We start from the raw sequence: 54,715 nt of genomic DNA, 5'->3' as shown, positions 1-54,715 counted from the left end.
ATGGCCAGGCAGGCGAAAATCGCACCGCACAAAATCGAAGCATAAGCTGCCGCCGGGATCAGATGCAAAAAAGCGAACGTCCATCATCCGATTTACTGGCAGATGGCGCCCGGACAACACGTTCGGACGCTCGTCCCTGAACCGTCGGCAGATCCCCGCAAGTGCAGCCGGCGACGATTGCAGCGCGTCATCCTCGCCGCCCGCAGGCCACTCCGGTCACGCCGCTTTCAGTGCTTCGAGCGACCGGGCAGCCACGCCCATGTCACGCCAGCTCTCGGGGTGGCAGGAGAACAGCAGGATCTGGTGCCGGGTGGCGGCGTCGAACAACACGCGTTTCATGCGGGCCAGCCGTTCATCGTCGCTGTGTACCAGCGCATCGTCGAGAATGATCAGCGTCGGACGACCGGCTTCGCGCAGCAGGTCCGCGTAGGCAAGCCGGCTGATGACGCCCATCTGTTCGCGCGCGCCGAAGCTGAATTCCTCGAACCGGCCGCTTTCCGCACCGGTGGTGCCGGTGCGCGTCATCGCACCGGGAACCAGCTGGTCGTCGATGTCGAGGTTCGCGTATGGAAACAGCAGCTGCAGATAGCGATCGAGGTGCTTCTGCAGCGGCGCCTGCAGGCGACGGGTCAGTGCGCTGCGATGACTTTTCAGCAATGTCAGCAAATGGTCGAGCGCGCTGGCGCGGCGGCGCAGTTCGGTGGTGCGACGCACTGCCCGCGCATGGTCACGCGCTCGTTCGGCGCGCCGCTCGTCCAGCCCCTGTGCGCCGGCTGTCTGCAGTTCCACCTCCAGCCGGGTCAGTTCATCGCGGCGCAGGCTCGAAGCCCGCTCCAGCTGGTCGGCGCTGCCGCCGAACCGTCTGATGTCCTGCTCAAGGATGTCCGGGCGCGCGTCACGGCACTGGGCGGTCAGCGCTTCGATGTCGGCATTGGCGGCCACCTGCCCGGCAAGCGCTTCGTTCAGCGCGCGCTGCGCGGCGGCCAGTCGTGCGGCGCGCTCGGGCGCGTCGAGGATGGCCTGCGCACCGCACAGTTCGCGCCGTGCGGCATCGACCGCGCTCTGCGCGTTGGCGGCGGCGATGTCGGCGGCCGCCAGCTGTTTCGCCGCATCGGCCGCCGAGGCGCGCGCGGCCTCTTCCTGCGACTCGGCCTCGTTGATCGACGGCAGGGCCAAATCGTCGTCGGGTTCCCCGGCCAGCCGCGCCAGCGACTGCGCAGCTTCGGTCAGTCGGCCTTCGAGCATTGCCAATTCGCCGCGCAACGCGTCCACACCCTGCGGCGCGCGCGCCTTGAGCGCGGCCTCGGCAGTCTGTGCATCCGATTGATGTTGAAAACATAAGTGCAGACGTGCTTCGGCCGCATCGAGCGACTCGACGCCGAGGCGGGCCAGCAGCGCTGCGTGACGGTCGAGCAACGCGGCTTCCTGGCGGCCCAGATCGGCCAGATCGGCGCCGCCTGGCGTGATGTCGAGCCGGCCCAGGCCGGGCAGCGTCACCGCGGTCGCGTCGGTCAGCAGGCGCTCGCCATCACCGGTCAGGCTTTCTTCACCGATCCGGATGACCCGGCCATCGTCGAGCGTGAAATGCAGGCGGGTCGCGGCAGCCTCCTGCCGCAGGCGCAGCGCGCGGATGTCCTGCTGCTGGGCGCGCAGGGTGGCCAGGTCGGCGCTGCGCAGTTCGGTGGCCGCCATCTGCTGACGCGCGCTGCGCAGGCGGCCGGCTTCGGTCTCGGCCTGCAACAGGGAAGTCCGGGCGGCGTCGCGCCGGCGCGACAGTTCGTCGAGCTGGCGTGACAACGTGAGCCGGGTGTCGCGCTGGCGGGCGCGGTTGAGCGTATGTCGGGCGCCGTCATGGCGCGTCGCCGCCTCGGTACTGCGCCGCTGCCACGGCTGCACTGTGGCCTGTACCTCGGTCAGCCTGCCTTCTGCGGCAATCAGTGCCGTACGGCGCTGTTCGACTTCACGTTGCTCCAAGCCGTAGCGTTCGAGCTGGCTGTGCAGCAGCACCAGCGTATCGCCGATGCGACGTGCGCGCTGCTTTGCTTCGCCCAGTCGCGCACCCAGCGCCTGTGCCTCGTCGAACTTGCGGCGCGCCGCCTGTTCCTGAGCGCGCAGCGCAAGCCAGGGCTTTTGCGCGTCGTCGGCCTCGTGTTCGCGGCGCAGCGTGGCGAGCCGGTCCACCTTGTTGCGGTAGGCGGCGATATCGGCGTCCAGCGCGGCAATCTCTGCGGCAAGGTCGGCTTCGGTTTCGATCGCCTCCTTGTACGAACCGCGCGGCGTGGCGTTGGCTGGCGTCAGCAGTTCATTGCGCAGCGCCTCGACCTGGTCGGTCACCGCGTCGCCGCCGCTGCTGGCCACTTCGCCCAGTGAGGCGTTCAGCGCGGTACGCAGGTGATCGGTGGCATGCGCAACCGGCTCGCGGATGTCGTGCGCCGTGCCCTGCTGTATCCACAACAGGCCGGGGATGCCCCAGTGTTCAGCCGCGCTGGCGCCGCGACCGGCGTGGCGGAAACCGAGCAGTTCGGCCAGCCGGTCTTCGGCGTCGGCACCGTCGAACTGCTGTGTGCCGCTGGTCAGCGTGCAGCGCTTGCGCACCAGGAAGCTCTTGCCGAGGCGGTAGACAACGCCGCCGGTTTCGAACTCGAGTTCGACCGTAGGCGAGGCGGATGCGTCGCCCCACGGACGCAGGTCATCGACGCTGCCCGAACGGTGACGCTCGAAGAAGGCGGCGCGGATGGCTGCGACCACCGTGCTCTTGCCGGCTTCATTCGGGCCGGTGAACAGGTTGAGGCCGGGGTTGAGTTCGCCGATCTGCAACGGCTGGCGGAACTGCCGAAACTGTTCGATTCGGATGCGCGTGAGCTTCACGAGGTGTTCCCGCTGGCGGCGCGCCGGTCACGCAGCAGGCCGGCGAGCAGCACCAGCGCATCGCGCGCCGCTTCGGCTGTGCCGGCGCGGTCGCCATCGCTGTCGCCCTGCAGCGCGCGCAGTTCGGCGATCACGTCGCCGAGATAGCCGTCGGCGGCCAGCGCGTCGATGTCGTCTTCGGTCGGTGCAATACGCAGCGCAGACAGATCGACCGTCAAGCTGCGCACCCGCCCCTGCGTCTGCGCGAGGGCATCGCGCAGACGGGCGTGACCGGCCAGATCGGTCTCGCCGTCGAGCGTGATCTGCACGACATCCGCATGACCGAAAGTGGCCAGCCGCGCGAGCAGCACGTCGATGTCGCTGGCCACCTGCAGCGTCGCACTCTCGTCGAACCAGCGGTACTGCCCGGTCACCACCGGCGTCACGACCGGTTCGGCACCGGGCGAAGCAAGCTCGACGATCAGCGCCCGGCCGGAATCATTGGCGCGGAAGCGGTCGGTTTCCGGCGTGCCGCTGTACCAGGTGCGTGCATCGATCTGCCGGCAGCCGTGCCAGTCGCCGAGAGCGAGATAGTCGAGTCGCGCCTCGGCGGCACGTCCGGCGGCGATCGGATTGGACGAATCGATGCCGTCGGCAAGAATGCCCTGCACGCTACCGTGCGCCAGCCCGATACGATGAAATCCTGCCGGGGTGTCAATGGCAGCAAAGGCCGAAGTCAGGTCGCTGTGCGTGATGCGCTGGGTCAGCGGTGCGGCCAGCACGGCCACGCGCAGGGCGTCGAACTGCACGGCGCCCGGTGCGAGGCAGACGGAGACATTGGGCGGGATGGCACCCAGACGCGCGGCACGCGTCCATACCGATTCGCTCAGCGCAGCGTCATGGTTGCCCGGAATCATCACCCAGGGGCCGGCGTAGCCACACAGGCAGTTGAACAGCCGGTGGATCGTCCGCTCGGCGACTCCCTGCGCATCGAACACATCGCCCGCCACCAGCACCATGTGCACGCCCTGCACGCTGGCGAGCTGCGCCAGCCGCTCGACGGCCGCGAAGCGCGCCTCAGCGAGCAATGCAGCGTCATCAGGCTCGAACTGGCCGTACAGCTTGCCGATCTGCCAGTCGGCGGTGTGAAGAAGTTTCAGCAAGGTGCGAGGTCTGAAGCGATGGTGAGCAGACTATACAGAACGGGTGAGCAGGACGCGGCAGCGTAGTCGTGGGAATTGTTGTGGGAGCGGCGGCCCCGCCGCGATACGCACTCTGCACAACGATGGTCACGGCACTATCGCGGCGAGGGCGGCGCGGGGGTTTCGGCGAGCCCTGCTCGCCGCCCGCAGAGCCGGCTGGCCATGCAGGGCCAGCCGTGGATCGCCACTCCCACAAGACGCCGCTCCCGCAAAGACCGCTCCTGCGGGCGCTCTGCCCACAGCCATTTCAACCCGGCCTGCGGAATACGACAACATGCTGCCAGGGCAGATGGTCGATCGTGCGCTCCCACTTCAGCCTGTGCACCGCAGCCTCGCGCCGCACGCGCGCCTCGCTCATCTTGTGCAGCGGCTTGATCGGAATGTCGGGATCCTCTTCCTTGAATTCGACGAACACGACCTGCCCGCCCGGCTTCGTGGCACGCACGATGCTGGCCAGCATTTCGAACGGAAAGGACAGCTCGTGATAGACGTCGAGCATGACCGCCATGTCGACCACCGCCGCTGGCAGCTGTGCGTCGTACTCCCGGCAGCGCACGGCCTCGATGTTGTCGAAGCCGTTCTCGCGCGCCAGCCGCTCGATCCTGCGCACCATCATGCCCTGCACGTCGACTGCGATGATTTTCCCGTGCGGCTTCACGGCGGGCGACATCAGCCGCGACAGATAGCCGGTGCCGGCGCCGATGTCGGCAATCACCATGCCGGAACGCAGGTCGAGCGTCTCGACAAGCAGGTCGGTGCGTTCCTCCTCCAGCCTCTCCGGTCGCTCGAGCCAGTCGGCGGCCCGCCAGCCCATCACGTCGGAGATTTCGCGCCCCATGTAGAACTTGCCGGTACGGTCGAAATCCAGCGGCGGCGCGATCAGGTAGCCGGGCGCACGCGGCGCGCGGGGGCGGTAGTCGGGGCGCTGCGGCGCAGCGTCGGAGCGCGCACAGGACAGGTATCGGGACATGGCAGCGAACATACCATCGTGCGCCGGATACGTAGCGCACAAGCTTCGCCTTTGGCGTGTATCGTGACGGTCGCCCTGTGCGCTTCGCCGCGGCGCTGCCGGATCCGGCGTGCCGCACCTTTCATGCTGACCCCACAACGAGGAGGCAGACCATGTCGATTGCCCCCACCCTTCCTCTCTCCCCGGATGAGTTGTCCGAAGCAGAGGCGGCTCTGCTGGCTGCGCCCGACAGCGAATACATGTCGGCCGGCCAACTCGACTTCTTCCGGCAGCGGCTGCGCGCCGAGCGTGACGCGCTGCTGCAGTCGGCGCACGACACGACGCAGCACCTGCACGAGTTCGAGCGCACGCCCGATCCGTCGGACCGTGCGTCGCTGGAAGAGGACCATTCACTGGAACTGCGCGTACGCGACCGCGAACGCAAGCATCTGCACACGATCGACGAGGCGCTCGTACGCATTGACGACGGTACCTACGGCTGGTGCGAATTCACCGGCGACCCGATAGGCATCGCCCGTCTGCTCGCCCGCCCGACCGCGACGCTGTCGCTGGAGGCGCAGGAACTGCACGAACGAAAACGCAAAATGCGCGGCCGCTGAACCTTCAGCCGCTACCGTGCAATTTACCCCGAGAAGAGGGAATCACACTGCCGGCGCTGCGGAGCGCACGGCTGAGCAAGGGCGTTTCGATGTGGAGCAGCCGTGTCGTAACGGCGTCCTGTGGGAGCGGCGGCCTCGCCGCCATCGTGCGGCGATGGCCGTAGTGCGACGTGAGTGTCGAGGCGAGGCCGCCGCTCCCACAAAACCCAAACGACTCGCCGCACGCGAAGCGGGCTGACCATGCCGGGCCACCCCGGGCCCAGCCTGCCGGCAGCCGGGCCGCGACAGACGGTCAGCGGCTGATCAATGCACCCGGCGGCGCGGTGCGGGGGCGGGGCCGCCCCGACCTTCGATTTCGCGGAACGTGATGCGGCCCTTGCTGAAGTCGTAGGGCGACAGTTCAAGCGACACCTTGTCGCCGGCCAGGATGCGGATGTGGTGCTTGCGCATCTTGCCCGAGGTGTAGGCGATGATCTGGTGACCGTTTTCCAGCGTCACGCGGAAGCGCGAATCCGGCAGCACTTCGGTCACGACGCCATTCATGTCTATCAGTTCTTCTTTGGCCATGGGTACATCTCCAGGTTGAATAGGGTGCGGGCACGCGGACCGCTCGCCGGGGCCGGGGTCTGCCGGATCGATGGCGCGCTGATCAGCGGTGGTCTGCAGGCACGCTTGCCCGACAGACAGGTTGGGGCGGATCGTCCGCGCTTTTCCGCGTCGAAAGGATGCGGGGCCTGCGCGGTGACCGGCGGGTAAGCTCTGCGGACTGAAGCCCGGGGCAATCCCGGAGCGCTGGTGTCCTGGGACGTCCCTGCCGCGACCGCCGAAGCAGCTCGCGGCCCTTGCGGGGACGCCGGTTCCAGAGGGTGAAAATCCGGTGGGAACGGAATGCAGATACAACGGGCGATGTCCTGGACGCGCGACATTCGCCGCCGGCCAATTTACACCGCCCTGTACTATGCCCTGAATCAATGCCTTCTGCAGCGCTTTCTTGCGCGTCGCGGGCACGCCACGGCCGCAATGAGGGGCACAATGATGATTCATGGCGGCGCGAGATCAATGACGATCCCGCGCCGCCCCCAAGGTTTCCCGCGCTTTTCCGCATCCTGCCCGCGCCCTGCCACCTGCCGGCGCCCGGCACACTGACTGGTCCCTGCCTTGATGATAGAACCCATACTGCTGACCGCCGCACGCGTATGCACGCTCGAAGGTTCGCGCGTGCTGACCAACGCGAGCGGCTTTTTCTTCGAGCGCGACAAACGCCTTTTCCTGGTCACCAGCCGCCACGTGGTGGTCGATGAACCGAGCAAGCACTTTCCGGACAGCCTCGAGATCGAACTGCACACCGACTCGGCCAACCTGGCCGAATCCACCGGCTTTTCGATTCCGCTGTATCGCGGCGGCAAGAGCATCTGGCGTCAGGGGCAGGACACGGCGGGCGAAATCGACGTGGCGGTAATCGAGATCGAACGCGCGGCGCTGCCGGCCAAAACCGTATATCGCGCCTTCACGCCGGCCCATCTGGAGGTCGATGCACGACAGATCGAGGTGGGCAGCCTGCTGCTGGTGGTCGGTTTCCCGCTCGGCTTTCACGACACGCTGCACCACATGCCGGTGGTGCGCCACGCAGTCATCGCGTCGTCCTTCGGTCTGCGCTTTCAGGGCGAAGGCTATTTTCTGACCGATGCACGCACCCACCGCGGCACCAGCGGCGCACCGGTGGTGATGCGCGCACCGACGGGCAGCGTCGCCAAGGGCGATCTGCCCTGGCAGTTGCTCGGCGTGCATTCCGCCCGGCTCGATGTCGGCACGCGCGACCGCAAGCTCGACGAGGCGCTCGGTCTGAATTGCGCCTGGTATGCAGACATCCTGATGACGCTGACCGAAGCCTGAGCGCACCGCCCGGGAACGCGGCACGCCGCAAGGTCTCTCACCGGTTATCCGCCGCATGTCGTGGCGGGCCCACCAGGACTTTCCTGTGCCCGGCACGATCTTGAACTCGCTCCTCCGCATTGCCCGCTGCCTGCTGTTGCCGCTCGTGATGTGTGCAGTCGCACCGGCAGCGGCGACAGCAGTTGCCTGGCAGGGCGCCGCGTTCGAAGGCGACCAAGCGCAGCTGGAAAAGCTCGCTCTGGCCGGCGCGAAGGTGGTGCGGGTGTATCGCGAATCCGACGTGTGGGTGCTGGACGCCGCACACCGACTCGGCATGAAGGTGGTCATGGGACTGTGGCTCGGCCATCCGCGCCACGGCTTCCGGCTCGATGACCCGGCGGCGGTGCGCGCTCAGGAAGCGGCGGTGCGCCGCTTCGTCATGAAGCATCGAGCCCACCCGGCACTGCTGGCCTGGGGCGTCGGCAACGAGGTGGAAACCGGGGTCGCTGATCCGAAGCCGGTCTGGCAGGAGGTGAACCGGCTGGCCGCCATCGTGAAATCGCTCGATTCCGACCACCCGACGTTGATGGTGGTCGCGGACAACAGCGACGACTGGCTCGCTCCGCTGGCCAGCTGTTGCGCCGCAGTCGATCTGCTCGGGCTGAACCTGTATGGCGGCTCGGTGTTCCAGCTGCCGGAACGGCTGCGCCGGCTGGGCATCACCAAGTCGGTCGTGGTGACCGAACTGGGGCCGCTCGGCCAATGGCAGGCGGGGCGCAAGCCCTGGGGCGCGCCAGTCGAACTCACCAGCAGCCAGAAGGCCGATTTCTTTCGCGAGGCGCTGGCATTTCTGGCCGCCCAGCCCCAGGTGGCGGGCGTCTTTCCTTTCCTTTGGGGGGCGAAGCAGGAACAGACCGGCACCTGGCACGGCCTGCTGCTGGCCGACGGCAGCCCGACCGCAATGACCGACGCGCTGTCCGCCGCCTGGGGCCGACCGGCGATGCAGGCTGCACCGTTGATCCGGGGCATCGGCATCGCGGCCGACGAGTTCGCGCCCGGGCAGACGATGTCGGCCGGTGTGGACGCCGCATCCTTCGATGGCTCGCCGCTGGCCACGGTGTGGGAGGTGCGCGCCGAAGCAACCGACCTGCGCGCCGGCGGCGATCACGAAGCCGTGCCGCCGCGCATTGACGTGGTGGTGCAGCAGGCCGATGCGCAGGGCGTGCACTTCGCCGCTCCTGCTGCACCGGGCGCCTACCGGCTGTTCATCACCGTGCGCGACCGGCTGGGCAAGGCTGCGACCGCGAATCTGCCGTTCCGGGTACGCCGGGCGAACGGCGTACAGGAGTAGCGTTTTTGGGCGCTCGGCTTGTGGAGCCGGGTCTGTGGGAGCGGCATCGTGTGGGAGCGGCGGCCTCGCCGCGATCGGTGCCGCGGCCATCTTTGTGCAGAGTGCGTATCGCCGCAGTGTCGCTAGCGCATGCCCCGTTCGAGCCACAGCGCGGGTTCTTCCATCGCGGCGACCTGCTCGCGCAATTCGAGGATGCGCGCTTCCCAGTAGCGCGGCGTGTCGAACCACGGAAAGGCGGTCGGGAAGGCCGGGTCCTGCCAGCGGCGCGCGATCCAGCCGCTGTGGTGGATCAGCCGCAGCGTACGCAGCGCCTCGATCAGCTGCAGTTCGCGCGGATCGAACTCGCAGAATTCCTCGTATCCGGCCAGCACCTTGCCGAGCTGTTCGGCGCGATCCGCCCGCTCGCCGGACAACAGCATCCACAGGTCCTGGACGGCCGGCGCCATGCGGCTGTCGTCGAAATCGACGAAGTGCGGCCCCTGCCCCTCGACCCACAGCATGTTGCCGACGTGGCAATCGCCGTGCGTACGGATGCGCCGGATGGCGCCGCCGCGGTCGAACGCGGCCCGCACGCCGTCGAGCGCCTGCGCGGTGATGCCGCGATAGACGCCTTCCAGCTCCGGCGGCACGAAGTGGTGCTCAAGCACGAAGGCGGCCGGTTCTTCGCCAAAGCTGGCGATGTCGAGCGACGGCCGGTGCACATACGGCTGCACCGCGCCGAGCGCATGGATTCGGCCCATGAAGCGGCCGATCCATTCCAGCGTGTCGGCGCGGTCGAATTCGGGCGCCCGCCCGCCGCGGCGCGGAAACACCGCAAAGCGATAGCCGGCGTGCGTCATCAGCGTGCTGCCGCACGGCAGTTCGAGCGGTGCAACAACCGGAATCTCGCGCGCCGCCAACTCAAGGCAGAAAGCGTGTTCTTCCAGAATGGCGGCGTCGCTCCAGCGCGCCGGGCGGTAGAACTTGGCGATCATCGGCGCGCCGTCATCAACGCCGACCTGATAGACACGGTTTTCGAAACTGTTCAGGGCCAGCAGCCGGCCGTCGACCGCATAACCGGCGGCTTCCAGTGCGTCGAGGACGGCTTCGGGGGTGAGCCCCGAGTAAGGTTGTGGTTCGGGCAGCAGCTCGGTATCTGATTCGTTCATCGTGTCTCGTTGAATAAGGGGCCCGACCTTGAATTCAGGGTCGGCAACCCCTACCCTAGCGCGTTTCCCGCCGCAACAGCGCTCGCCGTGACGTATCAGGTTAAGGAAATCTTCTACACGCTGCAGGGCGAGGGACTGAATGCCGGCCGCGCCGCGGTGTTCTGCCGCTTTGCCGGCTGCAATCTGTGGAGTGGCCGCGAAGCGGACCGCGCCAGCGCGCAGTGCCGCTTCTGCGACACCGATTTCGTCGGCACCGACGGCACGCTGGGCGGCCGTCATGAGCAGGCCGACACGCTGGCCGACGCGATCGCCGGATGCTGGGCCGGCGCCGGCGGCCCGCGTCTGGTCGTGCTGACCGGGGGCGAGCCGCTGCTGCAGCTCGACGCCGCACTGATCGACGCCCTGCACGCGCGCGACTTCGAAATCGCGGTCGAAACCAATGGCACGCTGGCCGCACCCGATGGCATCGACTGGATCTGCGTCAGCCCGAAAGCGGGCAACGACGTGGTGCAGCGCCAGGGACACGAACTGAAGGTGGTCGTGCCGCAGCCCGGGCTGGACCTGGCGGCGATGGAAAGCTGGGATTTCCGGCACTTGCTGGTGCAGCCGATGGACAATGCGGCAGCAGCCGACAACCGCCGCTGGGCGATCGACTGGTGCATGCGCCATCCGCGCTGGCGGCTCAGTCACCAGACGCACAAGGCGCTGGGCATCCGCTGATCGCCGCCGCCGCTGCGGGCTTCCCGCGCGTGGCCTCCCGCGGCGTTCCCATGCACGCGTTTTCTCACAATCCTGCTTTCCTTCACCTGACAAAGATGGTCGTCGAACTCAGTCAGCGCTTCTACTTCGAAGCCGCCCACACCCTGCGCCGCAAGGTCGATACCGACAGCAGCCTGCGCATTCACGGCCACACCTATCACGCCGAAGTGATGCTGCGCGGCGAGCCCGACCCGGTAAGCGGCATGCTGGTCGATCTTGCGCTGCTGCGCGCCGCGCTGGCCAGCGTGCGCGACGCGCTCGACCACCGCTTTCTGGATGAAGTCGACGGCCTCGGCCCGGCCACGCTGGAAAATCTGTGCCAGTTCATCTGGCGCGCGCTGGCACCGCAACTGCCGCAACTGGCGCGCGTCACCGTGGAACGTCAGGTCTCGGGCGACAAGTGCGCGCTGTGCGCGGCTTGAGCAAGCCGACGTCGGTCCGCGATGCGGTGCGGTGCGTGCTGTGTGCCGTCAGCCTGCTGGCCGGCACGGCTGCGCACGCACTGGCACCCGACTTCGACACCGTGCGCAATGCCTGGCGCTCGTCGGAAGCGCGCCTGCTCGACCGTCACGGCGAGCCGCTGGCCGAAGTGCGGGTCGACTTCGACGAACGGCGGCTCGACTGGGTCAGTGCCCGTGCGCTGTCGCAACCCCTGGTGCGCGCGCTGCTGGTGGCCGAGGACAAGCGTTTTCTGCAGCATGACGGCGTGGACTGGCAGGCGCTGGCCGGGGCCACCTGGGACAACCTGTGGCGCGCGCTCGAAGGCCGCCGGCCGCGCGGTGCCTCGACCCTGACCATGCAGTTGGCCGGCCTGATCGATCCGGCGCTGCGCCTGCAGGGCACGCGCCGCAGCGTGGGCCAGAAGTGGGATCAGGCGGCCGCGGCACGCCAGATCGAACGGCGCTGGAACAAGGCACAGATTCTCGAAGCGTATTTCAACCTGGCACCGTTCCGCAGCGAACTGCGCGGCATCGGCGCCGCCTCGCGCGGCCTGTTCGGCAAGGATCCGGACGCGGTCGATGCAGTCGAGGCGGTGCTGCTGGCCGCGCTGCTGCGCGGCCCGAACGCTTCGGCCGACAAGGTGGCGACGCGTGCCTGCGCGGTGGCCAGGCGACTTGATCCGGCGCCGGACTGCCGCGACATCCGGACGCGCGCAGACGGCGTGCTGTCACAGCGCTACCACATCGAGCCTCGCTGGCAGGACGCCACCGCGCTGGCTCGGCGGCTGCTGCGCGAACCCGGCGAACAACGCCCGACCACGCTGGACGCCCGGCTGCAGCGGCGCGCCTTGCAGGCGCTGGGCGGTACGCGCGGCGATACCTCCGTGGTGGTGCTCGACAACCTCACCGGCGAAGTGCGCGTATGGGGCGGCGGACCGGACAACGCCGACAGCGTGCTGCAGCGTCAGCCGGCCGGCAGCGCATTGCAGCCCTTCATGTATGGCATGGCGATCGAGCAGCGCTGGCTGACAGCCGCTTCGGTGCTCGACGACAGCCCGGCCTTCGTCGCGCTGCCCCTGCCGCCCGGCGTGCCCGATGGCGAGCCGCGCGGCGCCGTCAGCGTGCGCGGCGCACTGGCACTCGCCGCCGACATTCCTGCGCTGCGCGTACGCGCGCTGGTCGGTGACGACGCACTGGTCGCCACTTTGCAGGCGCACGGCCTGGCGGCCGTGTCCAACGGCGGCGCGCGCGCCAGCCTGATCGAGCTGGCGAACGCTTACCGCACCTTTGCCAGCGCCGGGCTGTGGAGCGCGTGGCGACTCGAACCGGCAACTGCGGGCGACGCGCTCCCGGGATCACCGGCGCAACGCCTGTGGTCGCCGGCCGCAGCCTGGATCGTCGGCGACCTGCTGATGGCGCGCCCGACCGACGGCGAATCCGCCCCACGGCCCTGGGCAGCTCTGATGAATGGCCGTTCCGCTGACCATTCGGTCTGGTGGTCAGTCGGATTCACGCGCCACTACACGGTGGCACTGCGCGCACCGCGCCCGGTCGCTGCCACCTGGCTGGCGCTGATCGACGCACTGGACGGACCGGGGTTCGAGCCGGCGTCAGAGCGCCCTGGTGCGCCACCAGGCGTAGAGCGGGTACGCGTGCAATTCGAGCCGGCGATCGAAGCGTCCCGCGACGAGTATTTCCTGCCCGGCACCCAGCAGGCCTTCGTCGACGCAACGGTGCGCGATATATCCGGCCGGCCGCGCATCGTGCTGCCAGTCAGCGGCGTGAAGCTGGTCCGCGCTGCGCTGCCGGCCAGCCGCCAGACCGTGCTGTTCGAGGCGCGCCCGCCGCTGCCCGGGCTGGTCTGGCTGATCAATGGCGAGCGCCTGCCGGCAGTCGAAGGTCGGGCGCTATGGAGCCCACGTCCCGGCCGGCATCGGCTGGCGCTGCTCGACGCTGCCGGCCTGCAGGTCGAATCGATGGAATTCGAGGTGCGGCTGGACGATTCCGCCGCACTGCCCGCACTCCCCTGATCAGAGGGTATGGCTGCGGTCGCCGCGCGCGAAGCCGGTCAGCGATGCGGCAATGCCGCGCGTCATGCAGATCACCTTGAACAGCTCGCCCATTTCGGCCGGCGAGGTGAGCTGGTTCACTTCCGCATTGCGCTTCGCGCGAGCCAGCGGTTCCGGTTCATCCGACAACAGCGCAGGCAAACCGCAGTTCAGAAGGAAGCTCGCTTGCGAGGTATAGCCGGCGAGCGACAGGCCGGCGTCGAATGCGCTCTGCGCCACCGCTGTGAAGTCGACGTGGGCCGTGATGTCGCACAGGCCGGGCATCCAAAAGGGCTCGGCGTGCGCATGGTGGCGGTAGTGGCACATCAGCGTGCCGGTGCTGCGGTCGGGGTGGTAGTACTCGGCTTGCGGAAAGCCGTAGTCGATCAGCAGCAGTGCGCCGCGATCGATGCGCCGCGCCCATTCGGCGACCCAGGCGCAGCCGGCCAGACCCAGTTCGGTCTGGTAGCCCGGCGGCAGGCCGAGCGCGCGGGCTGCGTCGGCCAGCGCTGGCGGGGCGACGCGCCAGTCCGGAACGATCTGCCCGTCGGCATCGAGCGTCAGACCGGCTTCTTCGATGCGCTGCGCCGTGGCGCGGATGCGCTCGACCGGCAGGGCATCGAGCAGTTCATTGCCGAACACCACGCCACTGAAGCGCTCGGGCAGCGCATCCAGCCATTCGACGCGTCCGGCCAGTGACGGCACTTCGCGCTCGATCAGCGCACGCTGGCGCGCGCGCAGATCGGCCGACAGTTCGAGGATGCGGTAACTTTCGGGGGCGCGGCCGATGCGCTCGAGTTCGCGCAGCAGATCGACCGCGAGCCGGCCGCTGCCGGCGCCCGCTTCCAGCAGGTGAGGCGCCGACAGATGCATCAGTTCGGCAAGCTGGGTCGCCAGACAGCGCCCGAACAGCGGTGAAAGCTCGGGCGCGGTGACGAAATCGCCGCCGCTGCCGAACTTTTGCAGCGCACCGCTGTAATAGCCGAGGCCGGGCGCGTACAGCGCGAGTGCCATGTAGCGGCTGAACGGCATCCAGCCGCCGCCGGCGATTTCGGACCGGATCAGCGCCTGCAGACGGGCGCTGTGGTCGAGGGCATCGGCGTCGGGAGGGGGCAGATGCAGAGGCAGGGACATATGGGCGAAGGTTTGGGCGGGCTGCGCATGATGCGGCAACTGACGGGCGCGGCACAATCGGGCAGGGCGACATGAACCACGAACGGGTAGTCTTGATCACCGGCGCGGCGCGACGGGTCGGCGCGCAAATCGCGCGTACCTTGCACGGCGCCGGCTGGCGGGTGGTGATCCACCATCACCGCTCGACCGGCGAGGCGCATGCGCTGGTCGAATCGCTGAATGCGCTGCGCCCCGGCAGCGCCGCCGGGCTGGCGGCCGATCTGCTCGACACCGACGGCCTGCCGCCGCTGGTGACGGCGGCCACTGCGCTGTGGGGCCGGCTCGATGCGCTGGTGAACAATGCGTCGAGCTTCTTTCCGACGCCGCTCGGCAGCGTGACCGCGCAGGACTGGGACAGCCTGGTCGGCAGCAACTTCAAGGCGCCGTTGTTCCTCGCCCAGGCGGCTGCGCCGGAACTGCGGGCGCGCGGCGGCTGCATCGTCAATATCGCGGACATCCACGCCGAACGTCCGCTCGCCGGCTACGCGCTGTACAGCGCGTCGAAGGGTGCGCTGGCCACGCTGACGCGGGCGCTGGCGATCGAACTTGCGCCGCAGGTCAGGGTGAATGGCGTGGCGCCGGGGCCGATACAGTGGCCGGACGACCCTCTTTTCGATGCCGTCGAACGTGCGCGCATCGTCGAACACACCCTGCTCAAACGCGAAGGCTGCCCACAGGACATCGCGCGTACGGTACGCTTCCTGATCGAAGACGCGCCCTACATCACCGGTCAGATCATCGCGGTGGACGGTGGGCGCAGCGCGCATCTGTGACGCATGCGGCAGCCATCTGGATGATTGCCGACCAAAAACCGGACAGATCCGGCGTGCGTTTGTAAAATACGGTGACAGTCGTTCGCCATTCCGGCCACCCATGAGCTCCCAACAAAAATCTCTTTGCGTGCTGTTCGCCGACGTGTCGGGCAGCACCCGGCTGTACGAAAAGCTCGGGGATGCCGAAGCCCTGCGTGCGGTCGAGCGTTGCCTCAATCGCATCCGGCGGGTGATCGACGGCCATGGCGGAAAGGTCATCAAGACCATCGGTGACGAGGTCATGACGACTTTCCCGAGTGCCGACGAAGGCATTCAGGCCGCCTGCGAAATGCAGCACCGCATCACGGACCTGCCGCCGGTGTCGGGCGTCAAGCTGGCCATCCGCGTCGGCTTCCACTACGGGCCGGCAATCGAGGAAAACGACGACGTGTTCGGCGACACGGTCAACACGGCGGCCCGCATGGCCGGTCTGGCGCAGGCCGGCCAGGTGATCACCACGGCCGAAACCCTGTCTTCGCTGACCCTTTCGCTCGCCCCGGCAGTGCGCGAGATCGACGCGCTGACCGTGAAGGGCAAGGCCGAAGACGTGCGGGTGTGCGAAGTGCTGTGGCAGGAAGGCGCCGACCTCACGATGAAGGCGTCAAGCACCGCGCCGCTGTACGTGATGGCACGCCTGTTCGTCAAGTATCGAGAAATGGAGTGCACGCTGGACCCGACGCACGGCCCGCTCACGCTCGGTCGGGACATGGGCAACGAGGTCGTCATCAAGGACCAGCGCGCCTCGCGCAACCACGCCCGCATCGAGCGCAGGCGAGACAAGTTCGTGCTGATCGACCAGAGTACCAACGGCACCTTCCTGCGCATTGAGGGCGAAAACGAAGTCATCCTGAAGCGCGAGGAAATGATCCTGCGCGGTCACGGCACCATTGGCTTCGGCCACAGCGCGATGGAACAGGGCATCGACCTGATGCAGTTCGAGGTACTGGGCTGACCGGCATGCGGCCGGAAGCCGTCAGATACTGATCCGCTTCAGCAGGTCGGGATTGCGCACCACGGCTTCGCGCCGGGCCGGTGCAGCGTCCATCAGCGCAGCTGGCGGCAGCGTTTCCAGCCGCGCAAGCACCGACGGCTCGCGACACGCCGCCTCGAATTCCAGCGCCACCGCCTCCGGACTGCTCGACACGATGCGCAGGCAGTTGCGGCCGAGCTTGCGCGAGAGCGGCAGCAGGATGCCGGCCTGTACGTTCTGGCTGGTTTCGGCCAGTCCGCCCGACATGTCGGCGTTCAGCGCGGCACCTGCCGCATCCATGCGCAGCACTTCGGTGCCGAGTACTGCCCGCATGGAGGCGATTTCGCGCAGCAGCGCCTGCGCGGTGTCCTGACCGGGCAGTCCGGCGATATCCAGCCTGACCTTACGGCCGGCGAAGTGGAAGTGACTCAGGAAGAAATCGCGGCTGAACTGCTCGCCGACCCGCTTTCCGATGTCGGCCAGCGCCTTTTCTTCCGAGGCCCAGCTGGCACCTTCCGGAATCTCGGTATTCAGATAAACCTCTTCACCCGTCTTGCGGTCTGTGCAGCGGACGGTCCAGGAGGTCAGCACCACTTTTTCTATCGTCAGTCCGGACGCCGCCAGCGTGGCACTCAGTCGCTTGAAGCGCACTTCGCCGTCGATGCTGAAATCGGCCACCTGCGGGCTGCCGGCGTCGTCGTTCCAGGTGCGGAAGCCGAAACCCTGAACATGCTGCTTCAACATGTTTTCGGCCAGCGGCGAACGCTGAGCCGGCGCAGACGGGTCACCGTCGGCCCAGCGCGATGACACGGCGACTGAAACTTTAGGGTCGCCGTTGTTGCGGATGAAATCGACCCGCTCGTCTTCCGACATCTGGTTCAGCGACTTCTGCACCTGACGCACGCGCACTGCTGCACGCACGGCACCCGCCATCAGACCGTCCTTGCCCAGCTCGGGCGGCGCTTCTTCCAGCACCGCCTGGATGAAATCCCCGCTGCGACCCAGCAGCTTGTCCTGCAGCAGTGCGTAATGGCTGTTGACCGACTTCGGATCGACGAACAGCGCGACCGCCTTTTCGAGTATCTGGCGGCGTGCATCGTCACGCAGCGCGCCCGCCAGTGCCGCCTGGTCATTGGCGAAGCGTGGGTCGCTCGGGTCAGCCAGTCCGATTGCGCTGATCACGGTGATGCCGGGGTCGAGCGCACGCTCCGGTGCGGAGGGCGAAGCAGGCGCAGCGGCCACTGCGGCCGGCGCGCCTGCTTCGATGGCGGCAGTCGGTGTTTGTGGATCGGTTGTTGGTTGCAGCGCGAACCAGACGCCTGCGCTCGCGGCGACCAGCGCAACGACCGCCATCACGAGCGGCAGCGGTCCGCGGCGCGCCACCGTATTGACGGGTTGGACGCGTGACGGCGACGCGACGGCCGGCGCCTGGTCGATTGGCGTTGGCGTTGGCGTTGGCGTTGGCGTTGGCGTTGAAAGCGTTGCATCCGCCTGCGTCACCAGCGTGCCTTCATCGTCGCCCGACAGGTTGACCACGGTGGAGTCATCGTCGGCCGAGGCGACCAGCGCTGAATCGAGCGCCGCATGGAAGGCCGCGGCATCCTGAAAGCGGTCATCCGGACGTTTGGCGAGCGCCTTGCGCACCACAGCGTCCAGCCGGGCATTGACGTGCACGTTGAGCACCGAAGGCCAGGTCGGATCTTCCTTCAGCACCTTGTGCATGATGGTGGTCAGCGCGCCGGTGAAGGGCTTTTCGCCGGTCAGCAGCTGATACAGCACGACACCCGCTGAAAACAGGTCGCTTCGTCCATCGACCGTCTGCCCCATGAATTGCTCGGGCGACATGTAGGACGGCGTGCCGATGACGGTACCGGTCTGGGTCAGATTCGACGATTCGATCCGCGCGACGCCGAAGTCGGCCACCTTCACCGTGTTGTCGGCCAGCAGGATGATGTTTGCCGGCTTGATGTCGCGATGGGTGACACCGTGGCGGTGGGCGTGCCCCAGCGCGTCGAGCAACTGCCCCATCAGACGGCCTACCATTGGCAGGGGGATGCGCTCGTCGGCTTCGAACAGATCCTTCAGTTCGCGGCCCTGCACGAATTCCATCGCGATGAAGGCCGTACCGTCGACTGCTTCGCCGTACTCGTAGATGGCGACGACGTTCGGGTGGTTGAGCCGTCCGGCCGCCTGCGCCTCGCGCTTGAAGCGTGCGATCACCTCGTCGGCCTCGCTGCGTTCCAGCTGCTCGCGCTTGAGCGTCTTGATGGCAACCCGGCGGTCGATGACCGGGTCGCGCCCTTCATAGACGATGCCCATCGCACCCTGACCGAGCTCGCGCAGGATGTCGTACTTGCCCAGTCTGGCTGGAAGGCTCACGGCTTGTGCTCCGGCAGCAGGTTGCTTACCTTTACGTCGCGTCTACTTGTATTTCGAGTCGATTTCCCAGACTGATTTCTGCACCAGCCGCTGCACCATGCCGTCCAGCGTGATGCCACCTTCCTGGCTGCTCGACACACCAAGGATGGACGTGCCCTTGGCGCCGACTTCCATCTTCTCTTCGGTGTAGCCCTGCGCAAGCTGTTCGGTGGTGTTCGCGTCGATGATCTTGTAGCGCATGCCGATGATCCACACGCCCGCGGCGGCGGCGGTCTCGACCGATCCGACCGCTTCGCCTGCGGCGTAGCTGCCGCGGCTGCCACCGAGTATGCCAATGATGTTGCCGATCGCCCGGCCACTGATGCCTTCCTTCGCGGCAGCGACCTGCTCTGCTTTCAGGATGTCGAACTTCACGACGTACTTGGTCGTCTTGAACTTGCCCTTCTGCAGCATCTTGCGTGCCGAATCGGGGTCGCCCATCGAGTAGGCCAGCTGGAACTCACCCAGCAGCGGGCCGAGATCGGACCGTTCCAGCACCTTGAAATTGGCTTGCGACAGTTCGAGTTCGCCGAAGTCGGCAATATTGTTGGAGGCGAACTTCTGCGTGAAGGTGGCGTTGTTGCTCTTGATCTCGCCCGGCACGACGATGACGGCCGGCCCCTTCTTGTTCTTGTTGCTGTACTCGACAGCCTTGTACATCGCCTTGTCGGCGCTCTCGTTGGCCCTGTCCGAGGTACTGGTGCCGGCTGTCGGCGAGGCGCTCTCAAAGGTCGGTTGCGCGACCGCCGGCGCCCCGATGCATGCCAGTGCGACTGCAATTGCCACCCTGTGGCGCAACATCCGTTGGTTGATAGTCATGACATCCCTTTCATTTGGTCATCCCGATGGATTGCATGCCGGTTCTGTGCCGACTGGAGGTGCTCGGGCCTGTCGGCCGTTGCCCCGGTGAGAACTACCTACTTGCGCTTCTTGCTGCCGGTCGATGCCGAATGCGCGCAGTAGCCGCTCAGCAGCGTGCTCACAACGCCATCAGCCTTTTCTTCCACCAGCGTGCCTGCCATGACCAGCGTGTCGCTGCCTGAGTATGACTCGGCCGATGCCTGGGCATCGGACAGCAGAGTGCCGTCAGGCTTCATGAGCGCGAAGGCAATCGTCACGTGGACCTCCGGAATGCGGACCACCGGATTCAGCATCGAGCGCGAGGCGATCGTGCCGCGCAGAATAAGCTGGGCACCCATCTTCTTCGAGGCCGCCAGCGCGGCGTCGGGATCGTTGCGGAAGTAGGCGTCCACTTCTGCCTGGGCGATATGGGCCGTGATTTCCTGCTGGGAATAGGTGCGGATGCCCTGTCTCAGCAGGCGCTTGTTGATCGAATTGAAATGCGGGCTGTAGCGGGCCTGGCTGGCGGTGATGCCTTCGCCGGTGCGCTCGCCCATGACGATCAGAATCTTCTTTCGCTTGAGCTCGTCGAGACAGCTCGCGGGGAGCGACAGCGCGGTGTGCGAGGCGGCGCTGCGTTCTTGTTCAGCCCGCGCGTCCTTCTCCGCTTCTTCGGAAAAACTGAATGCCGCTGCCATCGACGCGGCTGCGAGGAACGTCACGCCACACAGCAGCCGTATGCCCTTATTGCGATAGCGCAGCACGACGTACCCCGACAGTCGAACACCGCCGGACTATAGCAAAAGGAAATCGCGTCGCCGCGCCCCGTGCCGCACGATTCACGGCCGGTTGTTGCATAAGCCACATCCGCCGGTGCCGAGCTTGCGACACCGGCAACACGGAAGTCAGGCCTTTACGCATTCCGCAATGAAGGACTTCCGTTCTTCGCCTTTGAGCGCCTTGTCCGTGGCTTCGGAGCGGCACTGCTTCTTGCGATCCTTCAGCGCGCTGGCCTCGTCTGCTGTCAGCGTCGGTTTAGCGGCAGAACCCGACGACAGGCAGCCGCTCATGAAACTGCGGCGTTCGTCGCCCTTGAGGGCCTTTTCCTTCGCTTCGGCGTTGCAGGCTTTCATCTTCTCCTGCTGCGGCCCCGCGACGGCGGCGTTCGACGAGACGAGCAGGAAAGCGGCTGACAGAACGGTCAGCGCCGAGGGAAAGCGGTATGCGGACATGATGTACCTCCTCACGACAACAATGAATGAAAATGCGAATCGACTGACGGTTGTCAGTCGATTCGCATGATATTCGCATGTCATCAAACAGGGAAGCTCGGTTTCAGCCGTCGTCGCCTCCGAGCGCGCGGCGCTGACGCTCGACGAATTCGAGCGTCGAGTCGATGCCGCGGAAACGCAGGATCGTGACGCGCACGGCCGCCTCGACCAGCACCGCCAGATTGCGTCCGGCCGCCACCGGTATGACGACCTTGCGTATCTTCACGCCGAGGATGTCCATCACCTCGTTGTCGAGCGGCATGCGCGTGGCTTCAGGCAGACCGGTCACCTGCTTCTGCAGGTGCACGACCAACTGCAGTTTCATCTTGCGCCGACAGGCGGTTTCGCCGAATACGGTGCGGATGTTCAGCACACCCAGACCGCGGACTTCGAGAAAGTCCTTCAGCAGTTCGGGGCAGCGCCCCTCGAGCACGGTCGGTGCGATGCGCGATATTTCCACGCAGTCATCGGCAACCAGTCCGTGACCGCGCGAAATCAGTTCGAGCGCGAGTTCGCTCTTGCCGACGCCCGAATCACCTGTGATCAGCACACCCATGCCGAGCACATCCATCGATACGCCGTGCAATGTGGTCTGGTCGGCCAGTTCGCGCGCGAGATAGGCGCGCACCTGGTCGATGACCGATGCCGCGCTGCGTTGCGTGGTAATCAGCGGAATGCCGTGCTCCGCACAGCCGGCGCGTATCGTTGCAGGCGGCTGTGCGCCGTCGGCGACGATGAAGGCGGGCGGATGGGCTTCAAGCAGCGCACCGACGATGTCTTCGACCTTGCGCGGGCTGACGTTCTCGACCCACAGGATTTCCGGCACGCCGATGACCTGGATGCGCCGGGTGTGAATGGTATTGAGGTGGCCCACCAGATCGGCGGGCGACAAGCCGATCTGGTCGGCAACGATCAGCGTGTTGCCGTCGCCGCACTGCCACTGCAGGCGGAGACGGTCGCGATTGTCCTCAAACAGCCGCGCGACGCTGAGCTTCCGCATGCACCGGTTGCCAGGTGGTGAAAAGAGTGTGTATGGCGGCGGCGTCGGCTGCTTGAAGCAGCTGTTCGCGGAACGCCTTGTCTGCAAACATTTGTGCCAGCTCTGACAATATCTGCAGATGCAGTTCAGTCGCCTGCTCGGGCACCAGCAACACGAACAGAAGATTGACCGGTCGGCCATCCGGCGCATCGAAAGCGACCGGCGTATCGAGACGGACAAACCCGCCGATGGCTTCCTTCAGACCCTTGATGCGGCCGTGCGGGATTGCAACGCCCTGACCGAGACCGGTGGAGCCGAGCTTTTCCCGTGCAAACAGGCTGTCGAACACCTGGCTGCGGGCGATACCCTGATGATTCTCGAACAGCAGGCCGGCCTGTTCGAACACACGTTTCTTGCTGCTCGCCTCAAGGCCGATACAGACATTCGAAACGGGCAACAGTTTGGCGATGAGCGTCATGTCAGGGGTTACTCCGAACACGCGGCGGGCGCGATCACCGGGTGACCGGAAACCGCGCCGTGAAGTTGATTGCACTGCAACAAGACGTTGGATTATACGCTCGTGACAGAGGGCAATCGTGTCATTCTGCCGCTTGATGCTTGACCGACTCGCGCGTGTGTTCGTTCGATTTTTCCTTGTGCTTGAGCACTTGGCGATCAAGTTTGTCCATCAGGTTGTCGAGCGTGGCGTACATGTCTTCACTTTCCGATTCGACAAAGATGTCGCGCCCCCGCACGTGCAGCGTGACTTCCGCCTTCTGTCGCAGCTTTTCGACCGTCAGGATCACGGAAACGCTTGTTACGTGGTCGAAATGGCGGATCACGCGTTCGAGCTTTGACTCGATGTAGTCGCGGATCGGCTGCGTCACTTCAAGATGATGGCCGGTGATGGTGAGGTTCATGCTGCCTCCTGTCGTTGCGGGACGAAATATGCGTGACGATCCGGGCGTTCTTCGTTGAACGCGCTAGATCGCCTTGCGCACGCTGACCGGCGGGATGTTGAGCGATTCACGGTATTTGGCGATTGTGCGCCGCGCAACCACGATGCCCTGCTGACCCAGTATTTCCGCGATGCGCGAGTCCGATAACGGACGCTTGGCATCTTCGGCACCCACCAACTGGCGGATGAGTGCGCGGATTGCGGTGGCTGAGCAGGCCCCGCCGCTTTCGGTAGCCACATGGCTGCCGAAGAAGTATTTCAGTTCGAACAGGCCGCGCGTCGTCGCCATGTACTTCTGCGACGTCACACGCGAAATGGTCGATTCATGCAGTTCGAGTGTCTCTGCAATCTCGCGCAGCGTCAGCGGCCGCATCGCGACCTCGCCGAATTCGAAGAACTGGCGCTGGCGTTCGACGATGGCCTGCGATACGCGCAGGATGGTGTCGAAGCGCTGCTGGACATTCTTGATCAGCCACTTGGCCTCCTGCAGCTGGCCGGACAGGCCGCTGCCACGCTGGCCCTGCAGGATTTCCGCATACAACCGGTTGATGCGCAAACGCGGCATGGCATCCGGATTGAGCAGGGCCGTCCATTGGCCGCGCACCTTGCGCACCACCACATCGGGCACGATGTAGCGCGCATCGATCGGCGCAAACTGTGCGCCCGGTCGCGGATTGAGCGAGCGGATCAGGTTCTGCGCAGCGCGCAGCAGCTCTTCGTCGCAGCCCACTGCGCGACGGATCTTGGCGAAGTCACGTGCGGCCAGCAGATCGATGTGCTGGTCGATGATGACGCGTGCGAGCGTCGATACTTCGTCGGTGGGCAGGAAGTTGAGCTGCATCAGCAGGCATTCGCGCGGGTCGCGCGCTGCCACGCCGGGCGGGTCGAAGTTCTGCAGCTGGCGCAGCGCGATCGACAGGTCGTCGAGGTCGATATCGGCCTCTTCCGGCAGCAGCTCGACCAGTTCATCCAGGCCCTGGTTCAGGTAGCCGTCGTCGTCGAGCGCTTCGATAAGCAGACGGATCAGATAGCGGTCGCGCTCGCTCATCTGCGACAGGGCAAGCTGGCCGCACAGGTGATCCCTCAGGGAGGTACCGGCCGCCTGCACGTCCTGGTAGTCGCCATCGTCATCGTCGCCGCCGCTGCGCGTACCGTAATTACCGCCTTCGCCCGACCATTCATCCATGTCGGCGCTGCCCGTGCCCTCGGGGGCACGCTCATCCGCGCTGGCCTGGGTGCTTTCCTGCGGCGCATCGCGCACCTCGGTCACGCTCTCGGGCGGTGGCTGAAAGCTGGCGGTGGCATCCGGCTCATCGCGCTCGAGCATCGGATTCTCGTCGAGGAAACGTTCGATTTCCTGATTGAATTCGATGGTCGACAGCTGCAGCAGCCGTATCGACTGTTGCAGCTGCGGTGTCAGCGCAAGATGCTGGGAAAGTTTGAGTTGCAGCGACTGCTTCATGGTGTGCAAATTTCGGCGGGCTACAGGCGGAAATGCTCGCCCAGATAGACCTTCCTGACACTTTCGTTATACACGATTTCGTCCGGACGGCCGCTCGCCAGCACCTCGCCTTCGTTGATGATGTAAGCCCGGTCACAGATGCCCAGCGTTTCCCGCACATTGTGGTCGGTGATCAGTACGCCGATGCCGCGCTCCTTCAGGAAACGGATGGTTTTCTGGATGTCGATCACGGCGATCGGGTCAACACCGGCGAACGGTTCGTCGAGCAGGATGAAGCGTGGCGATGTGGCCAGCGCGCGGGCAATCTCGACCCGGCGCCGCTCGCCGCCCGACAGCGCCACGGCTGCACTCTTGCGCAGGTGGGTGATGCCAAGTTCGTCCAGCAACTCTTCCAACCGCTGTGCGCGCACCCGCGCATCCTTCTCGTTCAGCTCCAGGATGGCGAGGATGTTTTCCTCGACGTCCAGCTTGCGGAACACCGAATTTTCCTGTGGCAGATAGGACAGGCCCTGGTGCGCCCTGCGGTGTATCGGCAGGTGCGTCAGCCGCTCGCCATCGAGGTGGATCTCGCCGCCATCGGCCGTGACCAGGCCGACGATCATGTAGAAACAGGTCGTCTTGCCGGCACCGTTCGGTCCCAGCAAGCCGATCACTTCGCCGCTGCCAACCTCGAAGGACACATCCTTCACGACCGGGCGCGATTTGTATTTCTTGCGCAGCCGCTCAACCTTGAGCCGGCTGGCACTCCGGTTTTCAGTCATCGTCGTCGGGTTGTTCGCGCAGTACCTTGCGTATGCTATCGGCGGAAAAGCCGCGTGATTGAAGAAATCTCGCCTGCCGCGCCCACGCCTTCACGTCCTGCGGTGCGGCATCGAACCGGCGCGCCCATACTGCACGCGCCCGAACGGTCTCATCCTGTTCCAGTGAAGCCAGCGCCGCACCGGCATCATCCTCCGGTACGCCGCGCAGTTTCAGTTCGTGCTGCAGTCGGCGCGCGCCGAAGCGGGTCGCACGTGACGACACGAATTGTTCCGCAAAACGTGCATCCGAAACGAGGCCACATTCCTCGAAACGGGTCAGCAACGCCGCGATGTCTTCGTCGTTGCCGTCCTCCGCCAGTTTCCGCACCAGTTCCGCGCGACTGTGATCACGCCGCGCGAGCAGGCGCAGGGCCTTCTCGCGCAGGCTTGCACTCACGCAGCTTCTTCCCGCCCGGCGACGATGGCGCCCATTTCCGGCATGCCGCAGGCCACGCGCACCTTGTTCTCGATTTCGCGTGCCATGACCGGGTTGGCGCGCAGGAACTCGCGCACGTTGTCCTTGCCCTGGCCGATGCGTTCGGTGCCGTAGGAATACCAGGCACCCGACTTCTCGACGAACTTGTGCAGCACACCCAGCTCGATGATTTCGCCTTCGCGCGAAATGCCCTCGCCGTACAGGATGTCGAATTCGGTCTGCTTGAATGGCGGTGCCACCTTGTTCTTCACCACCTTGACACGGGTTTCCGAGCCGATCACCTCTTCGCCCTTCTTGATCGCGCCGATGCGGCGGATGTCGAGGCGGACCGAGGCGTAGAACTTCAGCGCATTACCGCCGGTGGTCGTTTCCGGATTGCCGAACATGACGCCGATCTTCATGCGGATCTGGTTGATGAAGATGACCATCGTATTGGTGCGCTTGATGCTCGCCGTCAGCTTGCGCAGCGCCTGACTCATCAGGCGGGCCTGCAGGCCGGGCAGCGAATCACCCATTTCGCCCTCGATTTCGGCCTTCGGCGTCAGTGCGGCGACCGAGTCGATGACGATCACGTCCACGCCGCCGGAGCGCACCAGCATGTCGACGATTTCGAGCGCCTGCTCGCCGGTGTCCGGCTGGGAAATCAGCAGGTCGCTGACATTGACGCCGAGCTTGCCGGCGTACTGCACGTCGAGCGCGTGTTCGGCGTCGATGAAGGCCGCCGTGCCGCCGATCTTCTGCATTTCGGCAATCACCTGCAGCGTCAGCGTCGTCTTGCCGGATGATTCCGGACCGTAGATTTCGACCACGCGCCCGCGCGGCAGCCCGCCGATTCCGAGCGCGATGTCCAGTCCGAGCGAACCGGTCGATACGGCCTGGATATCGTTTTCCAGCTGGCCGTCGCTCATGCGCATGATCGAGCCCTTGCCAAACTGCTTCTCTATCTGGGCCAGCGCTGCCGCGAGCGCCTTGGCCTTGCTGTCATCCATGCGGAATCCTTTCGTTTGCTTTCAATCGATTATGGCACAGTTCTTGCCACGTGCTTTCAGGTCTGTACTGCCTGCAAGGCCAGCAGCACAGTCAGTGTATGACGTACGGATAGACGGCGCACGGTTTCGCGGTCGCCGTCGAAATGACGCGTTTCGCTGCGCTCGACACCACCCGTCACGGCCCAACCGAAGCACACCGTGCCGACCGGTTTGCCCGGTGTCGCACCGCCCGGACCGGCAATGCCGGTGACCGACAGGGCGACCGTTGCGGCCGAGCGGGCCAGCGCACCGCGCACCATGGCCAGCGCAACCGGCTCGCTGACTGCGCCGTGCGCGGCCAGTAACTCGACCGGCACGTCGAGCAGGCGCTGCTTGGCGGCGTTCGAGTAGGTTACGAAACCGCAGTCGAACCAGCCCGAACTGCCGGCCGTGGCGGTCAGCACCTCGGCAACCCAGCCTCCGGTGCACGATTCCGCGCTGACGATGACATGTCCGGAATTGCGACAGGCCATACCCACCGCGGCCGACAGTGCATCGAGTTCGTCGTCCATCATGCGAAACGTTCCAGCAGCAGCTTGCCCAGCGCCAGCGACACCATGGCAAACAGGGCTGCAATCAGGTCGTCCAGCATGACACCGAAGCCGTTCTTCATGTGGATATCGACCCAGCGCGCGGGCGGCGGCTTGAATATGTCGAACAGACGGAACGCGAAGAAGGCCGCAAGCTGCCAGAAGAAGTCGGGCGGCGTCACCCACAGCACCAGCCAGAAGGCGACAATTTCGTCCCATACGATGGCGCCATGGTCGGGTACGCCGAGGTCGCGTCCGGTGCGCTGACAGGCCAGCGACCCGATGATGAAGGCGATCAGAAGGAAGATGCCGAAGACGGCGTCGGAAAATTGCGGCTTGATCAGCAGATAAAGCGGCCAGGCGGCCAGCGTGCCCCAGGTGCCGGAGGCAAACGGCACCAGACCGCTGCCGAAGCCGCAGGCCAGCATGTGCGCCGGATGGGCCAGAAAGCCTAAGCCGGGCGGAACGGAAGTCTTGATCATCGCTTCACGAAAAGTGGTCGTAGCCGCGGTGCGCGACCGGCAGTTCGCAACCTTGCGCATCGATCAGGCTGACATCGCCGGCACGGCCGGCGCGCATTGCTCCGATGCGGGTCAGCGGCAGCGACAGCGATTCGGACAGCTGGCGCAATGCATCGTGCGTACTGAGCGACGCGCAGAACAGCAATTCATAGTCGTCACCGCCGGCCAGCAGTGCGCGGCGAACGGTCGCCTCGTCATCGCAGGTGGCGCGCAGCGCGGCCCAAGGAAGGGCTGCGTCTTCGACCACCGCATGCAGGCCGCTGCCGGCGGCAATGTGACCCAGATCGGCCAGCAGGCCGTCGGAAACGTCGATGGCCGCGCTCGCGACATCCTGCAGGGCGCGTCCGAGCGCCACCCGGGGCAGCGGCTTTTCCAGCGCTGAGATGCAGTCGTCGCGATGCGCATCCTTCAACCGAAAGCTTCCGAGCGCGTCGGCCAACCCCAGCGCGGCCCGTCCCGGCTGGCCAGACACCCAGATATCGTCGCCGTCCTGCGCACCGCTGCGGCGCAGCGCCTTGCCGGTCGCCGCTTCGCCGAAAGCCGTCACGCACAGCGTCAGCGGCCCGCGCGTCGTGTCACCGCCAATCAGGTCGACGCCATATATATACGCACAATCGAAAAAGCCGTCGGCAAAGGCGCCCAGCCATGCGTCGTCGACCTCAGGCAGCGACAGGGCGAGCGTGACCCAGCGCGGCGTGGCCCCCATGGCGGCGAGGTCGGACAGATTGACCGCCAGCGTCTTCCAGCCGAGTCGGCGCGGATCGGTATCCGGGAGGAAGTGGGTGCCGCTGACCAGCATGTCGCAGGTGATGGCCAGTTCGCAACCGGGAGACGGGCGGACCAGCGCACAATCATCCCCCGGCCCGAGCACCCCGCCGCGCATCGGCCGGACGAAGTGGCGGCGGATCAGCTCGAATTCCGGACTCACCGGGCTCACCGGAATCGCGACTATCGACGAGGGCGGTTGCGTGCCGCCTCGACCTCCACCGCGCGCAACTGTGGCGCCAGCTTGTCGAGTACGCCATTGATGAACTTGTGGCCGTCCGACCCACCGAAATCCTTCGCCAGCTCGATCGCTTCGTTGATCACGACGCGGTACGGCGTTTCGATCTGGTGCGCCAGTTCGAAGGTCGCCACCAGCAGGATGGCGTGCTCGACCGGCGACAGCTCGCCGACCGGCCGATCCAGATGACTGCCGAACTGCGCGCGCAGTGCGTCGGCCTTGTCGTGCGCGCCATTGAGCAGCGCGCGGAACAACTTGCGGTCGACCTTCGTGAAGCCGTCGTCTTCGCTCAGATGCGCGTCGATCGCCGGCAGGTCGTTGCCGGACAGCAACCACTGGTAGATGCCCTGAACCGCGAATTCGCGGGCCAGACGGCGGCCCGATTTGCGCGGTGCGTCTGCGGTCTTGAGGTCGCCGGTGTCGGAGTTGTTGTCCATGTATCAGTCTGTCAGTGTGGCGATGAGGCGGGCCATTTCGACCGCGGCGCGCGCGCAGTCGGCGCCCTTTTCATGCATTCGGGAAAGCGCCTGGTCGTCGTCTTCTGTAGTCAGCACGCCATTGGCAATCGGCACACCGGTCTTGAGTTGCACGTCGGACACCCCACGCGCCATTTCGTTGGACACAATTTCGAAGTGATACGTCTCGCCGCGGATGACCGCGCCGAGCGCGACCAGCGCGTCATGCTTGCCGGACAGCGCAAGCCTTTGAAGAACCAGCGGAAGTTCAAGCGCACCGGGCACACTCACGATGAGCGTGTCGGCCGGCGCGACGCCCAGCGTGCGAAGTTCGGCGCAACAGGCCGACAGCAGGCCGCTGCCGATGTCCGGGTTGAAGCGGGCCATCGCGATGGCGACGCGCAGGCCCTTGCCGTCGAGATTTTCGGCGATTTCGGGAATGTCATTGAAGCGCGGCATGGAGGTTCTCGCTTGTTCGGTCAGTCAGTCAGGTAGCCGGCCAGTTCGAGGTCGAAGCCGGCCATGCTCGGAATCTTGCGCGGGTTGGCCAGCAGCCGCATCTTGCGCACGTTCAGCGAACGCAGGATCTGCGCGCCGACGCCGAAGGTGCGGGCGTCCCAGCGGGCGGCCGGCGCAGCACCCGGATCATCGAGCAGTCGGCGCAGATCGGCATCGGTTTCGGTCCGGCGCAGCATCACGATGACGCCACGGCCGGCATCGTTGATGATCTGCATCGAGCGGTCGATGCTGAAACTGTGGCGCGGGCTGTCGCCGTCGAGAAAATCGAGCACCGATATCGGTTCATGCACGCGCACCAGCGTTTCCACGTCGGGATCGATGTCGCCCTTGACCATGGCGAGATGGATTTCGCCGGTGGTCGTGTCCTCGAAGCCGTGCAGCATGAATCTCCCGTAGGCGCCGCTGACCTCGCGCCGCGACACTTCGCGAACCAGCGCTTCGGTGGCCGCGCGCCATGCGATCAGGTCGCGGATGGCGCCGATCTTCAGGCCGTGTTCCTGCGCGAAGGTGATCAAGTCGGGCAGCCGCGCCATCGTGCCGTCGTCCTTCAGGATTTCGCAGATCACCGACGCCGGCTCCAGCCCGGCGAGATGGGCCAGATCGCAGCCGGCTTCGGTGTGGCCGGCGCGGATCAGCACGCCGCCCTTCTGTGCGGTCAGCGGGAAGATGTGGCCCGGCATCACGATGTCGTCGGGCTTCGCGTTGCGCGCCACGGCGACCTGGATGGTGCGCGCGCGGTCATGCGCCGAAATGCCGGTGGTCACGCCGGTCGCCGCTTCGATCGACGCGGTGAAGGCGGTGCCGTGCGGCGTGCGGTTGTGGCGCACCATCTGTTCCAGCCCGAGCTGGCGGCAGCGCTCTTCGGTCAGCGTCAGGCAGACCAGGCCGCGGCAGTGCTTGACCATGAAATTGATCGCTTCGGGGGTGACGAATTCGGCCGCCAGCACCACGTCGCCCTCGTTTTCCCGATCTTCCTCATCGACCAGGATGACCATGCGGCCCGCCTTGATGTCGGCGATGATGTCCTGCACCGGTGCCAGTGCGCTCATGCTTTGTCCCCCGCGACCATCATGCGCTCCGCGTAGCGGGCGATCAGGTCGATTTCCAGATTGACGCGGCTGCCTGCGGCGAGCGCGCGCAAGGTCGTCACCGCGACGGTGTGCGGAATCAGATTGATCGAAAACTCGCAGCCATCGTCGACATCGGTCACTCGATTGACCGTCAGGCTGACGCCCTGCACCGTGATCGAGCCCTTGCGCGCGATGTAGCGCGCCAGCGGCCGCGGCGCGACGATGACCAGTTCGTGCGATTCGCCGATCCGGGTGAAGCTGCGCACGATACCCACGCCATCGACGTGACCGCTGACCAGGTGGCCGCCCAGCCGGTCCGACAGGCGCAGCGCCTTTTCCAGATTGACCTCGCCCGGCGCGTCCAGCCCGACCGTGCAGGCCAGCGTTTCCTTCGACACGTCGAACAGCGCGTGCCGGCCGTCGATGCCGACCACGGTCAGGCAGACGCCGTTGTTGGCGATGGAATCGCCGACGATGACGTCGTCGAGTCCGAGACCGTCGGTGTCCACGGTCAGACGGACGCCCTGCTCAAGCGGGGCGATATGGGTGATGCGACCGATGGCGGCCACGATGCCGGAAAACATGGGAGAGGGACGTGAGCTGCGAAAGAAGACGGATTTTACGCGATCAGCGCGAGCCGCTGGCGGCGATCGCGCGGCCCAGCGTCGACGAGAAGGGCCCGGCCGGCACGAAACCGACCACCCGCGTCCCCGCGATCTCCTGTCCCGACCGGTCGAAGAACAGGATGCCGGGCGGCCCGAACAGCCCGAATCGCTTCAGCAGCGCCTGGTGTTCGGCGGAATTGGCGGTCACGTCTGCCTTCAGCAGCGTCATGCCCGCCATCTGCGCAGCAACCTGCGGGTCGCTGAAGGTGAAACGTTCCATTTCCTTGCAGCTGACGCACCAGTCGGCGTAGAAATCGAGCATGACCGGTGCCGTGGCTGCAGCAAGTCGGGCATCGAGCTCAGCCGCGTTGCCGACCGGCTGGAACGCGGGCGCCGCGGACGCCGCTGCGGCGCCGCCGCGCAGCACCGCCAGCGGCTGCAGCACGTCGCGCGAACCGGCCGCCGCACCGATCAGCAGGCTGGCACCGGCCAGCAACGCGATCACGCCGACACCCTTCCACAGCTTGTGCCAGCCGCTGGCGTGCGCTGGCAGCGGGTCGAGGGCGTGCAGATAGACGCTCGATGCGATCAGCAGCGCCGCCCACGCCAGCATGGTCACCACGCCGGGCAGCACCGGCGAGGCGATCCAGATGGCGGTGGCCAGCAGCAGCACGCCGAAGAAACGCTTCACGCCTTCCATCCACGGTCCGGTGTGCGGCAGCAGCGAACGCGACGCCACGCCGACCGCGATCAGCGGCGCGCCCATGCCGAGCGCCATGGCGAACAGCGCCAGACCGCCGAGCACGGCGTCGCCGCTCTGCGCGATGTACAGCAGCGCGCCGGCCAGCGGTGCCGCCACGCAGGGGCCGACGATAAGCGCCGATGCCGCCCCCATCAGCAGCAGGCCGCCGATCGAGCCGCGCTGGTGGTTGGCCGTGTCGGACAGGCGCGACTGCAGCGCCGTTGGCAGTTGCAGTTCGTAGAAGCCGAACATCGACAGCGACAGCACGACGAACACCAGCGCAAAGCCGCCCAGCACCCAGGCGTTCTGCAACGCCGCCGACAGCAGCGTGCCGGACAGACCCGCCGCCACGCCAGCCAGCGCATAGGTCGCGGCCATGCCCAGCACGTAGGCCGCCGACAGCGCGAAAGCGCGCCCACGCGAAATATGCGCGCCATGGCCGACGATGATGCCGGACAGGATGGGCACCATCGGCAGCACGCAGGGCGTGAAGCTCAGCAGCAGCCCGAAACCGAGGAAGCTCACTGCGATCAGCCACAGATTGCCGCTGCGCATCAGGCCGGCGACCATCGACGAGTCGTCGCCAGCTGGCGCGACGGCTGGCTGAGCCTGCGACGCTGCGGGTGCCGCCGGTTCCGCAACCGGCTGCTCGCTGCGCCCGCCCAGCCCGCGCAGGCGGTCAAGCACGGACGCGCCGGCTGCCTCGTCGAATCCGGCCACATTCACCCTTACCCCCGGGTTGGCCGGATCGAGCACCAGCGTCTGTTCGGACGGCGGATAGCAGATTCCGGCGTCGGCGCAGCCCTGTGAACGCACGGTCAGCGTGATCGGCGTGTCGGGCATGGAGCCGAGCGGCAACCGGATCGGCAGCACGCCGCGGTGCACCTCGACGTCGCCGAAGATTTCGTCCTTCTTCATCTTGCCCGGCGGGATGTCGGCCGGGCCGAGCGCTGCCTGCTCGGCTGCGAAGCCCAGCTTGTCGCGATACAGGTAATAGCCGTCGGCGATGTCGAAGCGCACTTCGACCGTCGTCGCATCGACCACTGTTGCGGACAGCCGGAACGCCTGCTCGAGCGGCAACAGCGCGGGCTCGGCCCGTACGAAAGCGCTGACGGACAAGGTCAGCGCGAGGCAAAGCATGCGAAACAAACGGGGCAGCATCGGGATCATCGGTGGCCCTTCACGGGCGGACGGAACATCGGTTGGAAAGTCATGTATCAGGCGCTCGGGGCAGCGGGTCGGGTGTACTCACCGACCCAGGTCAGGTAGTCATCCAGCCCGCGCTCGACCGGTACGGCAATGATTTCGGGCAGGTCATAAGGATGGGCGGCGCGCAATGCGGCTACCAGCGCATCGTAGGCCGCAACACTCGTCTTGATGGTCAGCGGTACTTCCAGCGCGTCTTCGACCGCACCCTGCCAGCGATAGATGGACCGGACCGGCGCGCCGATGCTGACACAGGCCGCCAACCCGCGCTGCACCAGATCGCGCGCGATGCGCGTTGCCGCCGCTTCGTCCGGCAGCGTGGTCAGCACCAGCAGCATGCGCGCGTCGCTCATCGCCCGGCGGGCGCGGTGGCGCGCCACCAGCGTTCGATCAGCAGACGCAGCACGTGCAGCCGGCCGTGGAAGAAGTGATCGGCTTCGCCCAGCACGCTGACCGGCAGGTTCTGCGGCGCGGCCCATGCCAGCACGTGTGCCAGCGGCACGACCTGATCGCGCTCGCCGTGGATCACCAGCGCATCCTCGCGCACCGGACCCGGCGCGTAGTGGCGGATGCCTTCGACCGATCCGGCAGCCAGCCCGACCAGCACCATGCCGGCGACCGGCGCGCCGCGGGCGGCCAGCGCGTCGGCCAAACGGGTCGTCACGTAGGCGCCGAAGGAAAAGCCGGCGACGATGACCGGCAGATCGCCGAAACGCGCCCGCGCATGTTCGATCACGGCCAGCTGGTCGTCGGTTTCGCCGCGACCTTCGTCGTGCGTGCCTTCGGTCCTGCCGACGCCGCGGAACTGCGCCCGCAGCGCGACGCAACCCAGTTCGCGCAGTGCGCGCGCCACTGTCAGCACCACCTTGTTGTCCATCGTGCCGCCGTACAGTGGGTGCGGATGACCGACCAGCGCGATGGCGCGCGGCGCGCCGTCCGGCATTTCGGTCAGCGTTTCGATCGTGCCGACCGGGCCGGCGATCACGCCGCGTTCGGACTGTATGCGTGCGTTCATCAGACTTTCAGCCGCTCGACCACGCGGTCATTGACCAGATGTTCTTCGATGATTTCGTCGATGTCTTCCTGATCGACGTAGGTGTACCAGACCGCTTCCGGGTAGATCACGATGACCGGGCCTTCGCTGCAGCGGTCGAGACAGCCCGCCATGTTGACGCGCGCCTTGCCTTCGCCCGACAGGCCGAGCGCCTTGACGCGCTTCTTGGCGTAGTCGCGCAACCCGGCCGCGCCCAGACTGTTGCAGCACTGTTCGCCGTCGGGCCGCTGGTTGCAGCAGAAAAACACATGGTGCTTGAAGTGGCTCATCGGCCGGTCTCCGGATGTGTATTGAGTCGAGTGCGGAAGGTCGTCAGACCGTGATTATCGGTGATCGTGGGCTGCATGTCGGCTGCGTCCTTCACGCGCCTGCAGCGCCATCAGGTAAGGCAGGGCGAAATACGGCCACAGCGCCGACGCCAGTCGCGTCAGGCCGCTGAAATTGAAAAAGTGGCCCGCTCGCCAGGCGTCCGACACCGCCGACGGATAAGGGTTGTACGGCGCCAGATTCGCCAGCGCGACACCCGCCAGCAGCGCCAGCGCGGCCAGCGCGAAACGCAGCGTGGCCGGCAGCCACAGCACAATGCCCAGAGCCAGAGCGCCCGCCACCAGACCGGCCAGCGCACCGGGCGTCGCCCACAGCCAGGCACCGCCAGCGGGCACCAGCACCGCCCCCGAACCGGCCTTGACCGCCAGCGCGATGACGAAACCGCTTGCCAGCAGCCATAGGCTTCGCGCGCGCATGCTGTGCCAGCCGATCACGCCGACGCCGACCATGGCGCAGATACAGGCGCCGATCTCGACCGCCCGGTAGCGGTGTTCGGTGAAATCGACCGGTGGCGGCAGGCCGAACAGATCGCGAAGGTCACCCAGACCGAACAGTGGCGTATCCGGATCGATCTGTGCCACCCACCACAGGCACAGCAGCACCAGCGCAATGTCGCCGGTGTGGCCGCGCACGATGCGCCGGGTGCGCCAGCGGGCAAGCGCGCCGCCGTCATTGAGCACGCCGCCCCAGCGCCAGCCGATCAGCGCGCCGATCGCCGCACCCACCATGTTCGACAGCACGTCAAGATTCGACGGCACCCGACGCGGCAGAAAGTGCTGCAGCACTTCCAGACTGATCGACAGCCCGGTCGCCAGAATGATCGCCAGCACAAGGGCGGGTGTGCGGCGCAGCCGGGGCGCCGCGGCCGGCACCAGCAGAAAACCGAGCGGCAGGTAACCCAGCGCGTTGGCGACGACGTCGAAGCGCGTCCAGTAACGCGGCCAGGGCGCCGTCAGAAAATCCAGCAGCCGGTCGCCGGCGTCGCGGAACTCGCCCAGCGGGTGCAGGCTGGCATAGGTGATCAGGAGCGCCCACGCGACCGCGAGGTGGCGCGCCAGCTGGGTGGTGTGCGGGCCGGAACGGATCATGCCAGCAGCGCGGCCAGTGCCACGTAGCGCGCGCCCTTGCCCAGCGCCATCATCAGCGCGCTGCGCCAGGGCGGCAGACGCAGCCAGCCGGCGGCGACGCACAGCGCATCGCCGATGAACGGCGTCCACGACAGCAGCAGCACCGGTGTGCCGTGCCGGCGCACGAATTCGAGCCGCTCCGGGAGCGCCCGGCCCGGAATCAACCGCCCCATCCAGTAGCTGGCCATGCCGCCGGCCGTATTGCCCAATGTGGCAAGCAGCACGGCTGCCTCGCGCTGGTCCGGATGCGCCGTGACGACGGCGATGAACATCGGCTCGGAGCCGACCGGCAGTATCGTCGCGGCGAGAAAGCTGGCGATGAACAGGCCACCCAGGCTGGCTTCGGCGCCCGGCATCCAGTCCATCATTGCCATTCGGCGCGCGTGCATGGCATTTGCCGGCAGAGCGCGCGCGCTGCTAGGCTTGCGCCCCTGTGCGCCGCCCATTCCCGCGACGGCGCGCGCAAGGCTGTATCCCCATCATGCACATCGACTACCTCGAAAAGATCCTGAACGCGCAAGTGTACGACGTGGCGATCGAAACGCCGCTCGACCTCGCCCCGAACCTGTCGCGGCGCATCGGCAACACAGTGCTGTTCAAGCGCGAAGACATGCAGCCGGTGTTCTCGTTCAAGCTGCGCGGCGCCTACAACAAGCTGGCCAACATGACGCCGGAGGCGCGCGCACGCGGCGTCATCTGTGCCTCGGCCGGCAACCACGCGCAGGGCGTGGCGCTGTCGGCGGCAAAGCTGGGTTGCCGCGCGGTCATCGTCATGCCGACGACGACGCCGCGCATCAAGGTCGAGGCGGTCGCGGCACGCGGCGGCGAGGTGGTGCTGGCGGGTGAATCCTACGACGAAGCCTACGCCCATGCGCGCACGCTCGAAGCGGAACAGGGCCTGACCTTCGTACACCCCTTCGACGATCCGGACGTGATCGCCGGCCAGGGCACGATAGGGGTCGAAATCCTCCGCCAGCACCCGAAACCGATCGACGCCGTGTTCTGCTGCGTCGGCGGCGGCGGGCTGGTGGCCGGCGTCGCTGCTTATATAAAGCGGCTGCGGCCCAACACCCGCATCATCGGCGTGGAGGCATCGGATGCCGATGCGATGGCGCAGTCGCTGGCGGCCGGCCGGCGCATCCAGCTCGACACCGTCGGCCTGTTCGCCGACGGCGCAGCCGTCAAACTGGTCGGCGAGGAAACCTTCCGCCTGGCACAGCTCTACGTCGACGAAATGGTGCTGGTGAACACCGACGAAATCTGCGCGGCGATCAAGGACGTGTTCGAAGACACCCGCTCGATTCTCGAACCGGCCGGCGCGCTCGCGGTGGCCGGAGCCAAGGCCTGGGCGGCGAAGAACAACGTGAAGGGCGCGACGCTGGTGGCGATTGCCTCCGGCGCCAACATGAATTTTGACCGCCTGCGCTTCGTCGCCGAGCGCGCCGAAATCGGCGAGTCGCGCGAGGCGGTTCTGGCGGTGACGCTGCCGGAGCGGCCGGGCGCGTACCGCGAACTGGTCGCACTGTTCGGCCGGCGCAACATCACCGAGCTGAATTACCGCTACAAGGACGCGAAAGAGGCGCACGCCTTCGTCGGCGTGCAGGTGTCGGGGCGCGACGAGGCCGCCGAACTGGTGCGCCACCTGGTGGCGAACGGCTATCCCGCGCTGGACCTGACCGATGACGAACTGGCCAAGCTGCACGTGCGCTACATGGTCGGCGGGCGCAGCCCGGAAGCGGGCCAGGAACAGGTGTACCGCTTCGAATTCCCGGAACGGCCGGGCGCACTGATGAAATTCCTCGACGCGATGTGCCGCGACTGGAACATCAGCCTGTTCCATTACCGCAACCACGGTGCCGACTACGGCCGCGTGCTGGTCGGCATGCAGGTGCCGGCGAGCGATCGGGCCGCGTTGCAGACCTTCCTCGACGCGCTGGGCTATGCCTACCGCGACGAAACCGACAACCCGGCCTACAAGCTGTTCCTCGGATGAAACCTTCGCTGTTTGCAGGGCTGCTGGCGCTGATGTGCGGCGCACTGACCAGCGCCGCCGCACTGGCCGGCCCGCTCGCCTACATCACGAACCAGGGCTCGCACGACGTCAGCGTGGTCGACCTCGAAACATCGCGCGTGATCGCTGCGCTGCCCGCCGGCAAGTCACCGGCCGGCGTGTGGGTCAGCGAGGCGGCGGGCAAGGCCTTCATCAGCAGCCCGGACAGTGCGAGCATCACCGTCATCGATCTGGCGACGCGTCGGGTCACCGGCAGCATCCCGGCCGGCAAGAGCCCGGTCGGCATCACGGTGACGCCGGACGGCCGACGACTGCTGGTGGCGGACTGGTTTTCGCACCGCGTGCTGGTGTTCGACGCCGCCACACACGCCGCGCTCGGCGAGATCGCGGTCGGCAATGCGCCGGCCGGACTGGTCGCCTCGCCGGACAGCCGCACGGCCTGGGTGGCCAACCGCGACGACAATGCAGTCGGCGTGCTCGACCTCGCACAGATGAAGCAGGTATCGACGATTGCGGTCGGCAATCACCCATTCGCACTGGAACTGTCGGCCGACGGGCGCACGCTGTACGCGCTGAATGTGTGGAGCAATGACGTGTCCGTGGTGGACGTCGCGCAGCAGCGCAGCGTGGCGACACTGCCGGTCGGCAAGGGGCCGTACGGCATCGCCTTTTCGGACGACGGCGCGCGCGCCTACGTGACCAATCAGCAGGGCGACAGCGTATCGGTCATCGACACCGCGCAACGTCAGGTCATCGCGACCTGGCCTTCGGTCGTTTATCCCGAGGGCGTCGCAGTGACCGGCAATACACTGCTGGTCGTCAGCTGGATGGACGATCTGGTCGGCGTGTTCGACGCGCAGACCGGTGCGGCGCGCGGCACCATCGATCTGGGCCGCAACCCGCGCGGCTTCGGCCGCTTCATCCATCGCCCGGCGCCTGCGCATTGATCGCTGCGCCGCCTGCGGCTATCGACGCCGCCTTTGCAACAACCGTTTTTGACAACCGAGGAGATACCATGCGCGCAGTTTCGGCGTTCATCATCATGCTGGCCGCATCCCTTGCCGCCACTTTCGCACACGCCCACGGCCCGACGCGCCAGAAGGCCTTCGAATCGATCACGATCAAGGCCAGCCCGGAGGCCGTGTGGGACAAGGTCGGCGACTTCACGAAGTTGCATGGCTGGCATCCGGCGGTCGAAAGCAGCAGCACGACCAATCGCAGCGAAGTCGGTTCGGTCCGCACACTCAATCTCAAGGGCGGCGGTCAAGTCATCGAAACACTGGAGTCCATCGACCCGGCCGCGAAGAAGTTTTCCTACCGCGCCAAGGATGGCGGTGCGCTTCCGGTCACCAACTACAGCTCCAACATGACGGTGAAGGCCGGCGAAGGCGGCACCACGGTGGTGGAATGGCGCGGCGCCTTCTACCGCAAGTACATGAACAACGACCCGCCGAAGGGCGAGGACGACGATGCTGCGCTGAGCGCCATCACCGGCGTCTACAAGAGCGGCCTGGAAAACCTGAAGGCCGTGCTGGAAAAGTAGGCGGCCCGAGTGAAGCGAAAGCCGGCGCATGCGCCGGTTTTTTTTCGCCCGTCGCTCATCTGTAGGGACCGAATACCCCGGCTTCGCTGACGATCCAGTCCATCGGAATGTCGTGCGGCTGCGGGTCCAGATCGTCGAGTCGTCCGTCCTCGATGGCAATGCCGATGGCGCGCGGCGCCGGCGTGAGCGCGGCCAGCGTGCGGTCGAAATGGCCGGCGCCGTAACCGAGCCTGAACCCGCGTGCGTCGAAACCGTTGCATGGGATCAGCAACAGCTCGGGCACCACCGGCGCGCCATCCGCCGGGTACGGAATGCCGTAGCGGTCGCTGGCCATGGCGCTTGCGGGTGTCCAGCGACGGAACGTCATCGGCTGGCCTTTTTCCCCTACCACCGGCAGCGCCGCCCAGCGCACAGCGTCGCCGGTCAGCCAGTCGCGCACGACGGCGAGCGCATCGAATTCGCCGCGGTAGGGCCAGGTGAAGCCGATGGAGGCGGGTGCGAGTTGCGCCAGCAGCGCCTCAAGATGGCGGGCGATGGCGGCATGCCATGGGGCCAGCGCAGTCGCCGGCATGGCCTCGCGCCGGGAAACCAGCGTCAGGCGAAGTGCGCGCCGTCGGGCGCGATCGTCGGGAACATTCACGTGCGGGCGGTATCATGAGTATCAGCAAGCGAAAACGATAGCAGATGCCCATGCAATTCACCCTCAGTGCGCAGGTCAAGCGCGCATGCCGCCCGCTCCTGTTTGCGCTCGCACTGTGCGCGCCTGCGGTGCAGGCCAACGCTGACGCCGCCTTCATCGCCGCACGCGACGCATTTTCCGCCGGCAACCGGCAGGCTTTCGAGCGCAGTGCCAGCGGACTGCAGTCGCACGTACTCTCGTCCTACATCGAGTATTACCGGCTGCGTCTCGATCTCGACCGCGCCTCACCCGACCGCGTCGCCGCCTTCCTCGAACAGCACGCTGGCACGCTGGTTGCGCAGCGACTGCGTTCGGACTGGCTGCGCCAGCTCGCAAAGGCCGAACAATGGAGCGACTATCGCGCCCAGTACGCCTTGCTGCCGCAAAGTTCGCCGACACCCGAAGCCGATCTGCGCTGTCACGCGCTGCGCGCCCGGCTGGATGTTGCCGAACAGGCTGCGCTCGCCGATGCAAAGCTGCTGTGGGCGACGATGGACGAGCCGCCGTCCGCCTGCGCACCCGTCTTTGCCGCACTGTTCGACGCCGGCCGCCTGACAGAAGATGAAGTGTGGCTACGCGCACGTCGTCACATGGAACTGCGGCGCCCCGGCCAGGCGCGCAGCACGCTTGCCTTGCTGCCAGACGCTGCTCAGCCGCCGGCCAGCGCGCTGGACGACATCATCAGCAGCCCGACGCGCTGGCTCGATCGCCAGCCCGCCAACTTCTCGATCACCCGGCGCGGGCGCGAACTGGCGCTGATGGCCATCGCGCGCCGTGCGCGCAGCGACGTGCGCGGCGCCGAACGCAGCCTCGAAGTGGTTGCCCACCGATTCAGCGCCGAGGAGCGCGGTTACGCCTTCGAGCAACTTGGCTGGCAGGGCGCGCAGCAGCACGATACGCGCGCGGTGCAGTGGTGCCGGTCGGCCGATGATGCGCTGCAGGGCGAAGAAGCCCTGGCCTGGTGCGCGCGCGCTGCGCTGCGCGCAACGAACTGGAAGGTGCTGCGCGACATCATCGGCCGCATGCCGCAGACGCTGGCCGAGAAGCCCGAGTGGATCTACTGGGACGGCCGGGCGCGCAGCGCGACCGGACACGTCGATCAGGCGCACGCTGCGTGGCGACGCATTGCCGGCGAGCCGCACTTCTACGGCCTGCTCGCGGCCGAAGAGCTCGATCAGCCGCATCGACTGCCGCCGCAGGCCACGGCGCCGTCGGTCGATGAAATCCGTCGCGCCGAGGCGACGCCAGCGATCGCGCGCGCGCTCAAGCTGTTCGAGCTCGACCTGCGCACCGAGGCGGTACGCGAATGGAACTGGGCCATCCGCGAAGCCGATGACCGCGCCCTGCTCACCGCGGCGCACGTGGCGCTGCGCCACAAGTTGTGGGACCGCGCCATCAACAGCGCCGACCGCACGACGCTGGAACACGACTACTCGCTGCGCTACCTCGCACCGATGCGCAGCGATGTCGAACCGCATGTGCACGCCCGTTCGCTTGACCTGAGCTGGGTGTATGGGCTGATGCGGCAGGAAAGCCGCTTCATCACGCGCGCCAAATCATCGGCGGGCGCGCAGGGCCTGATGCAGGTGATGCCGGCGACCGGCCAGTGGGTGGCAAAGAAAATCGGCTTGAACGGCTACAAGCCATCGCAGATCGCCGACCCGGACACCAATCTGCTGCTCGGCACCAGCTACATGCGGCTGGTGCTGGACAGCCTCGACGATCACGTGGTGCTGGCCAGCGCCGGCTACAACGCCGGGCCCGGCCGGGCCAAGAAGTGGCGCGCCGCCAAGCCGCTCGAAGGCGCGATCTACGCCGAAACCATTCCGTTCAACGAAACGCGCGACTACGTGAAGAAGGTGATGGCCAACGCGGTGCTGTACAGCCTGGTGTTCGGACAGCCCGACAGCCCCGGGCTCAAGCAGCGCCTGGGCACGATACGGCCGGGTCCGGGCGCGCTGCCGGACGATCCGATATAAGAGTCCGCCCGCACTGGACCGCGCCATGGCCGGCACACGTCTTGATCCCGGTCACGCATCCCCCTGCTGCGACGCTGGTAGCATGATGGCCGTTGTTCAACCCGAGTGAGCGCGATGTCCCTTTCCACAGTTCTCCTGATCGGCGGCAGCGGTTTCATCGGCAGCCACGTCGCCCGCCTGCTTGCAGAGCGCAACATCCGCGTCATCGTGCCGACGCGCCGGCGTGACCGCGCCAAGCACCTGATACTGCTGCCCACGGTCGATGTCATCGAAGCCGACGCGCACGATGGCGCCACGCTGCACCGCCTGATGCAGGGCGCCGATGCGGTGGTGAATCTGGTCGGCATCCTGCATTCGCGCAGCGGCAGCCCCTGGGGCAAGGATTTCGAACGCGCGCACGTTGCGTTGCCGCACGCCGTCGCCGCCGCAGCAAAAACCGCCGGCGTGCCGCGCATGGTGCAGGTCAGCGCACTGGGCGCAGCCGCTGACGCGCCGTCCGAATACCAGCGTTCGAAGGCCGCCGGTGAAGACGCCGTACGTGCCAGCGGACTCGAATGGACGATATTCAGGCCGTCGCTGGTGTTCGGCGACGGCGAATGCTTCCTGCGCCTGTTCGCGCGGCTGCTGAAGCTGTTTCCGGTGATGCCGCTGGCTGGCGCCGACACGCGTTATCAACCGGTGGATGTGCGCGACGTGGCGCGCTGCATCGTGCATGCGCTCGACAGCGACGACACCATCGGTCAGATGTATCCATTGTGCGGGCCCAAGGTGTACACGATGCGCGAACTGGTGCAGCTGACCGGTCGCACCATCGGCCGCGATCCCTGCGTCATCGGCCTGCCCGGACCGCTGGCATCGCTGCAGGCGCTGATGCTCGAAATGGCGCCCGGCCCGACGTTGATGTCGCGCGACAACCTGCGTTCGATGAGTGTCGACAACGTGTGCGACGCCGGCTGCACGCTCCCGTTCGGCTTCACGCCGGCGCTGCTGGAAAGCGAGATCGGCCGTTGCCTGGCCGACTTCACGCCGACCGACCGTTTCGAGCGCGCACGTTCAAAGGCAGGCAGATAGGGTGCGCATCTACCGCGTCGGCGGCTCGGTTCGCGACGAGCTGATGCAGTTGCCGGCCGGTGATCGCGACTGGGTGGTGGTCGGCGCCACGCCCGACGACATGCGGGTCGCCGGCTACACGCCGGTCGGCCGCGATTTTCCGGTCTTCCTGCATCCCGATACGCACGAGGAATACGCGCTGGCGCGTACCGAGCGCAAGACCGCGCCCGGCTACCGCGGCTTCGTGTTCCACGCCGATGCATCGGTCACGCTGGAAGAAGATCTGCAGCGGCGCGATCTGACGATCAATGCGATCGCACGGGCCGATGACGGCACGCTGTTCGATCCCTGCAACGGTCGGGCCGACATCGAGGCGCGCGTGCTGCGTCATGTCGGCCCCGCCTTTGCCGAAGATCCGGTGCGTATCCTGCGGCTGGCCCGCTTTGCCGCCCGGTTCCATGGCTTCACCGTCGCACCGGAAACGCGGGCGCTGATGCGTGGCATGGTCGAGGCGGGCGAAGCCGGCGCCCTGGTTGCCGAGCGCGTGTGGCAGGAGCTGTCGCGCGGCCTGATGGAAGCGCACCCCTCTCGCATGATCGACGTGCTGCGCGACTGTGGGGCACTGGCCGTTGTTCTGCCCGAGGTCGATGCACTGTTCGGCGTACCGCAACCGGAAAAGCACCATCCGGAAATCGATACCGGCATCCATCTGCTGCAGTGTCTGGATTGGGCGGCCGCGCATGATGCGTCACTGGCGACGCGCTGGGCGCTGCTGGCGCACGATCTGGGCAAGGGTACGACACCGCGCGAAGACTGGCCGCGCCACATCGCCCACGAAGCGCGCAGCGTGAAGCTGGCGCACGCGCTGGCCGAGCGCCTGCGCGTGCCGACTGAGATTGCCGACATCGGCCGGTTGGTGGCGCAGGAGCACACCAACGTCCACCGCGCGGCCGAACTGCGTGCCGACACGATGGTGAAATTGCTGGAGCGGCTGGACGTGATGCGCAAGCCGGAGCGGCTGGCCGACATGCTGCTGGCCTGCGAAGCCGACCAGCGCAGCCGGCCCGGCTTCGACGCCGCCGGCTATCCGCAGGCGGACATCGTGCGCAGGGCAGCGGCGGCGTTCAGGGCGGTCGATGCCGGCGCGATTGCGCGATCGATGGCGGAAAAGGGCAAGACGGGGTCGCCGGAAAGCGGACCCGCCATCGCGCGCGAAGTGCAGGCCGCGCGGATCAGCGCCGTGGCGGCTGAGCGCTCAGCCAGCGGGCTTCGCGTCGTCCCAAAGTGACGCGATCGCCGGCGTGGGTGCGCCCAGCCCGAAGTGGCGATAGATCGCCGCGGTGACGATGCGCCCGCGCGGCGTGCGCTGCAGATACCCCTGCTGGATCAGATACGGCTCGATCACGTCTTCTATCGTGTCGCGCGACTCGCCGACCGCGGCGGCGAGGTTGTCCACGCCGACCGGGCCGCCATCGAACTTGTCGATGATGGCGCCAAGCAGCTTGCGGTCCATCATGTCCAGACCGAGGCTGTCGACGTCTAGCATGGTCAGCGCGGCATCCGCCACTTCGCGTGAAATGGCGCCGTCGGCCTTCACCTGGGCGTAGTCGCGGCAACGTCGCAGCAGGCGGTTGGCGATGCGCGGCGTGCCGCGCGAGCGGCGCGCGATTTCGACGCTGCCTGCGTCGTCCATCGGACAGTCGAGCAGGCGGGCCGAGCGGCGTACGATCAGCGCCAGTTCGTCGGCGGTGTAGAACTCGAGCCGGGCAACGATGCCGAAGCGATCGCGCAGCGGATTGGTCAGCATGCCGGCGCGCGTGGTGGCGCCGACCAGCGTGAACGGCGGCAGGTCGAGCTTGATCGAGCGCGCGGCCGGGCCCTCGCCGATCATGATGTCGATCTGGAAATCTTCCAGCGCCGGGTAGAGTATTTCTTCCACCACCGGGCTCAGGCGGTGGATTTCATCGATGAACAGCACGTCGTTCGGTTCGAGGTTGCTCAGGATCGCCGCAAGGTCACCGGCGCGTTCCAGCACCGGGCCGGACGTCTGGCGCAGGCTCACACCCATTTCCGCGGCAACGATGTGCGCCAGCGTGGTCTTGCCCAGACCGGGCGGACCGAACAGCAGCACGTGGTCGAGCGGCTCGCGCCGCGCGCGCGCCGCGGCGACGAAAATGTCGAGCTGTTCGCGGATCTTGACCTGGCCGATGTATTCGTCGAGCCGTTTCGGGCGCAGCGCGCGCTCGAGCGCGTCTTCCTTCACGTCGGCCGGCGCAGCCGACACCAGACGTTCGGCTGCCGCCTGCAGCGGATCGGTATGGATCATCGCGTCACACCTCTGCCGGATCGAACCAGCGCCATTCGCCGGGCGCCAGATCGGCCGGCAATTCGAGCCGGCCGACGGCCACGCGATGCAGCGCCTCGACCCGGTTGCCGGCAGCGGCCACCATGCGCTTGACCTGGTGGTACTTGCCCTCACCGATGGTGATGGCGATCCGATGCTCGTCCAGCTGCTCGACCGCGTGCGCGGCGACCGACACGTCGGGTGCGTCGTTCAGCGCCACGCCGCTGCCCAGCGCCTTGAGCATTGCATCATCCACCGCATGCTTCACGGTGGCGACATAGCGCTTGAGCACGCCGTGCTTCGGCGACGTGAGCGTGTGGATCAGCTGGCCGTCGTCGGTCAGCAGCAGCAGGCCGGTGGTGTCTTCGTCGAGCCGGCCGACGCACTGGATCGCGCGCACGACCAGCGGCGACGGCAGCAGCGAAAACACCGCCGGATGGTGCTTGGGCTTCTGCGAGCATTCGTGGCCGGCCGGCTTGTGCAGCATTACGTATGACGGCGAGTGATAGCGCCAGGCTTCGCCGTCAACGGTGTAGTCGAGGTCAGCCGTGTCCACGTCGATGAATGGGTCGTCGACCATTTCGCCGCGCACGGTGACGCGTTCGAGGCGCACCAGGGCGCGACATTCGCGGCGGGTGCCGAAACCCTGGCTCTGCAGGATGCGTTCGAGCTGCATGTCAGCGTTGTCCAACGTGTGGGTTGTATTGGCGTTCTTCGCCGAAGGTCGACATCGGGCCGTGGCCCGGAATGAAGCGGATGTCGTCGCCCAGCGGAAACAGTTTTTCGCGGATCGAGCGGATCAGGTCGGCGTGGTTGCCGCGCGGAAAGTCGGTGCGGCCGATCGAACCGGCGAACAGCACGTCGCCGACCTGAGCCAGCCGGCCGACGCGGTCGACGAACACCACATGACCCGGCGTGTGGCCCGGGCAATGCACGACGTCGAGCGTCACGTTGCCGACCGTCACGGTGTCGCCGTCGGCAAGCCAGCGCGTCGGCTCGAAGGGCCGACAGGGCGGAAAGCCGAACATCTGCGACTGCACCGGAAAGCCGTCGATCCAGAACTTGTCGTCCGGGTGCGGACCTTCGATCGGCAGGTCGAGCTGCTCAGCCAGATCCCGCGTGGCACCGGCGTGATCGAGATGGCCATGCGTGATCAGTATCTTTTCCAGCGTGACGCCCTGCCGTTTGACCTCGGCAAGAACGCGTTCGAGATTGCCGCCCGGATCGACCACGGCGCCCTTCATGGTTTCGTCGCACCACAGCAGGGTGCAGTTCTGTTCGAACGGGGTGACCGGAATGATGGCGTGACGGAGCATGCGGCGTGCGGAAAGAGGCAGGGACTGCGCATTGTACGTGGTGGGTGCGCGAGGCATTCGCCACACGCAGGGCGAGATGCAACTGGCGCCCGTCGCGGGCAGCGGTTACGGTCGAATACATTGACCGCAACGGGGCAGCTCATCGTGATCGACCTTCATTTCTGGCCAACGCCCAACGGCTACAAGGTATTGATGTTCCTTGAAGAATCCGGCAATGAGCACCGCATTGTGCCGGTGAACATCGGCGCCGGAGAGCAGTTCCGGCCGGAATTTCTGGCCATTTCCCCGAACAACCGCATGCCGGCCATCGTGGATCATGCGCCGGCGGACGGCGGCGCGCCGCTGTCGGTGTTCGAGTCGGGCGCCATCCTGCTTTATCTGGCCGAAAAGACCGGTCAGTTCATGCCAACCGGACTGCGTCAGCGGGTACAGACGCTGGAGTGGCTGTTCTGGCAGGTCGGCGGGCTCGGCCCGATGGCCGGCCAGAACCACCATTTCGTGCAGTACGCGCCGGAGCCGATCGCCTATGCGATCCGCCGCTACGTCGACGAAACCTCGCGCCTGTACAGTGTGTTGAACAAGCACCTCGCCGATCGCGCCTTCATCGCCGGTGCGCAGTACGGCATCGCCGACATGGCGAGTTACCCATGGACCGTGCCGCACAAGCGCCAGCAGATGAATCTGGACGACTTTCCGCATCTGAAGCGCTGGCACGAAGCCATTCGCGACCGTGCGGCCACCGTGCGGGCGTACGCGCGGGGTGCGCAGGTCAGCGACAAACCGGTGGTCGACGAGCTTTCCAGCAAGGTGCTGTTCGGGCAGAACGCGGACACTGTCGGCAAGCCTCCGGGCGTTTGACGCGGTCACGCTTCGCAACATGTTCGACGCGCTGCACGATGAAGCGCCGATCGGCCTGTGCTAGGCTTTCCAGCACTGCGCCATGCGCATCTTTCCAGTCCTTCGGGAGAAAGCAATGAGTGCCGAAAAGCTGATTCACGACGCTGCAGACGAGTGCGAATGGGATCCGGATACCGTCGTCGGCATCCTTGCCGAGTTCATCGACGAATTCACCGACCCGGATGATTTCAAGGCCTTCCTTGAAGCCCGCGTGGCGGAAGAGGCGGTCGATGGCTACGACGAGGACGAAGAAGAGGAAAGCGCTGGCGCCGACGACTACTGAACATCCGCAGGCGGAGGCGTCTTCGGCAGGTCGCTCTGAGGGATCAATCAGGCCGCGAAGTCGCCGTCCAGGTAGAACCAGCGACCGTTTTCGCGCACGAAGCGGCTCGTTTCATGCAGCCGGTGCGCGCGCCCGCCCAACTTGCTGCGGGCGACGAATTCGACCGTGCCGTGATCGGCATCCTGCATCGAGCACTCTCGCACTTCCAGCCCCAGCCACTTCAGTCCCGCCTCAGCGGGCGCCAATGCGTGCGGCCGTGTTGTCGGATGCCAGGTGGCGAGCAGGTAATCAGTCAGGGCGAGCACGTAGGCGCTGTAGCGTGAGCGCATCAGCGCTTCGGGGGTTGCCGCTGGCTCGCCGGCGTGATGACGTGCGCAGCAGTCGGTCTCGATGCGACCGCTGCCGCACTCGCAGCGACTCATTGCGCGCGCGTGACCCGGGTGTTGCCGCTCGCGCCGACCAGGCGGACGCGCTCGCCGATCGCGAACTTCTCGTCACCTTGCTGGACGACTGAAACCACGTTGCCGGTGTCGAGCCGTATCGTGATTTCCTGACCCGCGCGGCGGGTCGCACCTTCTTCGATGAATGCGCCAGCCACACCGCCCACCACGGCGCCTGCAATGGCACCCGCCGTGGATCCCTGACCGCCGGCCAGACCGCCGACCGCCGCACCCGCAGCGGTCCCGATATTCGACTTCGTTCCCTCGATCGTGATCGCGCGCACGCTTTCGACCGTTCCCTGGCGGACCGACATTTCGCGCCGCGCCTGTTCGCGCGAATAGGTGTCTCCCGACAGGCTGGACTGACAACCTGCGAGAACGATGCCGGCCAGCAACAGGGCGGGCAATGCGATGCGATTCATGATGCTTCTCCGTATGCGGCCGCGACATCGCGGCCATACTGACCTTTTACCGCGCGCCGCACGGCGCGTCAGCCGGCCAATGGTGAGCGCATGTTTCGGCTCTCGAAACGTCGCCCCGGCGCTCAGAATGCCAGCGCAGTGCCGAAGGCGGCGCGATGACGGACGGCGATGTCGTCACGCGTCGGCAAGTGGTTCTGCCCGCCCCGGCTGGCGATCTTGATCGATCCCATGACCGACGCCAGACGCGCAGAGGCAATGATGTCGGCACCGCGCGACAGGCCGTACAGCAGGCCGCCGCGGTAGGCATCGCCGCAACCGGTCGGGTCGGCCAGCGTGTCGGCCGGCACGCAGGCCACTTCGGTCACCATACCGCCAGTGTAGACGCGCGAGCCTTCAGCGCCGCGGGTCACGATGAACGCCTCGACCTTTTCCGCGATCTGCGCTTCGGTCAGTCCGGTGCGCTCGCACAGCAGCCGGGCCTCATAGTCATTGACCGTGCACCAGCGCGCAAGATCCAGGAAATTCAACAGATCGTCGCCGCCGAACATCGGCAGGCCCTGACCGGGATCGAACACGAACGGGATGCCCGCGTCGGCAAACTGGCGCGCATGCGAAATCATGCCGTCACGGCCATCGGGCGCGATGATGCCCAGTTTGACGCCAGCGGCATCGGACACGCGGTTTTCGTGCGACACGTTCATCGCGCCCGGGTGGAAGGCGGTGATCTGGTTGTCGTCGAGATCGGTCGTGATGAAGGCCTGCGCCGTGAAGGCGGTGTCGACGCGTCGCACATGGGTCGCCGGGATGGCGAGCGACGAAAGGCGATCCATGTAGGGGCCGGCATCATGACCGACGGTGGCCATGATCAGCGGCTCGCCGCCGAGCAGCTTCAGGTTGTAGGCAATGTTGCCGGCACAGCCGCCGAATTCGCGCCGCATGTCGGGCACCAGGAAGGCCACGTTCAGGATGTGGATCTGGTCGGGCAGGATGTGCTGCTTGAAACGATCCGGGAACACCATGATCGTGTCGTAGGCGATGGAGCCGCAGATGAGGACGGACATGAAGGCAGACCGGTGGCGAAAAGCGCAAGTATACGGGCTTCCGCCGCCGTTTCAGCCGCGCGAACGCGCGCTGCGCAGTGCCTCGGCATTGCGCACCGTGGCGCGCAGGCGGCCGGCAAAGGCGTCCACCACGCTGTCCCAGCCCAGCTGCTCGACGCTGGCACGCGCGTGCACCGCCATGCCGGCGCGCAGATCGTCATCGAGCCCTGCGCGCACTGCCTGCGCGATGAAGGTGTTTTCGTCGCCCGGCGCGGCCAGCAGCCCGTTGTGCTCCGGCACCACCAGTTCGGCTGCAGCCGCCTGCGCGTAGCTCACCACTGGCAGTCCGCTGGCCAGCGCCTCGGTCAGCACATTGCCGAAGGTTTCGGTCAGGCTGCCGAACAGGAACAGGTCGGCGCTGGCGTAATGGGTGGCCAGATCGTCGCCGGTGCGCATGCCGGCAAACAGGTGATGCGGATACTGCCGCGCCAGCGATTCACGCGCCGGGCCATCACCCACCCACAGCATGCGGGCTTGCGGCCGCTGCGCACGCAGCGCTTCGAAGGCGCGCGCCACCAGGTCGAGATTCTTTTCCGGCGCCATCCGGCTGACGAATGCCACCACCGGATCGCGCTCGCCGACGCCCCAGGCGGTGCGCAGCGCGGCGCTGCGCCGCTGCGGCGAAAACAGCCGCGTATCGACGCCGCGCGCCACCACCTCGACATTGCGGTAGCCGCAGTCGATCAGCTGCGTCTGCATGGCACGGGTCGGCACGAAGGTTTCGTGGCCCATGTTGTGGAAGCGGCGAAGGTAGGCGGAGATCGGGCGCTTGAGCCAGCGGATGCCGTAGTGCGCGCTGTAGGCGTCGAAATTGGTGCGGAAGTCGCTGGTCACCGGCAACTTCAGCTTGCGTGCGCCGGCCATCGCGGACCAGCCGAGCGGACCTTCAGTGACCAGGTGCACCAGGTCCGGCCGTTCGACCGCCCACAGCCGGGCCAGCTTCTGCTTGGCGGGCAGGCCGACGCGCAGCGTGCCGTAGCGCGGAATGGGCATGCCGCGCGCCAGCACTTCGTGCAGCGCGCCCGACTGCATCGCGGTATCGTCCGCGTGCTGGCGCGGCCGGATCAGCTGGATGCGGTGACCGCGCGCCAGCAGGCCGTCGAGCATGCGCTTGAGGCTCATGGCGACGCCGTTGATTTCCGGTGGATAGGTTTCGGTCACCACGGCGATACGCAGCGGTTCATCTGCCGCGTGCAGTCGTTCCACGGTGAAGGCGAGTTCGTCGTCGGCGTCGTCCGGTCGCATCCGCGCAGTGTCGCGACCGGCCAATGCAGCAACATGACGGCGCGGTGACGCAACCATGACAGCCACTTGATGTCCATCGGCGAAATGAAAATCGGCAGTCGAACAAAAGGGAAGACGAAAACCTCGATGTGGGCGACACTTCGCGGCGCCGCAATGGGCGCGCTGCTACCTTCTTTGCTCTCGCATGCACTGCTCGGCACGGCGTCAGCCGCCGAGTCGGTGGCCGGTCTGGTGACCGAAGCACCGGCTGCCGCGCCGGTGGGCGACGATGTGCGACTTGCACAACAGCTTGCCCGCCATGCCGGACAGCCGCTGGTGATCAATTTCTGGGCCTCGTGGTGCGAGCCCTGCCGCGACGAAATGCCGGCGCTGGCGCGTCTGCCGGCGAAGCTGGCCGGAACCGGACTGGTCGTGCTGACCGTAGCGGTGGCCGATCGCGAAGCCGATGCGGCACTGTTCATGCAGCGCGCGCAGCTCACGCTGCCGGTGCTGCATGACCGCGACCAGCGTCTGAGCCGGCTGTGGGGCGCGCGTCTGCTGCCCTATACGGTGATCCTGGACCGGCAGCATCGCGTCGTGGCGCGTGCGCAGGGCGTGATCGAATGGGAGGACGACGCGGTGCTCGAAAGGCTGCGGCGTCTGCTGAAATAGCTATTGAATCAATCGGAGTGTGATCATGGATCGTCGTCGTTTCATCCAGTCTTCCGCACTGGCCGGGCTGTCGGGCGCGCTGCCGCGGATCGGCTCTGCCGCGCAACCCGCCTTCAATCCGTCGCCGTCCGCCGGCTGGCGCACCTTCGAGGTAACCACCGTTGTCACGCCGGTGACGCGCGGTGAAGTGGCCACGGTGTGGATTCCGCTGCCGTCGATCGACAATCCGGACTGGATCCGGCCGCTGGCCAGTGACTGGCAGGGCAACGCAGCGCGCGCCGGCATTGCAGAAGACACCGTATATGGCGCGAAGATGCTGGTGGCGCAGTGGCGCGCCGGTCAGGAGGCGCCGGTGATCGAACTGGTGAACCGCTTCGCCACGCGCGATCGCGCGATCGATTTCAGCCAGCCAGGGGCCGTCGCGCCGCTCGATGCGCCGTCGCACAAGCTCTACACGCAGGCGACCGAACTGCTGCCGACCGACGGCATCGTGCGCGACACCGCGTTGAAGATCACCCGGGGCGCGGGCAGCGACATGGAACGCGCCCGCGCCGTGTACGAGTGGATCTGCGACAACACCGAACGCAACCCGAAAACGCGCGGCTGCGGCCTCGGCGACATCCGCAGCATGCTGGAGAGCGGCAATCTGAGCGGCAAGTGTGCCGATCTGAATGCGCTGTTCGTCGGTCTGGCCCGCGCCGCCGGCCTGCCGGCGCGCGATGTCTATGGCGTGCGCGTGGCGGATTCGAAATTCGGCTATAAAAGTTTGGGCAAGGCCGGCGACATCACGAAGGCGCAGCATTGCCGCGCCGAAGTGTGGCTGGCCGGTTTCGGCTGGGTGCCGGTCGATCCGGCGGACGTGCGCAAGGTGGTGCTGGAAGAGCGCCCCGGCCTGACGCTGAAGGACGACGTGGTGGTGGCCGCACGCAAGGCGCTGTTCGGCTCGTGGGAAATGAACTGGCTGGCTTACAACGTGGCGCACGACCTGAAGCTGCCGGAATCGACCGGGCCGGCCATCCCCTTCCTGATGTATCCGCAGGCGGAAACATCGGCCGGGCGCGCCGACAGCCTCGATGCGGCCAATTTTGTCTACACCATCACGTCGAAGGAAGTGACCGCCTGACCCTGACTGCCCTCGCCGGCGCGGCCATCCAGCGCGCCGGTCCGTCACCGTGAAAGACTCCCGCCTGCTGCGCGCCGACGCGCACTTCCGCCTGACCGACGTTCCGCGCGCCATCCGGTTCTTTCTCGATACCGACCGGCGGCGCTACCTGCTGTTCATCTGCGTGCTCGGCGTGGTGCAGTTCTACCCGATGCTGCCGCCCTACCTGATCGGACAGGTCGCCGACTTCCTGATCGGCTGGCAGCGCGGCGACAGCCTGACGCCGATGTACACGCTGATCGCCACGCTGGGGGTGGCGCACGCGGTGGTTGCGCTGGTGCGGCTGTCGACCAAGCGGGTGATCGGCCGCATGTCGATCGATGCGCGCATGCGCGCGAAGGTGTGGGGCTTTGAACGCCTGCTCGGCTTTTCGCTCGGCTGGCACCAGAAGGAAAGTACCGGCAACAAGGCGCAGCGCGTGCTGACCGGCGCCGATGCGGTGCGCGACTGGACCAGCGAACTGGTCAATGCGCTGCTCACCGCATCGGGCGCCTTCTTCGGCGCGCTGATCGCCTGCATGCTGCTGCATCCGGCGACCGTGTTTTTCTTTCTGTATTACTGCGGCGTACTGGGCTTCATCGAGTGGTACTTCTACCGGCGCATCGCAAAGCTGTCCGACCAGATCAACGCGTCGATGGAAAACGCCAGCGGCAGCTTCGTCGAAAGCGCCGCCAATATCCTGTCGGTCAAGGCGATGAATGCCGGCGCCGACATGACGGCGCGGGTCGCAGCACGCGAACAGGCGGCGCGCGACTTCGCCTACCGCCGGCTGCGGCTGACCAACACCAAGTGGATGCTTTTCCAGCTGCATACCGCGCTGGCCTGGTCGCTCTACATACTGGGTGTGGCCTGGGGCGTGATGGAAGGCGGGTTGTCGGTCGGGCTGGTGCTCACCTACACCGCCTACTTCAACACGCTGCGCGAGGCGTCGATGGACATGACCGACCGCGTGCAGACCATGATCGAACGCACCTCCAACCTCGGCCGCATGATGCCGCTGTTCGCGCCACAGGCCGCGCAGCACGGCACGCTGGACTGGCCCGCCGACTGGCGGGCACTGCAGGCCGAATCGCTGACCTTTGCGCACGACGGCCGGCGCGTGCTCGGCCCGCTCGATTTCACGATAAGGCGCGGCGAGCACGTCGGCATCGCCGGGCGTTCGGGTTCGGGCAAAAGCACGCTGGTGAAGCTGCTGCTCGCGCTCTACCCGCCGGAATCGGGTCGGCTGGCGGTCGATGAGGTGCCGCTGTCCGACATCCGGCACGAGGCACTGCTGCACCAGATCGCCGTGGTGCCGCAGGAAACCGAACTGTTCAGCCTGTCGCTTCGCGACAATCTGACGCTGGGTCGCGACGTCAGCGAACTCGCCCTGCTCGATGCCTGCCGCATCGCGCAGCTCGACGACGTGATCGCGCTGCTGCCCGACGGGCTGGACAGTCCGGTCGGCGAGAAAGGACACAGCTTGTCAGGTGGCCAGCGCCAGCGCGTCGGCATCGCGCGTGCCGTGCTGCGCGACGCGCCGGTGCTGCTGCTTGACGAAGCCACGTCGGCGCTCGACGCCGACACCGAAGCGCGCGTGATCGACGCGCTGATGAGCGATCACGCACCCGGCCGCACGGTCATCCTGATCGCACACCGGCCGCGCGCCTTCGAACGCATGGGCCGCGTGCTCACGATGGACGCCGGGCAACTGGTTGGTCCCTCCGCGGCCGTGCCGGCCTGATAGGGGTTGCACCGCTGCGGCCGGGATGCGGCGGCGGCTTGCGAAAGTCGGAGTTGGGCATCGCTGCGCTCACCCCAACCTACGTGCGGGCGGTGCTCGGCGGGTACTTCCACCGGGGTATTGCGGCGAGCGGGCGCGGTGGCCGAAGCGGCGGTCTTTGCGGAGGCTGGTGTTGGGCATCGCTGCGCTCACCCCAACCTACGTGTGGACGGTGATGGGCGGGTACCTCCACCGGGGTATTGCGGCGAGCGGGCGCGGTGGCCGAAGCGGCGGTCTTTGCGGAGGCTGGTGTTGGGCATCGCTGCGCTCACCCCAACCTACGTGTGGA

Annotated in this window: 57 protein-coding genes; 19 read left to right on the top strand and 38 right to left on the bottom strand. The window is 66.6% G+C overall.

All coding sequences use genetic code 11. The features are described 5' to 3' along the window. Nucleotides 1-216: 216 nt before the first annotated feature. From Q8R75_RS04050 to Q8R75_RS04040, 3 genes are all read right to left on the bottom strand, one after another. On the bottom strand, nt 217-2,868 hold the full coding sequence (locus tag Q8R75_RS04050) for an AAA family ATPase (protein WP_305615623.1): 2,652 nt from the start codon (nt 2,866-2,868) through the stop codon (nt 217-219). Further along, nucleotides 2,865-4,010, bottom strand: a complete 1,146-nt coding sequence (locus tag Q8R75_RS04045; RefSeq protein WP_305615629.1) for a DNA repair exonuclease — start codon at nt 4,008-4,010, stop codon at nt 2,865-2,867. The genes Q8R75_RS04050 and Q8R75_RS04045 overlap by 4 nt, the downstream gene beginning before the upstream one ends. Before the next feature lie 286 nt (nt 4,011-4,296). Beyond that, nucleotides 4,297-5,019, bottom strand: a complete 723-nt coding sequence (locus tag Q8R75_RS04040; RefSeq protein ID WP_305615631.1) for a class I SAM-dependent methyltransferase — start codon at nt 5,017-5,019, stop codon at nt 4,297-4,299. A gap of 239 nt (nt 5,020-5,258) precedes the next feature. Here Q8R75_RS04040 and dksA point away from each other — a divergent pair, with 239 nt between their 5' ends. Beyond that, the gene (gene dksA / locus Q8R75_RS04035) at nt 5,259-5,618 is read left to right on the top strand and encodes an RNA polymerase-binding protein DksA (RefSeq protein WP_223300342.1); all 360 of its coding nucleotides are present in this window, start codon (nt 5,259-5,261) and stop codon (nt 5,616-5,618) included. Nucleotides 5,619-5,921: 303 nt separating this feature from the next. On the opposite strand, the gene infA is transcribed toward dksA, so the two are convergent. Beyond that, nucleotides 5,922-6,185 carry a translation initiation factor IF-1 gene (gene infA / locus Q8R75_RS04030; protein ID WP_305615633.1) on the bottom strand — a complete coding sequence of 88 codons (264 nt, stop codon included), beginning with the start codon at nt 6,183-6,185 and terminating at the stop codon, nt 5,922-5,924. A 594-nt stretch (nt 6,186-6,779) separates the two neighbouring features. On the opposite strand from infA, the gene Q8R75_RS04025 reads away from it, so the two are divergent. Both Q8R75_RS04025 and Q8R75_RS04020 read left to right on the top strand, forming a co-directional pair. Continuing rightward, the gene (locus tag Q8R75_RS04025) at nt 6,780-7,511 is read left to right on the top strand and encodes a serine protease (protein ID WP_305615635.1); all 732 of its coding nucleotides are present in this window, start codon (nt 6,780-6,782) and stop codon (nt 7,509-7,511) included. A 100-nt stretch (nt 7,512-7,611) separates the two neighbouring features. After that, nucleotides 7,612-8,841: a glycoside hydrolase family 2 TIM barrel-domain containing protein gene (locus Q8R75_RS04020; protein WP_305615636.1), complete on the top strand. Its 1,230-nt coding sequence runs from the start codon at nt 7,612-7,614 to the stop codon at nt 8,839-8,841. A gap of 122 nt (nt 8,842-8,963) precedes the next feature. Here Q8R75_RS04020 and Q8R75_RS04015 read toward each other — a convergent pair whose 3' ends face one another. Continuing rightward, the gene (locus tag Q8R75_RS04015) at nt 8,964-9,989 is read right to left on the bottom strand and encodes a serine/threonine protein kinase (RefSeq protein WP_305615638.1); all 1,026 of its coding nucleotides are present in this window, start codon (nt 9,987-9,989) and stop codon (nt 8,964-8,966) included. A gap of 87 nt (nt 9,990-10,076) precedes the next feature. Here Q8R75_RS04015 and queE point away from each other — a divergent pair, with 87 nt between their 5' ends. From queE to Q8R75_RS04000, 3 genes are read left to right on the top strand one after another with little or no spacing between them, the layout of a single operon-like run. After that, nucleotides 10,077-10,709, top strand: a complete 633-nt coding sequence (gene queE / locus Q8R75_RS04010) for a 7-carboxy-7-deazaguanine synthase (RefSeq protein WP_305615640.1) — start codon at nt 10,077-10,079, stop codon at nt 10,707-10,709. A gap of 50 nt (nt 10,710-10,759) precedes the next feature. After that, nucleotides 10,760-11,170, top strand: a complete 411-nt coding sequence (locus Q8R75_RS04005; protein WP_305663519.1) for a 6-carboxytetrahydropterin synthase — start codon at nt 10,760-10,762, stop codon at nt 11,168-11,170. Next, a complete protein-coding gene (locus tag Q8R75_RS04000; protein ID WP_305615644.1) occupies nt 11,167-13,218 on the top strand; it encodes a transglycosylase domain-containing protein in 2,052 nt (683 codons plus the stop codon). Before Q8R75_RS04005 ends, Q8R75_RS04000 begins: the two co-directional genes overlap by 4 nt. Here the strand turns inward: Q8R75_RS04000 and Q8R75_RS03995 are convergent, their stop codons facing one another. Next, nucleotides 13,219-14,358, bottom strand: a complete 1,140-nt coding sequence (locus Q8R75_RS03995; protein ID WP_305615729.1) for an SAM-dependent methyltransferase — start codon at nt 14,356-14,358, stop codon at nt 13,219-13,221. It abuts the gene before it with no gap. Nucleotides 14,359-14,441: 83 nt separating this feature from the next. Between Q8R75_RS03995 and Q8R75_RS03990 the strand changes: the two genes are divergently transcribed. Continuing rightward, on the top strand, nt 14,442-15,182 hold the full coding sequence (locus tag Q8R75_RS03990; protein WP_305615646.1) for a pteridine reductase: 741 nt from the start codon (nt 14,442-14,444) through the stop codon (nt 15,180-15,182). A 100-nt stretch (nt 15,183-15,282) separates the two neighbouring features. Next, nucleotides 15,283-16,173 carry an adenylate/guanylate cyclase domain-containing protein gene (locus tag Q8R75_RS03985; protein WP_305615648.1) on the top strand — a complete coding sequence of 297 codons (891 nt, stop codon included), beginning with the start codon at nt 15,283-15,285 and terminating at the stop codon, nt 16,171-16,173. 21 nt (nt 16,174-16,194) lie between these two features. Here Q8R75_RS03985 and Q8R75_RS03980 read toward each other — a convergent pair whose 3' ends face one another. The 24 genes from Q8R75_RS03980 to Q8R75_RS03865 all read right to left on the bottom strand — a co-directional run bounded on the left by Q8R75_RS03980 (nt 16,195) and on the right by Q8R75_RS03865 (nt 35,907). Further along, on the bottom strand, nt 16,195-18,570 hold the full coding sequence (locus Q8R75_RS03980) for a serine/threonine-protein kinase (protein WP_305615650.1): 2,376 nt from the start codon (nt 18,568-18,570) through the stop codon (nt 16,195-16,197). A 42-nt stretch (nt 18,571-18,612) separates the two neighbouring features. Further along, entirely contained in the window at nt 18,613-19,410 is a 798-nt protein-coding gene (locus Q8R75_RS03975; RefSeq protein ID WP_336623613.1) for a hypothetical protein, read from the bottom strand. 116 nt (nt 19,411-19,526) lie between these two features. Next, a complete protein-coding gene (locus tag Q8R75_RS03970) occupies nt 19,527-20,213 on the bottom strand; it encodes a hypothetical protein (protein ID WP_305615654.1) in 687 nt (228 codons plus the stop codon). 141 nt (nt 20,214-20,354) lie between these two features. Then, complete coding sequence (locus Q8R75_RS03965) at nt 20,355-20,681, bottom strand: PsiF family protein (protein ID WP_305615656.1); 327 nt, start codon at nt 20,679-20,681, stop codon at nt 20,355-20,357. A 103-nt stretch (nt 20,682-20,784) separates the two neighbouring features. Further along, nucleotides 20,785-21,720 carry an HPr(Ser) kinase/phosphatase gene (hprK, locus tag Q8R75_RS03960; RefSeq protein WP_305615658.1) on the bottom strand — a complete coding sequence of 312 codons (936 nt, stop codon included), beginning with the start codon at nt 21,718-21,720 and terminating at the stop codon, nt 20,785-20,787. Beyond that, nucleotides 21,689-22,177: a PTS IIA-like nitrogen regulatory protein PtsN gene (ptsN, locus tag Q8R75_RS03955; protein ID WP_305615731.1), complete on the bottom strand. Its 489-nt coding sequence runs from the start codon at nt 22,175-22,177 to the stop codon at nt 21,689-21,691. The genes hprK and ptsN overlap by 32 nt, the downstream gene beginning before the upstream one ends. 121 nt (nt 22,178-22,298) lie before the next feature. Beyond that, nucleotides 22,299-22,619, bottom strand: coding sequence for a ribosome-associated translation inhibitor RaiA (gene raiA / locus Q8R75_RS03950; protein ID WP_305615660.1), 321 nt, complete (start codon nt 22,617-22,619; stop codon nt 22,299-22,301). Nucleotides 22,620-22,682: 63 nt separating this feature from the next. Continuing rightward, the gene (locus Q8R75_RS03945; RefSeq protein WP_305615662.1) at nt 22,683-24,119 is read right to left on the bottom strand and encodes an RNA polymerase factor sigma-54; all 1,437 of its coding nucleotides are present in this window, start codon (nt 24,117-24,119) and stop codon (nt 22,683-22,685) included. 20 nt (nt 24,120-24,139) lie between these two features. Beyond that, on the bottom strand, nt 24,140-24,880 hold the full coding sequence (lptB, locus tag Q8R75_RS03940) for an LPS export ABC transporter ATP-binding protein (protein WP_305615664.1): 741 nt from the start codon (nt 24,878-24,880) through the stop codon (nt 24,140-24,142). Next, nucleotides 24,873-25,316 (bottom strand): recombination regulator RecX, encoded by a 444-nt coding sequence (recX, locus tag Q8R75_RS03935; RefSeq protein ID WP_305615666.1) that lies wholly within the window; start codon nt 25,314-25,316, stop codon nt 24,873-24,875. The genes lptB and recX overlap by 8 nt, the downstream gene beginning before the upstream one ends. After that, entirely contained in the window at nt 25,313-26,344 is a 1,032-nt protein-coding gene (recA, locus tag Q8R75_RS03930) for a recombinase RecA (protein WP_305615667.1), read from the bottom strand. Before recA ends, recX begins: the two co-directional genes overlap by 4 nt. A 56-nt stretch (nt 26,345-26,400) precedes the next feature. Next, nucleotides 26,401-26,895, bottom strand: coding sequence for a CinA family protein (locus Q8R75_RS03925; protein ID WP_305615733.1), 495 nt, complete (start codon nt 26,893-26,895; stop codon nt 26,401-26,403). Next, nucleotides 26,895-27,341 carry a phosphatidylglycerophosphatase A gene (locus Q8R75_RS03920; RefSeq protein ID WP_305615735.1) on the bottom strand — a complete coding sequence of 149 codons (447 nt, stop codon included), beginning with the start codon at nt 27,339-27,341 and terminating at the stop codon, nt 26,895-26,897. Before Q8R75_RS03920 ends, Q8R75_RS03925 begins: the two co-directional genes overlap by 1 nt. A 58-nt stretch (nt 27,342-27,399) precedes the next feature. Then, the gene (gene thiL, locus Q8R75_RS03915; protein ID WP_305615668.1) at nt 27,400-28,362 is read right to left on the bottom strand and encodes a thiamine-phosphate kinase; all 963 of its coding nucleotides are present in this window, start codon (nt 28,360-28,362) and stop codon (nt 27,400-27,402) included. Nucleotides 28,363-28,382: 20 nt separating this feature from the next. Continuing rightward, on the bottom strand, nt 28,383-28,874 hold the full coding sequence (gene nusB, locus Q8R75_RS03910; protein WP_305615669.1) for a transcription antitermination factor NusB: 492 nt from the start codon (nt 28,872-28,874) through the stop codon (nt 28,383-28,385). A gap of 3 nt (nt 28,875-28,877) precedes the next feature. Continuing rightward, nucleotides 28,878-29,351, bottom strand: a complete 474-nt coding sequence (ribH, locus tag Q8R75_RS03905) for a 6,7-dimethyl-8-ribityllumazine synthase (protein ID WP_305615671.1) — start codon at nt 29,349-29,351, stop codon at nt 28,878-28,880. Between the two features lie 20 nt (nt 29,352-29,371). Then, nucleotides 29,372-30,460, bottom strand: coding sequence for a bifunctional 3,4-dihydroxy-2-butanone-4-phosphate synthase/GTP cyclohydrolase II (ribBA, locus tag Q8R75_RS03900; RefSeq protein ID WP_305615672.1), 1,089 nt, complete (start codon nt 30,458-30,460; stop codon nt 29,372-29,374). Further along, nucleotides 30,457-31,065 carry a riboflavin synthase gene (locus tag Q8R75_RS03895; protein WP_305615674.1) on the bottom strand — a complete coding sequence of 203 codons (609 nt, stop codon included), beginning with the start codon at nt 31,063-31,065 and terminating at the stop codon, nt 30,457-30,459. The genes ribBA and Q8R75_RS03895 overlap by 4 nt, the downstream gene beginning before the upstream one ends. 43 nt (nt 31,066-31,108) lie before the next feature. Then, a complete protein-coding gene (dsbD, locus tag Q8R75_RS03890; RefSeq protein WP_305615676.1) occupies nt 31,109-32,989 on the bottom strand; it encodes a protein-disulfide reductase DsbD in 1,881 nt (626 codons plus the stop codon). Nucleotides 32,990-33,045: 56 nt separating this feature from the next. Continuing rightward, a complete protein-coding gene (gene cutA, locus Q8R75_RS03885) occupies nt 33,046-33,387 on the bottom strand; it encodes a divalent-cation tolerance protein CutA (protein ID WP_305615678.1) in 342 nt (113 codons plus the stop codon). Then, entirely contained in the window at nt 33,384-34,049 is a 666-nt protein-coding gene (locus Q8R75_RS03880; protein ID WP_305615680.1) for an alpha/beta family hydrolase, read from the bottom strand. Before Q8R75_RS03880 ends, cutA begins: the two co-directional genes overlap by 4 nt. Beyond that, the gene (locus Q8R75_RS03875) at nt 34,049-34,357 is read right to left on the bottom strand and encodes a (2Fe-2S) ferredoxin domain-containing protein (protein ID WP_305615682.1); all 309 of its coding nucleotides are present in this window, start codon (nt 34,355-34,357) and stop codon (nt 34,049-34,051) included. The genes Q8R75_RS03880 and Q8R75_RS03875 overlap by 1 nt, the downstream gene beginning before the upstream one ends. 54 nt (nt 34,358-34,411) lie before the next feature. Then, the gene (locus Q8R75_RS03870; protein WP_305615684.1) at nt 34,412-35,503 is read right to left on the bottom strand and encodes a VanZ family protein; all 1,092 of its coding nucleotides are present in this window, start codon (nt 35,501-35,503) and stop codon (nt 34,412-34,414) included. Further along, nucleotides 35,500-35,907, bottom strand: a complete 408-nt coding sequence (locus tag Q8R75_RS03865) for a YqaA family protein (protein ID WP_305615737.1) — start codon at nt 35,905-35,907, stop codon at nt 35,500-35,502. The genes Q8R75_RS03870 and Q8R75_RS03865 overlap by 4 nt, the downstream gene beginning before the upstream one ends. Nucleotides 35,908-36,023: 116 nt before the next feature. On the opposite strand from Q8R75_RS03865, the gene ilvA reads away from it, so the two are divergent. From ilvA to Q8R75_RS03850, 3 genes are all read left to right on the top strand, one after another. Further along, nucleotides 36,024-37,535 (top strand): threonine ammonia-lyase, biosynthetic, encoded by a 1,512-nt coding sequence (gene ilvA / locus Q8R75_RS03860; protein ID WP_305615686.1) that lies wholly within the window; start codon nt 36,024-36,026, stop codon nt 37,533-37,535. Beyond that, nucleotides 37,532-38,500, top strand: a complete 969-nt coding sequence (locus Q8R75_RS03855) for a beta-propeller fold lactonase family protein (protein WP_305615688.1) — start codon at nt 37,532-37,534, stop codon at nt 38,498-38,500. Before ilvA ends, Q8R75_RS03855 begins: the two co-directional genes overlap by 4 nt. Nucleotides 38,501-38,568: 68 nt before the next feature. Continuing rightward, complete coding sequence (locus tag Q8R75_RS03850) at nt 38,569-39,096, top strand: SRPBCC family protein (RefSeq protein WP_305615689.1); 528 nt, start codon at nt 38,569-38,571, stop codon at nt 39,094-39,096. Between the two features lie 55 nt (nt 39,097-39,151). On the opposite strand, the gene Q8R75_RS03845 is transcribed toward Q8R75_RS03850, so the two are convergent. After that, nucleotides 39,152-39,736, bottom strand: a complete 585-nt coding sequence (locus Q8R75_RS03845; protein ID WP_305615691.1) for a 5-formyltetrahydrofolate cyclo-ligase — start codon at nt 39,734-39,736, stop codon at nt 39,152-39,154. 50 nt (nt 39,737-39,786) lie between these two features. Here Q8R75_RS03845 and Q8R75_RS03840 point away from each other — a divergent pair, with 50 nt between their 5' ends. From Q8R75_RS03840 to Q8R75_RS03830, 3 genes are all read left to right on the top strand, one after another. Beyond that, nucleotides 39,787-41,754, top strand: a complete 1,968-nt coding sequence (locus Q8R75_RS03840) for a lytic transglycosylase domain-containing protein (RefSeq protein ID WP_305615693.1) — start codon at nt 39,787-39,789, stop codon at nt 41,752-41,754. Nucleotides 41,755-41,868: 114 nt separating this feature from the next. Beyond that, nucleotides 41,869-42,825: a complex I NDUFA9 subunit family protein gene (locus tag Q8R75_RS03835; protein ID WP_305663518.1), complete on the top strand. Its 957-nt coding sequence runs from the start codon at nt 41,869-41,871 to the stop codon at nt 42,823-42,825. Between the two features lies 1 nt (nt 42,826). Continuing rightward, nucleotides 42,827-44,092 carry a multifunctional CCA addition/repair protein gene (locus Q8R75_RS03830; protein WP_305615697.1) on the top strand — a complete coding sequence of 422 codons (1,266 nt, stop codon included), beginning with the start codon at nt 42,827-42,829 and terminating at the stop codon, nt 44,090-44,092. On the opposite strand, the gene ruvB is transcribed toward Q8R75_RS03830, so the two are convergent. The 3 genes from ruvB to Q8R75_RS03815 are packed head-to-tail and all read right to left on the bottom strand — an operon-like array spanning nt 44,060 to nt 46,464. Then, nucleotides 44,060-45,130 carry a Holliday junction branch migration DNA helicase RuvB gene (gene ruvB, locus Q8R75_RS03825; protein WP_305615699.1) on the bottom strand — a complete coding sequence of 357 codons (1,071 nt, stop codon included), beginning with the start codon at nt 45,128-45,130 and terminating at the stop codon, nt 44,060-44,062. The genes Q8R75_RS03830 and ruvB overlap by 33 nt on opposite strands. Nucleotides 45,131-45,134: 4 nt before the next feature. Next, nucleotides 45,135-45,824 (bottom strand): 16S rRNA pseudouridine(516) synthase, encoded by a 690-nt coding sequence (locus tag Q8R75_RS03820; RefSeq protein ID WP_305615705.1) that lies wholly within the window; start codon nt 45,822-45,824, stop codon nt 45,135-45,137. A gap of 1 nt (nt 45,825) precedes the next feature. Beyond that, nucleotides 45,826-46,464 (bottom strand): MBL fold metallo-hydrolase, encoded by a 639-nt coding sequence (locus Q8R75_RS03815; protein ID WP_305615707.1) that lies wholly within the window; start codon nt 46,462-46,464, stop codon nt 45,826-45,828. A 144-nt stretch (nt 46,465-46,608) separates the two neighbouring features. Between Q8R75_RS03815 and Q8R75_RS03810 the strand changes: the two genes are divergently transcribed. Then, nucleotides 46,609-47,322, top strand: coding sequence for a glutathione binding-like protein (locus tag Q8R75_RS03810; protein ID WP_305626655.1), 714 nt, complete (start codon nt 46,609-46,611; stop codon nt 47,320-47,322). Between the two features lie 115 nt (nt 47,323-47,437). Then, complete coding sequence (locus Q8R75_RS03805; protein ID WP_305615711.1) at nt 47,438-47,644, top strand: hypothetical protein; 207 nt, start codon at nt 47,438-47,440, stop codon at nt 47,642-47,644. A 47-nt stretch (nt 47,645-47,691) separates the two neighbouring features. Here Q8R75_RS03805 and Q8R75_RS03800 read toward each other — a convergent pair whose 3' ends face one another. The 4 genes from Q8R75_RS03800 to Q8R75_RS03785 form a co-directional block, all read right to left on the bottom strand. Beyond that, entirely contained in the window at nt 47,692-48,066 is a 375-nt protein-coding gene (locus tag Q8R75_RS03800) for a YchJ family metal-binding protein (protein WP_305615713.1), read from the bottom strand. Continuing rightward, nucleotides 48,063-48,506: a hypothetical protein gene (locus Q8R75_RS03795; RefSeq protein WP_305615715.1), complete on the bottom strand. Its 444-nt coding sequence runs from the start codon at nt 48,504-48,506 to the stop codon at nt 48,063-48,065. Before Q8R75_RS03795 ends, Q8R75_RS03800 begins: the two co-directional genes overlap by 4 nt. Nucleotides 48,507-48,628: 122 nt before the next feature. Then, nucleotides 48,629-49,567 carry a carbohydrate kinase family protein gene (locus tag Q8R75_RS03790; RefSeq protein WP_305615717.1) on the bottom strand — a complete coding sequence of 313 codons (939 nt, stop codon included), beginning with the start codon at nt 49,565-49,567 and terminating at the stop codon, nt 48,629-48,631. Between the two features lie 51 nt (nt 49,568-49,618). Further along, complete coding sequence (locus tag Q8R75_RS03785; RefSeq protein ID WP_305663521.1) at nt 49,619-50,908, bottom strand: glycosyltransferase family 1 protein; 1,290 nt, start codon at nt 50,906-50,908, stop codon at nt 49,619-49,621. A gap of 69 nt (nt 50,909-50,977) precedes the next feature. Between Q8R75_RS03785 and Q8R75_RS03780 the strand changes: the two genes are divergently transcribed. Genes Q8R75_RS03780 through Q8R75_RS03770 form a run of 3 tightly spaced genes read left to right on the top strand, consistent with a single transcriptional unit; the run spans nt 50,978 to nt 54,387 of the window. After that, nucleotides 50,978-51,502: a TlpA disulfide reductase family protein gene (locus tag Q8R75_RS03780; protein WP_305615719.1), complete on the top strand. Its 525-nt coding sequence runs from the start codon at nt 50,978-50,980 to the stop codon at nt 51,500-51,502. Nucleotides 51,503-51,527: 25 nt separating this feature from the next. Continuing rightward, nucleotides 51,528-52,625, top strand: coding sequence for a transglutaminase-like domain-containing protein (locus tag Q8R75_RS03775; RefSeq protein ID WP_305615721.1), 1,098 nt, complete (start codon nt 51,528-51,530; stop codon nt 52,623-52,625). Between the two features lie 49 nt (nt 52,626-52,674). Beyond that, complete coding sequence (locus Q8R75_RS03770) at nt 52,675-54,387, top strand: ABC transporter ATP-binding protein (RefSeq protein WP_305615723.1); 1,713 nt, start codon at nt 52,675-52,677, stop codon at nt 54,385-54,387. Nucleotides 54,388-54,715: the final 328 nt, after the last annotated feature.

The sequence above is a fragment of the Methyloversatilis sp. genome, from assembly GCF_030696805.1.
GTDB lineage: Bacteria > Pseudomonadota > Gammaproteobacteria > Burkholderiales > Rhodocyclaceae > Methyloversatilis.
Note: the sequence above shows the minus strand (reverse complement) of the source record. Positions and strands in the feature narration are given on the sequence as shown.

Excerpts from the sequence above, each read along its gene's own strand:
- Q8R75_RS04040 (WP_305615631.1), bottom strand. The coding sequence starts at position 5,019 with ATGTCCCGATACCTGTCCTGTGCGCGCTCCGACGCTGCGCCGCAGCGC.
- dksA (WP_223300342.1), top strand. The coding sequence starts at position 5,259 with ATGTCGGCCGGCCAACTCGACTTCTTCCGGCAGCGGCTGCGCGCCGAG.
- infA (WP_305615633.1), bottom strand. The coding sequence starts at position 6,185 with ATGGCCAAAGAAGAACTGATAGACATGAATGGCGTCGTGACCGAAGTG.
- Q8R75_RS04025 (WP_305615635.1), top strand. The coding sequence starts at position 6,780 with ATGATAGAACCCATACTGCTGACCGCCGCACGCGTATGCACGCTCGAA.
- Q8R75_RS04015 (WP_305615638.1), bottom strand. The coding sequence starts at position 9,989 with ATGAACGAATCAGATACCGAGCTGCTGCCCGAACCACAACCTTACTCG.
- Q8R75_RS04005 (WP_305663519.1), top strand. The coding sequence starts at position 10,760 with ATGCACGCGTTTTCTCACAATCCTGCTTTCCTTCACCTGACAAAGATG.
- Q8R75_RS03990 (WP_305615646.1), top strand. The coding sequence starts at position 14,442 with ATGAACCACGAACGGGTAGTCTTGATCACCGGCGCGGCGCGACGGGTC.
- Q8R75_RS03985 (WP_305615648.1), top strand. The coding sequence starts at position 15,283 with ATGAGCTCCCAACAAAAATCTCTTTGCGTGCTGTTCGCCGACGTGTCG.
- Q8R75_RS03975 (WP_336623613.1), bottom strand. The coding sequence starts at position 19,410 with ATGTTGCGCCACAGGGTGGCAATTGCAGTCGCACTGGCATGCATCGGG.
- Q8R75_RS03965 (WP_305615656.1), bottom strand. The coding sequence starts at position 20,681 with ATGTCCGCATACCGCTTTCCCTCGGCGCTGACCGTTCTGTCAGCCGCT.
- hprK (WP_305615658.1), bottom strand. The coding sequence starts at position 21,720 with ATGCGGAAGCTCAGCGTCGCGCGGCTGTTTGAGGACAATCGCGACCGT.
- ptsN (WP_305615731.1), bottom strand. The coding sequence starts at position 22,177 with ATGACGCTCATCGCCAAACTGTTGCCCGTTTCGAATGTCTGTATCGGC.
- raiA (WP_305615660.1), bottom strand. The coding sequence starts at position 22,619 with ATGAACCTCACCATCACCGGCCATCATCTTGAAGTGACGCAGCCGATC.
- Q8R75_RS03945 (WP_305615662.1), bottom strand. The coding sequence starts at position 24,119 with ATGAAGCAGTCGCTGCAACTCAAACTTTCCCAGCATCTTGCGCTGACA.
- lptB (WP_305615664.1), bottom strand. The coding sequence starts at position 24,880 with ATGACTGAAAACCGGAGTGCCAGCCGGCTCAAGGTTGAGCGGCTGCGC.
- recA (WP_305615667.1), bottom strand. The coding sequence starts at position 26,344 with ATGGATGACAGCAAGGCCAAGGCGCTCGCGGCAGCGCTGGCCCAGATA.
- Q8R75_RS03925 (WP_305615733.1), bottom strand. The coding sequence starts at position 26,895 with ATGGACGACGAACTCGATGCACTGTCGGCCGCGGTGGGTATGGCCTGT.
- Q8R75_RS03920 (WP_305615735.1), bottom strand. The coding sequence starts at position 27,341 with ATGCTGGCCTGCGGCTTCGGCAGCGGTCTGGTGCCGTTTGCCTCCGGC.
- nusB (WP_305615669.1), bottom strand. The coding sequence starts at position 28,874 with ATGGACAACAACTCCGACACCGGCGACCTCAAGACCGCAGACGCACCG.
- ribH (WP_305615671.1), bottom strand. The coding sequence starts at position 29,351 with ATGCCGCGCTTCAATGACATTCCCGAAATCGCCGAAAATCTCGACGGC.
- ribBA (WP_305615672.1), bottom strand. The coding sequence starts at position 30,460 with ATGAGCGCACTGGCACCGGTGCAGGACATCATCGCCGACATCAAGGCG.
- Q8R75_RS03895 (WP_305615674.1), bottom strand. The coding sequence starts at position 31,065 with ATGTTTTCCGGCATCGTGGCCGCCATCGGTCGCATCACCCATATCGCC.
- dsbD (WP_305615676.1), bottom strand. The coding sequence starts at position 32,989 with ATGCTGCCCCGTTTGTTTCGCATGCTTTGCCTCGCGCTGACCTTGTCC.
- cutA (WP_305615678.1), bottom strand. The coding sequence starts at position 33,387 with ATGAGCGACGCGCGCATGCTGCTGGTGCTGACCACGCTGCCGGACGAA.
- Q8R75_RS03880 (WP_305615680.1), bottom strand. The coding sequence starts at position 34,049 with ATGAACGCACGCATACAGTCCGAACGCGGCGTGATCGCCGGCCCGGTC.
- Q8R75_RS03875 (WP_305615682.1), bottom strand. The coding sequence starts at position 34,357 with ATGAGCCACTTCAAGCACCATGTGTTTTTCTGCTGCAACCAGCGGCCC.
- Q8R75_RS03870 (WP_305615684.1), bottom strand. The coding sequence starts at position 35,503 with ATGATCCGTTCCGGCCCGCACACCACCCAGCTGGCGCGCCACCTCGCG.
- Q8R75_RS03865 (WP_305615737.1), bottom strand. The coding sequence starts at position 35,907 with ATGGACTGGATGCCGGGCGCCGAAGCCAGCCTGGGTGGCCTGTTCATC.
- ilvA (WP_305615686.1), top strand. The coding sequence starts at position 36,024 with ATGCACATCGACTACCTCGAAAAGATCCTGAACGCGCAAGTGTACGAC.
- Q8R75_RS03855 (WP_305615688.1), top strand. The coding sequence starts at position 37,532 with ATGAAACCTTCGCTGTTTGCAGGGCTGCTGGCGCTGATGTGCGGCGCA.
- Q8R75_RS03850 (WP_305615689.1), top strand. The coding sequence starts at position 38,569 with ATGCGCGCAGTTTCGGCGTTCATCATCATGCTGGCCGCATCCCTTGCC.
- Q8R75_RS03840 (WP_305615693.1), top strand. The coding sequence starts at position 39,787 with ATGCAATTCACCCTCAGTGCGCAGGTCAAGCGCGCATGCCGCCCGCTC.
- Q8R75_RS03835 (WP_305663518.1), top strand. The coding sequence starts at position 41,869 with ATGTCCCTTTCCACAGTTCTCCTGATCGGCGGCAGCGGTTTCATCGGC.
- ruvB (WP_305615699.1), bottom strand. The coding sequence starts at position 45,130 with ATGATCCATACCGATCCGCTGCAGGCGGCAGCCGAACGTCTGGTGTCG.
- Q8R75_RS03820 (WP_305615705.1), bottom strand. The coding sequence starts at position 45,824 with ATGCAGCTCGAACGCATCCTGCAGAGCCAGGGTTTCGGCACCCGCCGC.
- Q8R75_RS03815 (WP_305615707.1), bottom strand. The coding sequence starts at position 46,464 with ATGCTCCGTCACGCCATCATTCCGGTCACCCCGTTCGAACAGAACTGC.
- Q8R75_RS03805 (WP_305615711.1), top strand. The coding sequence starts at position 47,438 with ATGAGTGCCGAAAAGCTGATTCACGACGCTGCAGACGAGTGCGAATGG.
- Q8R75_RS03800 (WP_305615713.1), bottom strand. The coding sequence starts at position 48,066 with ATGAGTCGCTGCGAGTGCGGCAGCGGTCGCATCGAGACCGACTGCTGC.
- Q8R75_RS03795 (WP_305615715.1), bottom strand. The coding sequence starts at position 48,506 with ATGAATCGCATCGCATTGCCCGCCCTGTTGCTGGCCGGCATCGTTCTC.
- Q8R75_RS03790 (WP_305615717.1), bottom strand. The coding sequence starts at position 49,567 with ATGTCCGTCCTCATCTGCGGCTCCATCGCCTACGACACGATCATGGTG.
- Q8R75_RS03785 (WP_305663521.1), bottom strand. The coding sequence starts at position 50,908 with ATGGTTGCGTCACCGCGCCGTCATGTTGCTGCATTGGCCGGTCGCGAC.
- Q8R75_RS03780 (WP_305615719.1), top strand. The coding sequence starts at position 50,978 with ATGTGGGCGACACTTCGCGGCGCCGCAATGGGCGCGCTGCTACCTTCT.
- Q8R75_RS03775 (WP_305615721.1), top strand. The coding sequence starts at position 51,528 with ATGGATCGTCGTCGTTTCATCCAGTCTTCCGCACTGGCCGGGCTGTCG.